The sequence below is a fragment of the Lysinibacillus zambalensis genome (assembly GCF_040183165.1).
GTDB lineage: Bacteria > Bacillota > Bacilli > Bacillales_A > Planococcaceae > Lysinibacillus > Lysinibacillus zambalensis.
The window spans coordinates 1-57,671 of record NZ_JBEGDG010000020.1 but is presented as its reverse complement, the minus strand read 5'-3'; the positions used below and the strand labels follow the sequence as shown (position 1 = coordinate 57,671).

60 protein-coding genes and 3 pseudogenes (1 of these 63 running past the window's edge) are annotated in these 57,671 nt (G+C 36.4%); 46 read left to right on the top strand and 17 right to left on the bottom strand.

Annotated elements, in window-relative coordinates; translation table 11 throughout:
- The 3 genes from ABNX05_RS20655 to ABNX05_RS20645 all read left to right on the top strand — a co-directional run.
- A protein-coding gene (locus tag ABNX05_RS20655; protein ID WP_349661426.1) for a MerR family transcriptional regulator crosses the window boundary here: on the top strand, positions 1-489 show its 3' portion. The gene continues 360 nt to the left of window position 1, outside the view; 489 of the gene's 849 nt are visible here — the last part of the coding sequence; the start codon falls outside the window, past its left edge; its stop codon occupies positions 487-489.
- 232 nt (positions 490-721) lie between these two features.
- The gene (locus tag ABNX05_RS20650; RefSeq protein WP_349661425.1) at positions 722-856 is read left to right on the top strand and encodes a hypothetical protein; all 135 of its coding nucleotides are present in this window, start codon (positions 722-724) and stop codon (positions 854-856) included.
- A gap of 9 nt (positions 857-865) precedes the next feature.
- Positions 866-1,684, top strand: coding sequence for a C45 family autoproteolytic acyltransferase/hydrolase (locus ABNX05_RS20645; protein WP_349661424.1), 819 nt, complete (start codon positions 866-868; stop codon positions 1,682-1,684).
- Positions 1,685-1,950: 266 nt separating this feature from the next.
- Here ABNX05_RS20645 and ABNX05_RS20640 read toward each other — a convergent pair whose 3' ends face one another.
- Positions 1,951-2,538: a hypothetical protein gene (locus ABNX05_RS20640; protein WP_349661423.1), complete on the bottom strand. Its 588-nt coding sequence runs from the start codon at positions 2,536-2,538 to the stop codon at positions 1,951-1,953.
- Positions 2,539-2,808: 270 nt separating this feature from the next.
- On the opposite strand from ABNX05_RS20640, the gene ABNX05_RS20635 reads away from it, so the two are divergent.
- From ABNX05_RS20635 to ABNX05_RS20585, 11 genes are all read left to right on the top strand, one after another.
- Positions 2,809-3,531: an ATP-binding cassette domain-containing protein gene (locus ABNX05_RS20635; RefSeq protein WP_349661422.1), complete on the top strand. Its 723-nt coding sequence runs from the start codon at positions 2,809-2,811 to the stop codon at positions 3,529-3,531.
- On the top strand, positions 3,528-4,277 hold the full coding sequence (locus ABNX05_RS20630) for an ABC transporter permease (RefSeq protein ID WP_349661421.1): 750 nt from the start codon (positions 3,528-3,530) through the stop codon (positions 4,275-4,277). Before ABNX05_RS20635 ends, ABNX05_RS20630 begins: the two co-directional genes overlap by 4 nt.
- A gap of 8 nt (positions 4,278-4,285) precedes the next feature.
- Positions 4,286-4,663, top strand: coding sequence for a group-specific protein (locus ABNX05_RS20625; protein WP_349661420.1), 378 nt, complete (start codon positions 4,286-4,288; stop codon positions 4,661-4,663).
- Between the two features lie 10 nt (positions 4,664-4,673).
- Positions 4,674-5,177, top strand: a complete 504-nt coding sequence (locus tag ABNX05_RS20620; protein WP_432760162.1) for an RNA polymerase sigma factor — start codon at positions 4,674-4,676, stop codon at positions 5,175-5,177.
- Positions 5,170-5,418 (top strand): hypothetical protein, encoded by a 249-nt coding sequence (locus tag ABNX05_RS20615; protein ID WP_349661418.1) that lies wholly within the window; start codon positions 5,170-5,172, stop codon positions 5,416-5,418. Before ABNX05_RS20620 ends, ABNX05_RS20615 begins: the two co-directional genes overlap by 8 nt.
- 121 nt (positions 5,419-5,539) lie before the next feature.
- Positions 5,540-7,195 (top strand): sensor domain-containing diguanylate cyclase, encoded by a 1,656-nt coding sequence (locus tag ABNX05_RS20610; RefSeq protein WP_349661417.1) that lies wholly within the window; start codon positions 5,540-5,542, stop codon positions 7,193-7,195.
- A gap of 28 nt (positions 7,196-7,223) precedes the next feature.
- A complete protein-coding gene (locus ABNX05_RS20605) occupies positions 7,224-8,021 on the top strand; it encodes a nucleotidyltransferase domain-containing protein (protein WP_349661416.1) in 798 nt (265 codons plus the stop codon).
- A 71-nt stretch (positions 8,022-8,092) separates the two neighbouring features.
- Complete coding sequence (locus tag ABNX05_RS20600; RefSeq protein WP_068984661.1) at positions 8,093-8,245, top strand: YpzG family protein; 153 nt, start codon at positions 8,093-8,095, stop codon at positions 8,243-8,245.
- A gap of 133 nt (positions 8,246-8,378) precedes the next feature.
- Complete coding sequence (locus ABNX05_RS20595) at positions 8,379-9,257, top strand: YwqG family protein (protein WP_349661415.1); 879 nt, start codon at positions 8,379-8,381, stop codon at positions 9,255-9,257.
- A gap of 14 nt (positions 9,258-9,271) precedes the next feature.
- A complete protein-coding gene (locus tag ABNX05_RS20590; RefSeq protein ID WP_349661414.1) occupies positions 9,272-9,745 on the top strand; it encodes a hypothetical protein in 474 nt (157 codons plus the stop codon).
- Between the two features lie 131 nt (positions 9,746-9,876).
- A complete protein-coding gene (locus tag ABNX05_RS20585) occupies positions 9,877-10,215 on the top strand; it encodes a cupin domain-containing protein (protein WP_349661413.1) in 339 nt (112 codons plus the stop codon).
- A gap of 45 nt (positions 10,216-10,260) precedes the next feature.
- Here ABNX05_RS20585 and ABNX05_RS20580 read toward each other — a convergent pair whose 3' ends face one another.
- Positions 10,261-10,728, bottom strand: coding sequence for a GNAT family N-acetyltransferase (locus ABNX05_RS20580; RefSeq protein ID WP_432760161.1), 468 nt, complete (start codon positions 10,726-10,728; stop codon positions 10,261-10,263).
- A gap of 89 nt (positions 10,729-10,817) precedes the next feature.
- Between ABNX05_RS20580 and ABNX05_RS20575 the strand changes: the two genes are divergently transcribed.
- The gene (locus ABNX05_RS20575; RefSeq protein WP_349661411.1) at positions 10,818-11,246 is read left to right on the top strand and encodes an NUDIX hydrolase; all 429 of its coding nucleotides are present in this window, start codon (positions 10,818-10,820) and stop codon (positions 11,244-11,246) included.
- A gap of 59 nt (positions 11,247-11,305) precedes the next feature.
- Here the strand turns inward: ABNX05_RS20575 and ABNX05_RS20570 are convergent, their stop codons facing one another.
- Complete coding sequence (locus ABNX05_RS20570; RefSeq protein ID WP_349661462.1) at positions 11,306-12,466, bottom strand: aminotransferase class I/II-fold pyridoxal phosphate-dependent enzyme; 1,161 nt, start codon at positions 12,464-12,466, stop codon at positions 11,306-11,308.
- A gap of 2 nt (positions 12,467-12,468) precedes the next feature.
- Positions 12,469-13,584, bottom strand: a complete 1,116-nt coding sequence (locus ABNX05_RS20565) for a methionine biosynthesis PLP-dependent protein (protein ID WP_349661410.1) — start codon at positions 13,582-13,584, stop codon at positions 12,469-12,471.
- Positions 13,585-13,784: 200 nt separating this feature from the next.
- Between ABNX05_RS20565 and ABNX05_RS20560 the strand changes: the two genes are divergently transcribed.
- A complete protein-coding gene (locus ABNX05_RS20560; RefSeq protein WP_349661409.1) occupies positions 13,785-14,333 on the top strand; it encodes a Rossmann-fold NAD(P)-binding domain-containing protein in 549 nt (182 codons plus the stop codon).
- A gap of 79 nt (positions 14,334-14,412) precedes the next feature.
- On the opposite strand, the gene mscL is transcribed toward ABNX05_RS20560, so the two are convergent.
- A complete protein-coding gene (gene mscL / locus ABNX05_RS20555; RefSeq protein ID WP_349661408.1) occupies positions 14,413-14,802 on the bottom strand; it encodes a large conductance mechanosensitive channel protein MscL in 390 nt (129 codons plus the stop codon).
- Between the two features lie 171 nt (positions 14,803-14,973).
- Between mscL and ABNX05_RS20550 the strand changes: the two genes are divergently transcribed.
- Positions 14,974-15,672, top strand: a complete 699-nt coding sequence (locus ABNX05_RS20550) for a lytic transglycosylase domain-containing protein (RefSeq protein ID WP_349661407.1) — start codon at positions 14,974-14,976, stop codon at positions 15,670-15,672.
- Between the two features lie 17 nt (positions 15,673-15,689).
- On the top strand, positions 15,690-15,965 hold the full coding sequence (locus ABNX05_RS20545) for a hypothetical protein (RefSeq protein WP_349661406.1): 276 nt from the start codon (positions 15,690-15,692) through the stop codon (positions 15,963-15,965).
- Between the two features lie 35 nt (positions 15,966-16,000).
- Here the strand turns inward: ABNX05_RS20545 and ABNX05_RS20540 are convergent, their stop codons facing one another.
- Together ABNX05_RS20540 and ABNX05_RS20535 are read right to left on the bottom strand one after the other, a co-directional pair.
- Entirely contained in the window at positions 16,001-16,258 is a 258-nt protein-coding gene (locus ABNX05_RS20540; RefSeq protein WP_079562065.1) for a GlsB/YeaQ/YmgE family stress response membrane protein, read from the bottom strand.
- A 217-nt stretch (positions 16,259-16,475) separates the two neighbouring features.
- Complete coding sequence (locus ABNX05_RS20535; RefSeq protein ID WP_349661405.1) at positions 16,476-17,021, bottom strand: cysteine hydrolase family protein; 546 nt, start codon at positions 17,019-17,021, stop codon at positions 16,476-16,478.
- Positions 17,022-17,456: 435 nt separating this feature from the next.
- Between ABNX05_RS20535 and ABNX05_RS20530 the strand changes: the two genes are divergently transcribed.
- The 18 genes from ABNX05_RS20530 (at position 17,457) to ABNX05_RS20440 (ending at position 40,642) form a co-directional block, all read left to right on the top strand.
- Positions 17,457-18,632 carry an amino acid deaminase/aldolase gene (locus ABNX05_RS20530; RefSeq protein ID WP_349661404.1) on the top strand — a complete coding sequence of 392 codons (1,176 nt, stop codon included), beginning with the start codon at positions 17,457-17,459 and terminating at the stop codon, positions 18,630-18,632.
- On the top strand, positions 18,620-19,942 hold the full coding sequence (locus ABNX05_RS20525) for a D-arabinono-1,4-lactone oxidase (protein ID WP_349661403.1): 1,323 nt from the start codon (positions 18,620-18,622) through the stop codon (positions 19,940-19,942). The genes ABNX05_RS20530 and ABNX05_RS20525 overlap by 13 nt, the downstream gene beginning before the upstream one ends.
- Before the next feature lie 352 nt (positions 19,943-20,294).
- A complete protein-coding gene (gene ilvD / locus ABNX05_RS20520) occupies positions 20,295-21,965 on the top strand; it encodes a dihydroxy-acid dehydratase (protein ID WP_349661402.1) in 1,671 nt (556 codons plus the stop codon).
- 467 nt (positions 21,966-22,432) lie between these two features.
- Positions 22,433-24,199, top strand: coding sequence for a biosynthetic-type acetolactate synthase large subunit (gene ilvB, locus ABNX05_RS20515; protein ID WP_349661401.1), 1,767 nt, complete (start codon positions 22,433-22,435; stop codon positions 24,197-24,199).
- Positions 24,196-24,711, top strand: a complete 516-nt coding sequence (gene ilvN / locus ABNX05_RS20510) for an acetolactate synthase small subunit (protein WP_349661400.1) — start codon at positions 24,196-24,198, stop codon at positions 24,709-24,711. The genes ilvB and ilvN overlap by 4 nt, the downstream gene beginning before the upstream one ends.
- Before the next feature lie 98 nt (positions 24,712-24,809).
- Complete coding sequence (gene ilvC / locus ABNX05_RS20505) at positions 24,810-25,844, top strand: ketol-acid reductoisomerase (protein ID WP_197144330.1); 1,035 nt, start codon at positions 24,810-24,812, stop codon at positions 25,842-25,844.
- Positions 25,845-26,299: 455 nt separating this feature from the next.
- The gene (gene leuB / locus ABNX05_RS20495) at positions 26,300-27,400 is read left to right on the top strand and encodes a 3-isopropylmalate dehydrogenase (RefSeq protein ID WP_349661399.1); all 1,101 of its coding nucleotides are present in this window, start codon (positions 26,300-26,302) and stop codon (positions 27,398-27,400) included.
- Positions 27,401-27,416: 16 nt separating this feature from the next.
- Positions 27,417-28,826 carry a 3-isopropylmalate dehydratase large subunit gene (gene leuC, locus ABNX05_RS20490; protein ID WP_349661398.1) on the top strand — a complete coding sequence of 470 codons (1,410 nt, stop codon included), beginning with the start codon at positions 27,417-27,419 and terminating at the stop codon, positions 28,824-28,826.
- Between the two features lie 30 nt (positions 28,827-28,856).
- Positions 28,857-29,447 carry a 3-isopropylmalate dehydratase small subunit gene (gene leuD, locus ABNX05_RS20485; RefSeq protein WP_349661397.1) on the top strand — a complete coding sequence of 197 codons (591 nt, stop codon included), beginning with the start codon at positions 28,857-28,859 and terminating at the stop codon, positions 29,445-29,447.
- A 380-nt stretch (positions 29,448-29,827) separates the two neighbouring features.
- Positions 29,828-31,039, top strand: coding sequence for an MFS transporter (locus ABNX05_RS20480; protein ID WP_349661396.1), 1,212 nt, complete (start codon positions 29,828-29,830; stop codon positions 31,037-31,039).
- Positions 31,036-31,206, top strand: coding sequence for a hypothetical protein (locus ABNX05_RS20475; protein WP_197144535.1), 171 nt, complete (start codon positions 31,036-31,038; stop codon positions 31,204-31,206). Before ABNX05_RS20480 ends, ABNX05_RS20475 begins: the two co-directional genes overlap by 4 nt.
- A gap of 132 nt (positions 31,207-31,338) precedes the next feature.
- Positions 31,339-32,220 carry a ribokinase gene (gene rbsK / locus ABNX05_RS20470; RefSeq protein WP_349661395.1) on the top strand — a complete coding sequence of 294 codons (882 nt, stop codon included), beginning with the start codon at positions 31,339-31,341 and terminating at the stop codon, positions 32,218-32,220.
- A 231-nt stretch (positions 32,221-32,451) separates the two neighbouring features.
- Positions 32,452-34,302: a dynamin family protein gene (locus ABNX05_RS20465; protein ID WP_349661394.1), complete on the top strand. Its 1,851-nt coding sequence runs from the start codon at positions 32,452-32,454 to the stop codon at positions 34,300-34,302.
- Positions 34,303-34,540: 238 nt separating this feature from the next.
- The gene (locus ABNX05_RS20460; RefSeq protein WP_349661393.1) at positions 34,541-35,767 is read left to right on the top strand and encodes an RtcB family protein; all 1,227 of its coding nucleotides are present in this window, start codon (positions 34,541-34,543) and stop codon (positions 35,765-35,767) included.
- A 96-nt stretch (positions 35,768-35,863) separates the two neighbouring features.
- The gene (locus tag ABNX05_RS20455; RefSeq protein WP_349661392.1) at positions 35,864-36,853 is read left to right on the top strand and encodes a LacI family DNA-binding transcriptional regulator; all 990 of its coding nucleotides are present in this window, start codon (positions 35,864-35,866) and stop codon (positions 36,851-36,853) included.
- A gap of 105 nt (positions 36,854-36,958) precedes the next feature.
- Positions 36,959-38,380, top strand: a complete 1,422-nt coding sequence (locus ABNX05_RS20450) for an aldehyde dehydrogenase family protein (RefSeq protein WP_349661391.1) — start codon at positions 36,959-36,961, stop codon at positions 38,378-38,380.
- A gap of 217 nt (positions 38,381-38,597) precedes the next feature.
- A complete protein-coding gene (ahlS, locus tag ABNX05_RS20445) occupies positions 38,598-39,443 on the top strand; it encodes an AhlS family quorum-quenching N-acyl homoserine lactonase (RefSeq protein ID WP_349661390.1) in 846 nt (281 codons plus the stop codon).
- Between the two features lie 17 nt (positions 39,444-39,460).
- On the top strand, positions 39,461-40,642 hold the full coding sequence (locus ABNX05_RS20440; protein ID WP_349661389.1) for an iron-containing alcohol dehydrogenase: 1,182 nt from the start codon (positions 39,461-39,463) through the stop codon (positions 40,640-40,642).
- Between the two features lie 201 nt (positions 40,643-40,843).
- On the opposite strand, the gene ABNX05_RS20435 is transcribed toward ABNX05_RS20440, so the two are convergent.
- The 6 genes from ABNX05_RS20435 to ABNX05_RS20410 form a co-directional block, all read right to left on the bottom strand.
- Positions 40,844-41,353, bottom strand: a complete 510-nt coding sequence (locus ABNX05_RS20435; RefSeq protein ID WP_349661388.1) for a ferritin — start codon at positions 41,351-41,353, stop codon at positions 40,844-40,846.
- 108 nt (positions 41,354-41,461) lie between these two features.
- On the bottom strand, positions 41,462-42,094 hold the full coding sequence (locus tag ABNX05_RS20430; RefSeq protein WP_349661387.1) for a Bax inhibitor-1/YccA family protein: 633 nt from the start codon (positions 42,092-42,094) through the stop codon (positions 41,462-41,464).
- A gap of 194 nt (positions 42,095-42,288) precedes the next feature.
- A complete protein-coding gene (locus ABNX05_RS20425; RefSeq protein WP_349661386.1) occupies positions 42,289-43,050 on the bottom strand; it encodes a TerC family protein in 762 nt (253 codons plus the stop codon).
- A 760-nt stretch (positions 43,051-43,810) separates the two neighbouring features.
- The gene (locus ABNX05_RS20420) at positions 43,811-44,962 is read right to left on the bottom strand and encodes a Ger(x)C family spore germination protein (protein ID WP_349661385.1); all 1,152 of its coding nucleotides are present in this window, start codon (positions 44,960-44,962) and stop codon (positions 43,811-43,813) included.
- Positions 44,959-46,422, bottom strand: coding sequence for a spore germination protein (locus ABNX05_RS20415; RefSeq protein ID WP_349661384.1), 1,464 nt, complete (start codon positions 46,420-46,422; stop codon positions 44,959-44,961). The genes ABNX05_RS20420 and ABNX05_RS20415 overlap by 4 nt, the downstream gene beginning before the upstream one ends.
- A complete protein-coding gene (locus ABNX05_RS20410) occupies positions 46,422-47,546 on the bottom strand; it encodes an endospore germination permease (protein WP_349661383.1) in 1,125 nt (374 codons plus the stop codon). Before ABNX05_RS20410 ends, ABNX05_RS20415 begins: the two co-directional genes overlap by 1 nt.
- Before the next feature lie 311 nt (positions 47,547-47,857).
- On the opposite strand from ABNX05_RS20410, the gene ABNX05_RS20405 reads away from it, so the two are divergent.
- The 4 genes and pseudogenes from ABNX05_RS20405 to ABNX05_RS20390 all read left to right on the top strand — a co-directional run.
- Positions 47,858-48,052: a hypothetical protein gene (locus tag ABNX05_RS20405; RefSeq protein WP_349661382.1), complete on the top strand. Its 195-nt coding sequence runs from the start codon at positions 47,858-47,860 to the stop codon at positions 48,050-48,052.
- Positions 48,049-48,300, top strand: coding sequence for an IS66 family insertion sequence element accessory protein TnpB (gene tnpB / locus ABNX05_RS20400; protein WP_349661381.1), 252 nt, complete (start codon positions 48,049-48,051; stop codon positions 48,298-48,300). The genes ABNX05_RS20405 and tnpB overlap by 4 nt, the downstream gene beginning before the upstream one ends.
- Positions 48,234-48,648, top strand: a pseudogene (locus tag ABNX05_RS20395) (IS66 family transposase); the annotation flags it as partial. The gene tnpB and the pseudogene ABNX05_RS20395, both read left to right, overlap by 67 nt.
- Positions 48,649-48,730: 82 nt before the next feature.
- A pseudogene (locus ABNX05_RS20390) lies at positions 48,731-49,011 on the top strand (IS3 family transposase); the annotation flags it as partial.
- A 206-nt stretch (positions 49,012-49,217) separates the two neighbouring features.
- Here ABNX05_RS20390 and ABNX05_RS20385 read toward each other — a convergent pair.
- On the bottom strand, positions 49,218-50,114 hold the full coding sequence (locus ABNX05_RS20385; protein WP_349661380.1) for a DegV family protein: 897 nt from the start codon (positions 50,112-50,114) through the stop codon (positions 49,218-49,220).
- Positions 50,115-50,280: 166 nt separating this feature from the next.
- Between ABNX05_RS20385 and ABNX05_RS26425 the strand changes: the two are divergent.
- Positions 50,281-50,866 (top strand): annotated as a pseudogene (locus ABNX05_RS26425) (IS66 family transposase); the annotation flags it as partial.
- A 158-nt stretch (positions 50,867-51,024) separates the two neighbouring features.
- Here ABNX05_RS26425 and rsiV read toward each other — a convergent pair.
- Both rsiV and sigV read right to left on the bottom strand, forming a co-directional pair.
- A complete protein-coding gene (gene rsiV / locus ABNX05_RS20375; protein WP_349661379.1) occupies positions 51,025-51,915 on the bottom strand; it encodes an anti-sigma-V factor RsiV in 891 nt (296 codons plus the stop codon).
- Positions 51,908-52,426, bottom strand: a complete 519-nt coding sequence (gene sigV, locus ABNX05_RS20370) for an RNA polymerase sigma factor SigV (RefSeq protein ID WP_349661378.1) — start codon at positions 52,424-52,426, stop codon at positions 51,908-51,910. The genes rsiV and sigV overlap by 8 nt, the downstream gene beginning before the upstream one ends.
- A gap of 612 nt (positions 52,427-53,038) precedes the next feature.
- On the opposite strand from sigV, the gene ABNX05_RS20365 reads away from it, so the two are divergent.
- Together ABNX05_RS20365 and ABNX05_RS20360 are read left to right on the top strand one after the other, a co-directional pair.
- Entirely contained in the window at positions 53,039-53,233 is a 195-nt protein-coding gene (locus tag ABNX05_RS20365; protein ID WP_349661377.1) for a hypothetical protein, read from the top strand.
- Between the two features lie 174 nt (positions 53,234-53,407).
- On the top strand, positions 53,408-53,554 hold the full coding sequence (locus ABNX05_RS20360; RefSeq protein WP_349661376.1) for a hypothetical protein: 147 nt from the start codon (positions 53,408-53,410) through the stop codon (positions 53,552-53,554).
- A 25-nt stretch (positions 53,555-53,579) separates the two neighbouring features.
- Here the strand turns inward: ABNX05_RS20360 and ABNX05_RS20355 are convergent, their stop codons facing one another.
- Positions 53,580-54,347: a TSUP family transporter gene (locus ABNX05_RS20355; RefSeq protein ID WP_349661375.1), complete on the bottom strand. Its 768-nt coding sequence runs from the start codon at positions 54,345-54,347 to the stop codon at positions 53,580-53,582.
- Between the two features lie 216 nt (positions 54,348-54,563).
- Here ABNX05_RS20355 and ABNX05_RS20350 point away from each other — a divergent pair, with 216 nt between their 5' ends.
- The 3 genes from ABNX05_RS20350 (at position 54,564) to yfkAB (ending at position 57,589) form a co-directional block, all read left to right on the top strand.
- Positions 54,564-54,989 (top strand): hypothetical protein, encoded by a 426-nt coding sequence (locus ABNX05_RS20350; protein ID WP_349661374.1) that lies wholly within the window; start codon positions 54,564-54,566, stop codon positions 54,987-54,989.
- 73 nt (positions 54,990-55,062) lie between these two features.
- Positions 55,063-56,070: an LLM class flavin-dependent oxidoreductase gene (locus tag ABNX05_RS20345; protein WP_349661373.1), complete on the top strand. Its 1,008-nt coding sequence runs from the start codon at positions 55,063-55,065 to the stop codon at positions 56,068-56,070.
- Positions 56,071-56,485: 415 nt separating this feature from the next.
- On the top strand, positions 56,486-57,589 hold the full coding sequence (gene yfkAB / locus ABNX05_RS20340; RefSeq protein ID WP_349661372.1) for a radical SAM/CxCxxxxC motif protein YfkAB: 1,104 nt from the start codon (positions 56,486-56,488) through the stop codon (positions 57,587-57,589).
- Positions 57,590-57,671 lie beyond the last annotated feature (82 nt).

The window sequence follows — 57,671 nt, the reverse complement described above, 5'->3', positions numbered from 1 at the left end:
ACATTATCAAGTTGTTACATAGAAGAACGACCAGAAGTACAGGTGCTTTTCATTCGGGAAAAAATTAATATTATAGAAATAGATAGGCTAGTACAAAAATTATTTGAACGAATTTATGCATATCAATTAGAGGTAGTTGGGGAGCTTACTGCAATTTTTCATCAACATGATAAGAAGCAAAATGTAGCAGATGTTGAACTACTGTTGCCAGTAAAAGCAACTCAACCGGCAAATTATATTAAACTAATCCAAGAAGGCAGATATGCTTGTATAAATGTAAAGGGACCGTATTCAGAGTTGAATTTTGGCTATAGTCGCTTGCAAGAATGGTTGACGGAGCAATCCCTTGAGACAGAAGGGATGTTTATGGAGCAATACATAAAGGGGCTAATCCCATCCGAAGTAGTAAACCCAATTAATATCAAACCAAATATTGAGATCCATCCAAACGATTTTTTGACAACAGTGTTTGTGAAAATAAGAAACTAGCTAAAGTCTCCAGTAAATGGAGACTTTATTCTGTAATTAGCAAGGTAACAACGTCTTGCTAGTAACATACAGAATGGAGTACATCAATGACAACAAATATAGGACAGTTTGCATATCTTAAAGGTAGTTCGTATGAGATTGGACAACATCAAGCACGAGAATTTCAAAAAAAACTTTTGCGAAATCGCTATTCTTTACGGAAAAATTAACTTCGGACAAAGCTTATTTTCAAATGAAAGCACAAATAGAGCAGTATTGCCCAAGTTTAAATGAAGAATTAGAAGGCTTCGCGGAAGGCTTTGGATATAAGCCCGAACAACTACATTTCTATCAAAATGCGTGGTTAATTCCTGGAGGATGTAGTTGAGGGGCTATTTTGCCTGGAAAAATGGCGGATGGTAAAACATATGTTATAAGAAATTATGATTTATCGCCCGCTATTTCAGATATGCGTTTATGTACAACGGTCGTCGAAGGAAAATATATTCATACAGGATTTTCTGTTTCTACATTCGGTCGGAGCGAAGGTTTAAATGAGAAGGGGCTATGTGTTGCGTATGCATCGTGTGGCATGCCCATTGGCAAATATCCTGGTATGAGACCACCAGTAGTACCTGGTTTACAGTTTATGGTTATTGTCAGAGCTCTATTAGAAAATTGTGAAAATGTAGAAGAAGCTATTAATATGGTAAATAATATGCCAGTAGGAACGAATATGAATTTACTGATAGCGGATGCAAATGGCGCCGCAGCCTTGATTGGAACATATGACGGAATAAAAGAAGTGAAACGTGCAGAACTAGATTATCTTATTGCCACTAACCATGGGCTATTTTCTTCAATACAAAAAATGGAGCCAGGCAAACTTGAGCATTCTCAATTAAGATATGATATTTTAGAGGGGAAATTTTCGGAAAGTGGTAAAAGATCTGTTGAAGAAATCCAAGAACTTCTATTAAAGGAGTTTCCTAAAGGACTATCTGTTCATAATTACAACGAAAGCTTTGGAACCGTCCATTCAATTTTGTTTAACCTTACTGACTTACAACTAGAATTTTCATTTGGCTCACCAATACAAAATCAGGTAAACAAGATAGACGTTGGCGAGAATTTTGTGAAAACATCAACATCAACACCTATTGAATTTAATAATAAAAGCTATGGAACACAATTTTGGAAAATAATAAAATCTTAAACAACAAAAAGACCTATCCTTGGTGAGAGGTCTTTTTGTATGTACAAACGATCATACCGCGTCCGATAGTGAGAAGAGAAAGAAATACACATTAACGCTTGTTTTTGACATTTATACTAAAGCGCAAAATCTCGATTATCTTTACTTATTATAAACTAGAAAAATTACTATTCATTGAAGTTATTTTTTATGGGTCGAGTATTTTTGAGGGCTGAACGTGCTATTTAGTGGCTATCATTCCTAGTCAATTCTCTTTATCTTGTTTATTAACTCAATTCGTTCGTTACAACTTGGATAAAATCATCTCTATATTGTGAATCAAAAAAAGTAACCCCTTTCTCTTTGGAAAGTTGTTGTAACTTTTGAATCTTTGCTTCATCTTGCTCCATAAAGGCTTTTTCTACATAATGTAAATCTTGCAAGATATGATATATAAAAGTATCACCTTCTCTTTTGATATCTATAGCAATAAAATCAAAAGATAAAAATGTTTTAGTAGGGTTGATAATTTTATCAAACAGATAGTTTAAAGCTTTAAAAGGGACATAAGGGATACCTTTCTTATACTCATATTTTTCAATAATAGGTAAAACCTCATCAATAAATCTTTGTATTTTTTCTATTTCGTAAAGCTTTGTATTCTCGAAATCATGCATCTCGATAATCTGCTGTATTTTTTCATATTGATTTTGTTCTAACAGTTGCTTTATATAAAGGAGCTCTTCTTTGAATTTGGATCGGACTTTTTTACTTAATTGCCGATGATCAATAACAGCGTATTCGATTAGCTCCCAGTCTATCTCTGGACCAAAATGTGGTCCTAAAAAATACTTAAGTTCTTCAAAATCGCGCACTTAGGTAACTCCTTTTACGTTAGTATTATTAATCTTGAAGGAAAACAAGATAAAAATTTCTTGCCCTAACCGCTCATCAAACATCTTTCGTCAGAGCCATATTAAGATGATATTCCTTTATCTTTACTTAATTCCCAACAATTATGTATTTTACATAAAAAATCATTTTATAGAAATATATAATTTTATTTCATTTTTTTAAAAATAAAATGAACCTTTTCTATTTGCCGTTTGTATAGTCAGTGAACATAGTAATAAGGAGGGATTATTTTGGAGCTTATTGTGAAGGATATTGTGAAAAAATATAATGGTGTGAACGTTTTGGATGGTGTGTCGGCCACATTTAAAATGGGGTATTGTTATTTATTATTAGGTCAAAATGGAGCGGGTAAATCTACATTATCAAAATGTATAGCTGGAGATGTAAAACCTGATGCAGGTACTATTGTATTCAATGAAGCGTCTCAACATGTACAAGAACAAGTTGCGCTTCAATACCAATTTTTTTCGAGTTATCAGCATCTTAAAATTCGTGAAGTAATGGCTCTTTTTACTACATTGACGAACAATAAGGCTGATTTGGGAGAACTATATGAAATATTAGGATTACCGACTTATGACCACCTATTGTTGAAAAATGCGTCAGGCGGTCAGCGAAAAGCAGTATCGATCTTCCTTTCTTTTTTATTAAATAAACCAATTATCATTTTAGATGAGCCGTTTGCTGATTTAGATTTAACAAAGAAGAAGCAATTGATGTTTTACTTACAGCATGAAATTCGCCAACGTAACAAAATGATCATCATTATTAGTCATGAGGTGGCAGGGTTAGAACCGTTATTTGATTATGTCGTGATTTTAAAAGACGGGAAGCTCATTGAAAATAGCACACAGGATGAACTCTATAGAAAATACGCAGAGGCTAAATTGCCGGGAATCGAAGGTCTTTACTATGAAGTGACAGGTCAAATTTTAGGAGGAAAAGCAGGATGATTAAACAAATTGCACGCATGTATATGATAGAAAGTATCCGTAATCCAGGAATGGCTATTGGAAATTTGTTGCCAGCCTTTATATTTATGATTACTTCAGTAATTTGTAAAAATATAGTGACTGGAGATGCGATAGATTTTATGATTAAAGGTCAGTTTTTACCAATTTCAATATTAATGTTAATTTTCTCATTTGCATTTTCTAGCGCTACTATATATTTGGCAGATATGAAGGCCCATAAAACGTTCCAATGGGTACAGCGAACAGGCGTTAAGCCACACACTTACTATATTGGGATGGGAATCGGTGTTTTTACATTATTAAATATATTTTTAGTGTTACTACTCATTGGCTATTCCTTCATCATTGATATTTCACTTTCATCTTTTTTTATGATTATTTTGATTAGTAATTTTGTTTTACTGGCATTATATCCATTGAGCTTTATATTGGCAGGTCTATTTAAAAATGAGAAATTAGCTCAAAGCATGTTAACACCAATTATGATTTTATTCATGTTTTCAGTAACGATGACAACGATGTTTTTAACGCTTGCAGAGAAAAACCCGCAGGATTATTTTATTTTCTTAATCTGGAATCCAATGCTTTATTTAAATGATAGCTTGCAAATGTATTTGAATTTAATTAACGAAACATGGCTTCCGCAATATCAATATTGTATAATTTTAGCAGTTATTAGTTTGGTGCTCGCAGCCATCGCTAAAAAAGTATATACAAGTAAGTAGGTGATTTTATGGGAATTGGATTTATTGTATCTTTAATTGCCGTTGGCGTTTGGACTATTATTATTTTGGGAATTACAATCCCAATGAATAAAAAATATGTTGTTCGCGAAAATGGAAAAATTAATTATAAAAAAACAACCATTTATTTACGTTGGAATGTCTTTGATACGTTAACGCTCGTTATAGCCATATATACAATACTTTGTGTGCAGGCATTAAACATGCTTTTGTCATTCTCTCAAACGATCGAAAATCCATACGTGCAATTTTTTACAAATCAATCGCAAGCATGGGTCATTGTAATAGTGGCATACTTAGTTTCACGTGTGTCCATGACATTGAAGTCCATTAAGGCTCATTGGGGGGATGAGCTAGATGATGAGTAATGAAGAGTGGATGGAGGCCTATAAAAACGGCGAAGTCGAGGGCTTTGAACAGCTCTATAGTCGTTTGTATGAGCCATTGTACTGCTTTTTATTTCGCTATACTCGGGAAGATCAGCTAAGCATTGATATTGTGCAAGATACCTTTGAGCGTTTACAATATATAAAAGAAGATTTTGATGAGCAAAAGGGTACGGTCAAAGCTTTTTTATTTCAAATTGCTTATCGCCTAATGATAAATAAATTGAATCGGCGCAAAAAATGGCGTACGCTCTTCCCGTTTTTAGTACCGACGTCCAGTCATCGAATGTCTGCTGACGAGAAATTAACGATACAAGAGGCGATACTTCAATTACCCGAAAAGCAACGAGCGGTTATTTTGCTCGTTTACTATCATGATTTGCCACAAGAGGAAATTGCACAAATTTTGTCCATTCCACTTGGCACAGTTAAATCAAGGCTACATAATGCGATAAGGACTTTAAAGGAAAAGCTAAAGGAGGATTTCGATGCTTAAGGATGAATTTCAAAAGGAACAATGGTTAAAAGACAGCTTAGATCAAGATAAAGTGGAGATTCCTAAGCAGCTAATGACATACAAGAAAAGTCGCTGGCAACGTTTTCTTCAATATTTAGCTTCACCAACGAAGGATCCGTTAGAGCCAATATGTACATCTTCAGTTGGTTATACCTCTTTGAAAATAGTACCCATTGCTGCGGCTGTATTTATAACAATTTTCCAAATTTTATTGCAATAATTTTTATCAACTATTAAATTTCTCACTGCCACAATCATTCGGTTGTGGTATTTTTAATGAATAAAATACTATTTATTGCCCATTTTTAGGAAATATTTAGATTAATTTGGAGGTTAGTGCTTTGAGGGTTTTGAAAAAATTTCCACGACCATACACGATAAAAGGTCAGCTTCATCGAGCGCTTTTATGGATTACTTTTATTATTGGTCTATGTATTTTTATTCCAACGCTTTACATTGAATATCGGCAAACTATACAGCATCAGAATGAAGAGATGACGCATTATTTGGATGCTCAAACATATTTTTTTGAAAGCTGGTTATCAGAACGATCCAGTGATATACATACAATAGCTAATTTAGATTTTGTAAAAAATTATAATTATGAAAAATCGCAAGCTTTTTTTCTAGATTTTAAAGAAAAAACCGATTTTACCGACTTAATATTCGTTAATAAAGAAGGCATCGTACAATTTGATACCGTTACTGAATATAGTACATCTGGTGTTGGTGTTGGAATGGATGTAAAGAATCGTAAGTATTTTCAGGTTGCTAAAAAGACGAAACAACCATATATAACAGATATTTTAATTAGTAAAGTTACGAAGAAGCCTATTCTTGCATTTGCTTCACCTATTTTAAATGCACAACAACAATTCAATGGTGTAGTTTTTGGTGCAGTAAATTTAGACACAATCGATCAACTACTACATGAATCAAGAGTTGGCTTTTTAGGAAAAGCTTATATTATAGATCAGAATGGTACTATGCTCACAGATTTTAATAGTAAACAGCAACGGACTTCTAGCAATTATTTAGTGGATGAGCATATCCTAAACGCAGCTGAAAAAAATACAATAAGTGACCTAGAGCTTTATAAAGATGCGAATAATATGCGAGTACTTGCAAAAAGTAAGCCTATAAATGAAGGAAAATGGTTTATCATATCAGAAATAGGTCTGTTTGAGGCGTATCAACCATTCATCATTAGAATTTTATTGATAACATTTTGTTTAGTCGTAGGTTCGTTTTTTACGATTAAAATGATGTTACATCTTTCTAAAAAAATTGAAGAACCAATCCAACAGCTTCTTACAGGCGTTAGAAAAGTAGAACAAGGATTTTATGATTATCAAATAGATGAACAACAGTTGGCACCTTATGCACATGAATTTCAGGAGCTTTGTTCGTCCTTCAACGAAATGAGTGCTAAGGTGAAAACGGATACAATCTTACTAAAAAAATTATCAGTTACTTGTCAGTTGACGAAGCTGTATAATCGCCGTTATTTGATTGAACATGGAGAGCTTGTTTTTCAGAAATGTTTAGAGGAACAAAATCATTGTTCATGTATAGCGATTGATATTGATTTTTTCAAAAAGGTCAATGATACATATGGGCATTTAATCGGTGATGAAGTCCTAAAACACGTCGCAAATATCATTACAAATTCTGTGCGAAAAATCGACATTATTACAAGATATGGGGGAGAGGAGTTTGTCATTTTATCTCCAAATACTACGTTAGAGAGCGCAGTAAAGATAGCGGAAAGAGTTCGAAAGCATGTTGAACATCATCCTTATTATGCGGATGATGTTGAGATCAATGTGACAGTGAGTATTGGCATCGCAGGGTATGGTCATTCTAAAAACATTTCAACATTTTATGAGTTACTTGACAAGGCGGATCAAGCACTTTATATTGCAAAAGAAAGCGGTCGAAACCAACTGAGAGTATGTGATCATACAGGTAAAGTTGATACAAATCAGATACTTTAGAAGACTAAATTTGGGAAGTGGTATTTACATGAAGGAAATTATACTAAGTAAATTAAAAGAAATTGAAAAAGAGTATCAAGTGAAAATTTTATATGCAGTAGAATCAGGTAGTCGTGCTTGGGGATTTCCTTCCAAGGATAGTGATTATGATGTTCGTTTTATATATATTCATCAACCTCAGTGGTATCTTTCAATTGACCCTCAAGGTATTGGTGCTAAAAGGGATGTTATAGAAGTACCGATTAATGATTTGTTGGATATTAGTGGATGGGAAATAACAAAGGCATTAAGACTATTTCGCAAAAGTAATCCACCGCTATTAGAATGGTTACGAAGCAATATAGTGTATGACCAACAATATTCATTTATTGACAATGTACTATTACTGGAAAGTGAAGTATTTTATCCAAATGCAAGTTTATATCACTATTTAAACATGGCTAAAAACAATTATCGAGAGTATTTACAGGGATCAGAAGTAAAAATAAAAAAATATTTCTATGTCCTCAGACCAGTTTTAGCATGTAAATGGATAGAGAAAAACAATACGGTTCCACCAATTGATTTTCAGGAATTGTTAAATGCAATTATCTCTGAAGGTCCTTTAAAAACCGAAATTGAGCAACTTTTGCAGAGGAAAATGGCTGGTGACGAACTAAATATGGAGCCGCGTATTGAAAGTATTAATGAGTATTTAGATAAAGAAATAGAGCATATTGAGGCATACTGTAAAAATCTCCACGTTAAAGTCGATGATCCTACACAAAAATTAGATGCGTTATTTAGAAGTACATTGCAAGAAGTATGGGGATCGAAAACTGAATAATTTTAAATCGCAAGGTCATACTAAAAAAGGTTTCACTTATGAAATCTATATTGATGAGGAGGATGGCGCGAATGAGTAGGTTCGAACATTTAGACCCAAAATCTCAAAAAATCCACCGCAACTGGTCAAGGATTAAGCATTCAAAATCTCAAGTAAATGGTGAAACGGAGATTACTCTCCATAACCGTATTTTGAGAAGTGAAGCAAAAGCCCGACAGTTTTAATCATGCTAGAAAAGTAAGTGTCATCAAGCCCAGAACATATTCTGGGTTTTTTTGTTGTTTACGGGGCTTTTCATTCTTGTTCTGATAAAATGAATATATGAAAAATAAAGACAATTTTAGGAGGCGAAAGTAAATGAGCAGCGTAGAAAAAATAAAGAAGGGATTAAAGGAATTCGGCTTAGAGCATAGAACGGAGGAATTATTACCTCTCGCAAAAGAATCCATTCGAATGATGGTAAATCAAATACCTGAAGAAAAAATACAGATTGGCGGCTCAAAAGTTGGTGGCTGTCCGGATGTACCATCTGATTTCTCATGGCCACATACAAACGACAATAGACCGTTGTATTTTCTTTGCCAACTAAATCTAGCAGAAATCAAGGCTTATGATACAAACAGCTTATTACCTGTGGATGGTGTGCTTTCCTTTTTCTATGATGCTGTCGAGCAGCCTTGGGGATACGACCCGAAAGATCATGATGGCTTTAAAGTTTTCTATTTCTCTCAAGATACTAGTAGCCTGAATAGAATGGAAATTCCCGTATCATTACTCGAGCATGGTAACATCGACAGTGCGACGCTACAATTTAAGAATGAATTGACACTTCCATCTTGGGAATCGCCATACTCGATGTATTTAGAAGAGATATTAAGTGAAGAAGAAGCTGATAGCTACAGAGATTTTGAATACGAGTGGATGGAGGAAGATAATTTGTCTATGGCTACTCATCGCATAGACGGTTATCCAGATGCGATTCAAGGTGATATGTATTTAGAATGTCAACTGGTGACAAATGGTTTATATTGTGGAGACTCAACAGGATATGACGATCCTTTGCGAAAGGAATTAGAGGCAGGCGCAACTGATTGGCGATTATTACTCCAATTTGATACAGAGGATGATTTAGGGCTTATGTGGGGCGATAGTGGCAGATTGTACTACTGGATACGTGAGGAAGATTGTAAAAATAAACAATTTGATAAAGCGTGGGTAGTATTACAGTGTTTTTAAAGGAGGGTAATGGAATGCGAGATATTACATTTATTCAAAACTATTTAACGAATCCTGATGATGAAAAATTAGCGGAACACGTTTTTTGGATTGACTGGTGTGAAGACAATGCTGATATTGTCCAATATAGCGAGAAACTATTAAACACAGGGAAGTTAACGTATGAGCATGTTGTAAACGATGAGAGAGGTGTTGATTTATATATTATCTATGATGATAAAAAATCTCTTGTGGTGATGGGGGCGGATGATAGCTGTGATCCAACTATCATTGCCTTAAACGAGATTTTACAGCCTGATTATGAAATACGCATGTGGATGGAATCAATAGGCTCAGATACATTAGGCTTTGTTTTCCTAACACCTGATGAATGGTTAAACCTTGAACAGCAATTCGGATTAGAAAAAGTAAAAGAGTATTTTATGAGTATTACTGCTGAAACAAAAATATTCCGACTTACCTATGAAGATGTCGAGCAGCTATTGTAACATCATTAAAATAAGGTTGGAAAAAAAGCTTTGAAAATAAGCTACATGATAATAGACATTGTTTTAATGTATAAAATGGTTTGCAAATAATAATTTTGGCTTTTAATAAGAGAAAGGAGCATGCAAATTACATGGAAAAATATAATTTCACACAAGAATTGGCCAAACAAATCAATAATTATCAATCGATAGATGCTTTTTATACGAAAATCATGAAGACTGTGGAGCCTGCTAATATGGGCTTCATTTATATAGAACCTGGTGGTGTTGTTGGGATGCATGAGGCGCCTGTACCACAGTTGTTTATTGTCATTCAAGGAGAAGGATGGGTTTGTGGTGAGGATCAAGAGAAAGTAATTTTAAAGACTGGAGAAGGTGTTCTTTGGCAAACAGGAGAGGCCCATGAATCTGGGAGTCATTCAGGCTTAACAGCACTTGTTATCCAATCTGAGCAAATCCATCTTGCATAGTTTACATATAAAATGTGTAACGGAGTAAGTTTTAACTCCGTTACACTAAGCAGTTAGTGATAAGCTAAGTTTAACTGTCTTCAATAAGTGGCCATCAAATAACTCGTCAAATTCTTCTGTTTTTTTAAAGCCCTTTGCCTCGTAAAAGTTCATACCAATCGTATTTTCCTTTTCTACACAAACTAAAAGTGACGTTAAATTTGGAAGCATTTTGATCCCTTCATCTAATAGAGCCGTACCAATTCCTTTGCCCTGAGTTTCAGGAAGTAAATATATCGAGAAAAGCTCTGCCTCTCCATTTACAACATTTGAAAAATTGGCAAAACCTACAATCGTTTCTCCAATTATAGCAACTAAAAATAAACTTTTTTCCAAACGATCTTGCAATCGGTCTCTACTATAAGCGGCTTGTAAAAAACGATTTTGAACCTCATGAGGGATAATTCCTTCATATGTTTGGTGCCAACTCTTTTTGGCAATTTCTTGCACAGAAATGATGTCATTCTTTTGCATATGTCGTATAATTGAACTCAATACTTTTCACCTGCAATTCCAATTTTTCTATTTATTGTAACATAAATCATGAGAAGGGGGATGACTTCATGCAAGTTGTTGAAAAAGCATTTGGCTATATTACGAGAGAGCATGAGGGTCAGTTACAAGTGCTAGTATTTGAGCAAAATACAGAAGGAGCAGGGATTCAAATTCCGAAAGGCACGGTAGAGGAAGAGGAAACACCGCTAGAAGCAGTAACTCGGGAAATGTTTGAGGAGACGGGGTTAGACTATTTAGTAGTGAAGGGGTTAATTGCCCAAGATTATTTTAATCATCATTCAGGGGTATTACAAAAGCGTTATTTTTATCATTTAACGGCAAATGAAAAACGAGATTCGTGGAAGCATTGTCCGACAGGTGTAAACGAGGCAGACTTAGAATTTTCATTTTACTGGATATCAGATGAACAAGAAGTAACGCTAGCGAAGGGACATGGAGATTATTTATATCGAGTACTAGCTCGTGTGAACAATTGAATCATCTAGAAGGTCATAAATAAAACGCGTTTCCAAATTTGGGAAACGCGTTTGTTTTATTATTTCTTTGCGGCAACCTCTAATGCTTGAGCGAAATCCGCGATCAGATCGTCAACATGCTCAAGCCCTACTGAGAAACGTAATAAACCATCAGTAATACCACGTTTTGCACGTTCCTCAGGCTCCATTGCTGCATGACTCATTTTAGCAGGGTAGGATAAAATCGATTCTACGCCACCTAGAGAGACGGCGAACACCGGAATTTTCATCGCTTCTACAAGTGCTTTTGCAGCTTCATAGTTTGGGAGGCGGAAGGATAATACTGCACCTGTACTAGTTGACTGATTTTGATGAATCTCATAACCAGGATGTGATGCAAGCCCAGGGTAGTATACTTGCTCGACAAGAGCATTTGTGTCTAAAAACTCCGCAATCTTTTGTGCCGATTGAGTAGATCGACTAAAACGCACATCTGTTGTTTTCATGTTTTGCAATAAAGTAAAGCAGTCCTGTACACCTAATATATTGCCGAATGAATTTTGGATAAAGTAAAGGTCCTGACCAATCTTTTCATCAGCAGTGACTGTTAATCCTGCAATAATATCGGAATGCCCAGATAAAAACTTTGTAGCACTATGAATAACAACATCGACACCTAGCTCTAGTGGGCGTTGGTGTAAAGGTGTCATAAAAGTATTATCTAAAAACGTAAAGCAATTATGCTGCTTGGCAAGTGCTACTACTCCACGGATATCTGTGATGCCAAGTGTTGGATTCGACGGTGTTTCCATATAGAGAAGCTTTGTAGCTGGTGTAATGGCAGCTTCTACCGCCGCTAAATCTGTGAAATCGACGAAAGTATGTGAAATACCGAAGCGTGGTAAGACTTTTGAGACGAAGCGGTAAGTTCCTCCATAAACATCCTCTGTAATAACTATATGATCACCCTGAGATAATAGCATTAATGCTGCAGATACTGCGGCAATTCCAGAAGAATATGCATGGGCTCTGACCCCACCTTCAAGCTCTGCTACTGCTTTTTCTAATGCATCCCGCGTAGGGTTGCCAGAACGTGCATAATCATATTCGCCGAATTCATCGATACGCTCCTGATGGAAAGTAGATGATAAATACATAGGCACATTGACTGCACCTTTTTTATTTTCATAGCCGTCACGAACACCTGCGTGAATTAAACTTGTTTCAATATGCTGCTTCATCATTAAGCCTCTTTTCTAAGGGTATCGAATACTTGTTTTAAATCCGCAATTAAATCTTCAGCTTCTTCAACGCCAATAGAGAAGCGAAGTAATCGGTCGCAAACTCCACGTTCAATACGTTCTTCATAAGGCATATCCGCATGTGTTTGAGTAGCAGGATATGTAATAAAGCTTTCAACACCACCAAGACTTTCAGCGAATGTAATTAACTTCAAGTTTCGAAGGAATGGGTCAATCCACTCGGCTTTTTTCAAGCGGAATGAAAGCATACCACCTTTTCCTGTGTAGAGCACGTCTGTTACAAGCTCTTCTTCCTCTAAATAGGCAGCAATTGCTTTTGCGTTTGCATCGTGCTGCTTTAATCGAAGATGCAATGTTTTTAATCCACGAATAAGTAACCAGGAATCCATCGGACCTAATACCATACCGCTACCATTGTGAATAAAGCCAATGCGTTCTGCTAATTCAGCACCCTTAGCGACGACTAAACCAGCTAACACATCATTATGACCGCCAATATATTTAGTTGCTGAATGAATGACAATGTCTGCACCTAATTCGATTGGACGTTGGAAATAAGGTGTATAGAACGTGTTATCGACAATTAACCATGCCCCATGCTTGTGAGCTAATTCCGCATATAATTTCAAATCAAATTCCTGCATAAGCGGATTTGTCGGCGTTTCAATGAATAGGGCACGCGTATTGTCGGTGATTAATGCTTCTACCTGCTCAACCGATTCGAATTTTGAGTAGACAGGCTTAATATTATATGTTTCTTCAAAGAAATTAAAAAGTCGATATGTACCACCATATAAATCATCAGGCACCACTAATTCATCACCAGGCTTAAACAATGATAAAACTAATTGAATCGCCGCCATACCAGAGCTACAGGCAAAGCCCATATCTCCGCCCTCTAAATCCGCAATTCCGGCTTCTAATAGTGCACGAGTTGGATTTTTTGTTCGTGTGTAATCAAAACCAGTGGATTCACCGATACCTGTATGTTTGTAAGCTGTCGATAAATGGATTGGTGGGTTAACAGCACCTGTTAAAGGATCACTTAAATTGCCAAGTTGTACAAGTTTTGTTTCAATACTTCTGCTGTTTGTCATGTCGTCACTCTTTTCTTCATCATAATAATGGGGAGTCAAAATATCTAAAAGATTAGAACTTCTTGTCCCAATATTCTCAATAATAGTTACCAATTTAACATGTATACTAAAGAAGAACAAGATAATTTCAGAAAATTAGAGAGATTATTTAAATTTAATCATCTAGGAATAGTAGGAGATAAGTGAGGGAGGAAAATAAAATGAAAAATTGGTTAGTGATAGGTGGGACAGGAATGCTAAAGGATGTTTCTTTATGGCTTATACAGCAAGGTAATTATGTAACCGTTATCGGTAGACAACAAAAGAAAATGCAAAATTTGATAGATGAAGTTAAAAATGATTCGAAATTATCACCTATATTAGTTGATTATACGAATTACAATCACTTTAAATTGGCATTAACAGAGTCTCAGCAAAAAAATAGAACATTTGATTATATTATTGCTTGGGTTCATGGTTCTGATAAAAGAGTTTGGGAGTCACTGTTAGAAGCGATTCCTACTACAAAAAATATAATTTTATACCATATAAAAGGAAGTAGCTCTTTCATAAAAAATGACGGTATCAAAAGTTATTTACTTCCTAATATAGTTTATCGAGAAGTGCAACTTGGATTTGTCATAGAAAAGAACAACTCTTCAAGATGGCTAACAAATAGTGAAATTGCACAAGGAATTATTGATGCAATAAAACAAGAAATACCGGAAAAACATGTGGGAGTATTTGAACCATGGAATTTGCGTCCATAAATAAATCTCTTCAATAAAAAAGAATCTGCCCATTACCTCGGCTTATCCGTGGTAATGGGCAGATTTTTTTGAATATGGTTTAAGCTTGTTCTTTTTTTAATAAATCTCGAATTTCTTTTAGAAGCTCTTCTTTAGAATCTAATTCTGGTGCTGGTTCTTCCACAACAGCCTCTTCTTTTTTACGAGATAGTTTGGTCATAATTCGTAATGCCATGAAAATTGCAAAGGCGATAATTAAAAAGTCAAGAATCGACTGTAAAAATACGCCTAACTGAATTTGCGCATCACCTGAACCATACTTAAAGCTTTTTGTTAAATCAATACCACCAGTTAAGATACCGACTAATGGCATAATGATATTTTCAACTAAGGAGGTAACAATTTTACCGAAAGCACCACCGATTACTACTGCCACTGCTAGATCGACAATATTGCCTTTCATAGCAAACTCTTTAAAGTCTTTCCACAAAACAAATTCCTCCCTGTAATTATCCATAAAATTAATCGAATTATATTTTACTATATTTTTCCCTATCTTTTCAACTACTAAAATAGTGGTAATTATATTCAGAAAAATCTACTACAAATAACGGTAATTTTGGTAAAATAGAAATAGTATTAGAGAGATTAGGTGTGACATATGGCGAATAAAAAGAAGAAAAACCAACCGAAGCTATCGCCTTCCGTTCAATTAGGCATGATAGCTTTACTAATACCAATTGCGATAACTGTTTGTGTTTTCGCCTTTTTTGCATGGAAGGAGCTACAAACATTAACTATATTTGAAAAATTAGCAAAGCAAAAAGAACTAGAAGAAATTCAACAAAATTTCGATATGAACATTCCTGAGCAATATATTCCCATCTATGTAGCAGCGGAAGAGAAATACGGTGTGCCTTGGACGTTGCTTGCCGCCCATCATCGAGTTGAAACACGATTTTCCTCAATGAGTTCGCTCGTTTCACCAGCTGGGGCAGAAGGACATTTACAATTTATGCCTTGTACATTTGTCGGATGGAAACATTCATCCTGCTCGGGGTTAGGAAAAGGGGATATATCGAAGACTGAATTAATGAATCCAGAAATCATTCAAAAATATGGTGGATACGGAGTAGATGCAAATGGAGATGGAATAGCAGATCCTTATGATATTGAGGACGCTATATTTAGTGCCGCGAATTATTTATCGAAAAATGGTGCAGTAGATGGTCATATTCGGCAGGCGGTCTATACATACAATCACAGTGATGAATATGTTAATAAGGTGTTACATTATTTTAATTTATATAATGATTATCATGATGAGCTAAAAGAAGTAGTCCTATATAAAGAAAAGTAAACTACTTTATGGGTGCAATGACAGAAGATACATCTTTGTTGATCTTCGTTATGGCTTGGCCCCAAGCGACTTATCAGATGCCACCGGGAAGCTTTGCTCTGCGCGAAAGTGAAGCGACAGCAACAAATGTTTTAACTGTGCGAAAGCGAAGCGACAGCAACAAATGTTTTAACTGTGCGAAAGCGAAGCGACAGCAACAACTAAGCGCACAGCCGGAGCGGAAATCAATCTTCCGTTTTGCCGAAGAGCCATTTAATTTTTATGTATGGACACAATTTTTTTACAACAAGTAAAGAGCCATCAAAAATGATGGCTCTTTATTACATATTTAGGTTGCTTTACGCATACCTTTTAAAATAAGGCTTACGATAAAGATCAGCACGACAGCACCAATCAATGCTGGGAATACGTAAAAATTACTAACTCGCCAACCCCAGTTGCCAAGAACCATACTACCGATCCACGAACCGACAACCCCAGCAACAATATTTCCAATAATGCCGCCAGGTACATCTTTACCTAAAATTACGCCAGCTAACCAACCTAATACTCCGCCGATGATTAAATACCAAATGAAGCTAATCATTTTTTTCATCTCCTTAAACTAAGATATAATGGCGATTGCTTAGTTATGCCCTGAATGGAGTATATTAAACGCGCCTCGCTTCTTTAGTAATTATTACAAATTCACAAAAAGGTTTTATTAATATTTAGCTTATGCTGATACCTCACTTTTGTGAAAGAAACATCTGTAAGTGTTTTTTCTATAGCGAAGAAACTACATTACGTCAACGCGAAATGGATTACTTAATAACAGTTGCACCTAATGTGTGCTCAAAATGACGCAATGCCCATTCATGACCTGCAGCATCAAAACTTGCAACACCATCTGCATAAATGATCGTTGATATGCCCAAATTATAAGCATCAACCGCAGTGTGTAAAATACAAATATCAGTACAAACACCAACTAAATGAATTTCTTTAATCCCTCGCTCATTCAATAAAATCGATAAATTAGTTCCTGCAAATGCGCTATAACGCGTTTTATCGAGCCACATCACTTTATCTTTGTGAAGGTTATACAGTTCCCCAACTTGCCCGAATAAATGGCGTCCTTTAGTGTCGCGAATATTATGAGGAGGAAAGAGTTTGGTTTCAGGGTGGAATGGGTCATCTTCCTCATGTAAATCATTTGCAAAAACAACAAATTCTTTTTCAGCAATAAATTGGTGAATTAAAGAAGAAATTTTTTGATCTAGTGCTTGACCGGGCTCTCCACATGTTAGTTTTCCATCAGAAGCGACAAAATCATACGTATAATCAATTACTAATAAAGCCTTTTTCAACCTTTTCACACTCCTTATAGGTATAATTTCACTTATTATCATGCCATATTTGGGTCTGTTTGTCAGAAAAATGAATAAAATTTAATGTTAAGAATAGTTTGAAAATTGATTTTTCTGAGCGTATAATGTGAAAAAAGGAGAGTGGTCTATATGAATATGACAGCTATGAAACGTTTAAATCGCCAAGGATTTCTTATTGCAGGCTTGCATCTGCTAGTTTTATTAAATTTAGCAGCGGATTTTATATTCTCCTCGTAATCTCTTAAAAAATAGAAAGGTGAGTTAAATGCTTGTCCATTATTAAAACAACCGTGAAGGCATATTTTATTACATGTCCACGGTTGTTTTTTATTTGTCCTCATAGAATTTGCATAGAATTAAAAGGAATTTCTACGGTAAATGTCAAAGACAAAATACAAACAAAGGAGGGGTAGGATGACCACTAGATTTGATCGAGCGTTCCATGAACTAGAGCGTCCTTTTGCTTGGGTGGACTTTGATGCACTGGATCACAATATAGCGACTGTATATGACTTCTGTGGGCAGAAAAATATACGTGTTGCTACGAAATCGATTCGTTCTGTCGAGATATTACGCTATATACAAAATAATCTCCCCAATGTGAAGGGATTTATGACGTTTACTGCGGCAGAAACAATATTTTTACTTCAACAGCATTTTGATGATTTATTGCTAGGATATCCGGTGATGGAAGAGGCTGCTGTACGTCAGTTATTGCACTTCGTAAAGGCAGAAAAAACTGTCACATTTATGGTCGATAGGTTAGAACATGTTCGATTTTTGGCAGAACTAGGGCGAGAGCTAGGCGTTCGTGTGCGAGTATGTATTGATATTAATGTATCCACGGATTTTAAGATGCTTTATTTTGGTACAAAACGCTCTTCGCTTCATTCACTTGAGTCACTAACACCATTCCTCGAATATATTAAAAATCAGGCTTTTATTGAGGTAGTTGGAGCGATGGGTTACGAGGCCCAAATTGCAGGAGTTGGTAATCGTCCAGCTAATGCTGTGAAAGGAAAATTGATTGAAGTTATGCAATTGCAAGCTAAAAAGCAAGTTACTCAGTTTCGTAGATTAGCCATTGCGCATATAAAAGCATATTTTCCAAGTTTGCACTTTGTAAATGGTGGTGGTTCGGGAAGTATGGCATACACAGCACAACAAAAGGAGGTAACAGAAATTACGGTTGGCTCTGCATTTTATGCACCTGCCTTATTCGACCAATTTACGCATCTACAGCTGGAAAAGGCAGCTGGATTTGCTTTAAGTGTCACAAGAAAGCCGGAAAAAAATATTGTTGTTTGTCACGGCGGAGGCTATACGGCGTCAGGAGCAATTAGTGCTGATCGCTTACCGGTATTCTATGACCCAACCTTTTTTTCATATCTTAACCTAGAAGGCGCAGGAGAAGTTCAGACACCCGTTAAGGTAAAACAGAAAAATGTTCATGTTGGGGACACGCTTTATTTCCGACATGCGAAGGCTGGAGAACTTTGCGAAAGATTTCAAGAACTACATGGAGTTAGAGGGGACAAGTATGTAGGAGCTTATACAACCTATAGGGGGGATGGACAATGTTTTCTATAGATAAATGGAAAAATGGTGAGGAGTGGACAAACTGGGCAGGTAATGTAATCTCTTATCCATCTGAGATGTACTTACCTCGTTCTATTGAAGAGGTTACAAATATTGTGGGGCATGCACGTGAATTTGGAAAAACGATTCGTGTCACAGGTGCAGCTCACTCCTTTAGCGCTGTTGCGATGCCTGAGCATATAGCATTGTCTTTACATAATATGCGTGGGCTTATAGCGGTGAATGAAGAGAAGCAAGAGGCGACACTTTGGGCAGGGACTTATTTATATGAAATAGGCCCATTGCTTGCGAAACATGGCTTTGCTCTAATAAATATGGGCGATATTCAAGAGCAAACGATTGCGGGTGCAGTGTCAACTGGTACCCATGGAACGGGCGTAACACTCGGGTCGTTATCCTCAGCTGTAACAAAATGGGGATTTGTAGATGGTACAGGTACTTATAGGGAGCATATGAGAGGAATGGATGATTTATCTGAAGCTTTACATGTTTCATTAGGTATGCTTGGTGTGCTTGTTAAAGTGACGATCAAAGTAATTCCTCTTTACAGTTTACATTATGTAAGCACAAGAGATACTTTAGCAAATGGGCTGGCGAAATTTGCTGAAGATATTCGACGGCATCGACATGTTGAGTGGTTTTATTTCCCTAGTAGCGAAACAATTCAAGTAAAGCGTATGAACGCTATAGCGCCTGTTTATCAGAGTGAATGGAGTAAAAGAATTGAAACATTGAAACTTCAAATAGTAGAGAACGGTGCTTTTTTTGCTATGTCCGAACTTTGTAAATGGAAGCCATCGTTTAGTGGTGCTATGAGTAAGTTAGCGGCAGCAAATGTTGTAGAAGGGGAGAAAATGGGGATAAGCTATGAAATTTATCCGTCTCCACGTAGCGTAAAGTTCCAAGAAAGTGAATATGCTATTCCATTAACGCAATTTGAGTCATGTATGGAGGAAATCCATGCAACTTTTAATAGTGGAATTTTTAATGTGCATTTTCCGTTAGAATGTCGGACGACAGCAGGTGAAGCAGGTTTTTTAAGTCCAACCCAAGGTCGAGAAACAGCGTTTATTGCCTTTCATATGTATAAAGGAATGCAGGAAGGTCCTTATTTTGAATGGGTCCATACGATGATGAAGAAATATAAGGGACGACCACATTGGGGCAAACTAAATCATTTAACTGCTAATTATGTATACGAGCTATACCCGGATGTTGAAAAATTTTTAGCCATTCGAAGTCAATGTGATCCTGATAATGTGTTTTTGACAGGGTACTTAAGAAAATTATTTACATTATAAGCGCTATTTCTTTAATTGCAGTTCATCTCTTTTGAAAGATTAAGCGAAAGTATTGAAAGATTATTGAAAAAATTAAAATTTGAACGAAATGTCAAAATATTCACAGAAGCGAGATAAAAACGACAATTAGTCAGCATGAAAACGATTTCAAATTTTGTAGATTTTTTAAATTGTTTAGACAATTCAAAAAATACTGTTGACGAGACCTTTTTTTCGTACTATGATAACAACAATTTAACAAGTTCGTTACAGCAGTTAGTTGTCTTAGGCGATTAACATATACGCAAAAATAAAATAGACAGAACATTTCGTATATAGCAACGAACATAGCAATAAATGAGGGGCGTTTAAAATGAGAAGTGACATGATTAAAGTAGGCGTAGATCGTGCGCCACATCGAAGTCTTTTATATGCAACAGGCAAAGTAAAAGCGAAAGATTTAGGCAAGCCATTTATCGGGGTTTGTAATTCTTATATCGACATTATACCAGGTCACGTTCATTTACGTACATTTGCTGATGTTGTCAAAGAGGCCATTATTGAAGCGGGTGGAATTCCATTCGAATTTAACACAATCGGTGTAGATGATGGTATTGCAATGGGGCACATTGGTATGCGTTACTCGTTACCAAGCCGTGAAATTATCGCAGACTCTGCTGAAACAGTTATTAATGCACACTGGTTTGATGGCGTATTTTATATTCCTAACTGTGACAAAATCACACCGGGGATGTTAATGGCAGCAGTTCGTACTAACGTACCATCAATTTTCGTATCTGGTGGTCCAATGGAGGCAGGTACTTCTGCTACTGGTAAGCAACTTTCATTAACTTCAGTTTTTGAAGGTGTAGGAGCTCTTAAATCAGGCAAAATGTCATCTGAAGAGCTGTTAGATATTGAAAACAATGCATGCCCAACATGTGGTTCATGTTCAGGAATGTTTACTGCAAACTCTATGAACTGCTTAATGGAAATGCTAGGAGTAGCTTTACCTGGTAATGGAACAATCGTAGCGACTTCTGATGAGCGCCATAAGCTTATTAAAGAAGCAGCTAAACAATTAGTCCGTATGGTTAAAGAGGACATTAAGCCTCGAGACATTATTACTAAAGAAGCAATTGATGATGCATTTGCACTTGATATGGCGATGGGTGGTTCGACAAATACAGTCCTTCATACATTAGCAATCGCCAATGAAGCTGAAATCGATTATAACATTGAAGATATTAATAAAGTAGCAGAGCGTGTACCGTATCTAGCGAAAATTATGCCTGCTTCAGATATTTCAATGGATGATATAAATAAAGCAGGTGGCGTTAGTGCCATTATTAATGAATTAGTATCTATTCCGGGTGCTATTCACCCAAATCGACAAACTGTTGCAGGAGTAACAATTGGCGAACTTGTAGAGGATTATCACATTACAAATGATGAAGTTATTCGTACGAAAGATAATCCTTATAGCCCAGTTGGTGGTTTATCAGTTTTATTTGGTAATATCGCGCCAGACGGTTCAGTTATTAAAGTAGGCGCTGTAGACCCTTCTATCAAAGTATTCAAAGGTGAAGCAATCGTCTTTGATTCACAAGATGCAGCACAGGAAAATATTGATAACGGAACGGTAAAAGAGGGTCATGTAGTCGTCATTCGCTATGAAGGACCAAAAGGTGGCCCTGGGATGCCTGAAATGCTAGCACCAACCTCTGCAATTCAAGGTCGCGGTCTTGGTACAAAGGTTGCGTTAATTACGGATGGACGTTTCTCCGGTGCATCTCGCGGTATTTCAATCGGACATATTTCACCAGAGGCAGCAGAAGGCGGTCCTATCGCTTTAGTAGAGAATGGCGATGTGATCACAATTGATCTACCAAATCGTACGATCAATTTAGAAGTTTCAGATGAAGTATTAGCGGAGCGCCGTGCAAAATTACCGGTATTTGAACCGAAAATTAAGCGTGGTTGGCTAGCAAGATATTCAAAATTAGTAACAAACGCCTCTACAGGTGGAGTAATGAAAATTTAAAAAGGTAAAACGTTGATGAGGTTAAAGGTTCTAGAGCCTTGTATCTACCAGAGAGCCGGTCGTGCTGGAAGCCGGCGATACAACTAGATCCGACATCCCCTCGGAGTGAGCTATTAAACGCGTGTACGCAATTAGATAGCTCCGGGCATAATCGAAAGTGCTCGTTATTAATGAATAAATGATTTATGACATCGTTTTGGATGCGAGTGATTTCGCATAGGTGCATAAATACTTACATTTATTCGCGAGGTAGCAATTATTTGCTATAAACAAGGGTGGTACCATGGAAAGTCTTTTTCATCCCTACGCAAGGTAGTTCTTTGCGTGTGGAGAAAAAGGCTTTTTATTTTTTTAACGACGTTTGAAAGAGTCTGTTACCTCTTTTCAATGGGAGAACCAGCTAGTAACACTTCAATGATGCGCATTACTGATATGTGAAATTGAATGATAAGAAGGAGGCATATTTGATGAGTACGAATGTTTCTATCAATGAAAAAGAAGAATTAGCAACATCAGCAAAAGCTGAACAAACCTATCAAGCGAAAGATGGTGCTGACGTATTAGTGCAGGCACTACATGAACAAGGTGTTGAAATTATTTTTGGTTACCCAGGTGGAGCGGTACTACCAATTTATGATGCCATTTATAAAAATCCGATTCGTCATATTTTAACTAGACATGAACAGGGTGCAATTCATGCAGCGGAAGGTTATGCACGTGTTTCCAATAAACCGGGTGTTGTTATTGCAACTAGTGGACCGGGGGCAACGAACTTAGTAACTGGTATTGCTGATGCAATGATTGATTCTATTCCATTAGTTGTTTTCACAGGTCAAGTTTCAACGGCTGTAATTGGTACAGATGCTTTCCAAGAAGCGGATATTATGGGGATTACGACACCAATTACGAAGCACAATTATCAGGTGCAGGATGTTAATGATATCCCGCGTATTGTTAAAGAGGCATTCCATATTGCGAGTACTGGTCGAAAGGGTCCTGTTGTAGTTGATTTTCCGAAAAATGTGTCTCAAATGCTATTTGATGTAGAGACCCCACCACAGGCCCCTGATGAAATATATTTACCAGGTTATCAACCAACGTACAAACCAAATTATTTACAAATTCAAAAGGCTATACAGGCGATTTCATTGGCCAAAAAACCAGTTATTTTAGCTGGTGCTGGTGTTCTCTTCGCAGATGCCAAAGAAGAGTTAACAGCATTCGCTGAAAAATACCAAATTCCGGTAGCAAACACTTTGCTAGGACTTGGTTCAATCCATGGAGAGCATGAATTATTCATCGGCATGGCAGGAATGCATGGAACCGTAACAGCCAATACAGCTATTACAAAGTCAGACTTATTGTTGAATATCGGAGCTCGCTTTGATGATCGTTTAACTGGTAATTTGGCGACATTTGCTCCAAATGCGACAATCGTACACATCGATATTGATCCAGCGGAAATTGGAAAAAACGTGCCAACAGACATCCCAATCGTTTCAGATGCTAAAGAAGCTTTAAAAGCATTATTGAAAAAAGACTTCGATGGTCCGGATACAGCAGAATGGCTAACATTCTTAAATAATCATACAAAGGAATATCCATTATGGTACAGCAAGGAGCCGGGGGACAAAGAAGTATTACCGCAGGAAGCATTAGAGCTTGTGCATAAAATTACTGAAGGTGATGCAATTGTCACGACAGATGTTGGGCAGCATCAAATGTGGGCTGCACAATATTATCGATTAAACAATGATCATGGATGGGTAACGTCTGGTGGACTTGGTACGATGGGCTTCGGCTTCCCAGCTGCAATTGGCGCCCAGTTTGCGAAGCCAGACAAAAAAGTTGTTTCCATTGTAGGTGATGCAGGATTCCAAATGACTGCGCAAGAGCTTTCTATCCTGCAAGAATTCAACTTACCGGTAAAAATCGTGATTTTAAATAACAGCTGTTTAGGAATGGTACGCCAATGGCAAGAAACATTTTATGAAGAGCGTTATTCATCCTCACTTATGCCGATTCAACCAGATTTTGTTAAATTAGCCGATGCATATAATTTGAAGGGCTATCGAATTAACACAATCGATGAAGCAGAGAGTATTTTCCGCGAGGCACTACTTTCTGATGAGCCAGCGTTAATTGATTGTCGTGTAAAACAACTTCAATGTGTTTACCCAATGGTAGCACCAGGCAAAGGCTTACATGAAATGATTGGGGTGAAAAAGAATTGAAACGAGTAATTACAGTAACAGTGATTAACCAAAGCGGTGTTTTAAACCGTGTAACAGGTTTACTTATGAAGCGCCAATTCAATATTGAATCAATCACAGTTGGTCATACTGAACAGCCAAACTTTTCGAAAATGACTTTTGTTGTAAACGTAGAGGATGAGCGTAAAATTGAACAGCTAGTGAAGCAATTATCAAAGCAAATTGATGTGTTAAAGGTCAATGACATAACAGATAAATCAATCGTGCTACGCGAGTTAGCGCTTGTAAAGGTAATTTCACCACCAAATTTACGTCTGGAAATGAATTCAATTGTTGAACCATTCCGTCCACAAATTATTGATACGGCGAAAAACGTTGTCACCTATCAAGTTGTAGGAGATCCAGATAAGATTGATGCCTTTATTGAACTTATTCGACCTTATGGTATTAAAGAATTAACGCGTACAGGGGCTACTGCATCTGTTCGTGAAACACAAAGAATCTCAAATTCGCAGCTCTCTATTTTAAAATAGTTTGCATATAAAATGGATAGCTTTGGATACATAGCCCTTAGTGGTTTACTGGCATCCGAAGTTTAAAAAAACAAACCAAAAATTAGGAGGAAACAACAATGGCTACTATGTATTATGATCAAAACATCAACGAGGAAGTATTAAAAGGGAAAAAAATCGCAATCATCGGTTATGGTTCACAAGGTCATGCACATGCCCTAAATCTTAAAGAATCAGGATTCGATGTAGTAGTAGGAGTTCGTCCAGGTGGATCTTTCGATGCAGCAAAAGCGGATGGAGTAGATGTAAAGACTGTTGCTGAAGCAGCGCAAGAAGCAGATGTTATCCAAATTTTACTTCCGGATGAGCGTCAAAAAGCTGTATATGAGGCTGAAATCGCTCCACATCTTGAAGCAGGTAAAGCACTTATGTTTGCACACGGCTTCAACATTCACTTCGGTCAAATTACACCACCAGCAGATGTGGACGTATTCTTAGTTGCACCGAAAGGTCCAGGACACTTAGTTCGTCGTCAGTTCCAAGAAGGTGCTGGTGTACCAGGCTTATTCGCAATCCATCAAGATGCAACTGGTCAAGCAAAAGATTTAGCTCTAGCTTACGGTAAAGGAATCGGCGCAGCTCGTGGTGGTTTACTTGAAACATCATTCAAAGAAGAAACTGAAACTGATTTATTCGGTGAGCAAGCAGTACTTTGCGGTGGCGCTACACAATTAGTAAGAGCAGGTTTTGAAACATTAGTAGAAGCAGGCTACCAACCAGAGTTAGCATACTTTGAAACTCTTCACGAACTAAAATTAATTGTTGACTTAATGTTTGAAGGTGGTATGGCAACAATGCGTTACTCAGTATCAGATACAGCTGAGTGGGGTGACTATGTTGCAGGACCACGTATTATCGACGACTCCGTAAAAGCTCGTATGAAAGATGTTTTAACAGATATCCAAGATGGCACATTCGCTCGTCGTTGGATTCAAGAAAACGAAAATGGTCGTCCAGATTATACAAAATTCAAAGAAGCTGGTGCAAATCACCAAATCGAAGAAGTTGGTGCTAAATTACGTGCTATGATGCCATTCATCAATGAAGGTAAAGAAAAAGTTGTGAGAGAAGTGGCTACAAGCGCGAAAAATTAATATTTTCGATACAACACAAATTGCCAAGTAACAGGAGCGCCTAGGAGTGACAATTAGTGAAGCAGGTTTTCCTGCTTCGTCACCCGGTGGTTTTGATGCGGTACATCGTATTGTAGGAACAGTAAAAAACTCTACTGTAACAGGATTAGACCGCTGTGTATAAAAGATATCGACACAACTTGGGAAGCGATCGGCAAAAGCTTATTTAAATGCCATTAACCGTCATTTGATACAAGCAAACCTTCGTGCACAGCCTGTAAGTTAATCGATTTTCAAGACTCTGTGTAAATGTCGCAAGTTTTGATGGTAGTGAATGGAATCAGCATAATGCGCATTCCAAACGCAATTATGCCAATAACGTGTAGTCGTAATATTGATGACCTCACCTATAAAAATTGGTGAGAGTATTACTAAAATAGCGTAGTCAACGCTATACAAAGAAAGGTGTTTTGACGATGGAGAAAAAAATTACAGTACTTCCTGGTGACGGAATTGGGCCAGAGGTTGTTGCTTCTGCTGTACGTGTATTACAGGTGATTGGTAAGCGATTCAACCATACATTCCATTTAGGTTATGCAACAATCGGAGGCGCTGCCATCGACCAACACAATAATCCACTACCAGATGAAACAATTGAGATGTGCGAAAACAGTGATGCAGTTTTACTTGGAGCGGTAGGTGGTCCGAAATGGGATAATAATCCTCCTGAATTACGTCCAGAAAAAGGATTACTACGTATTCGCAAACATTTTGACTTATTCGCAAATCTTCGTCCAGTAAAGGCGTTCCCGAGTTTACTAGATGCTTCCCCATTAAAGCGTGAAGTAGCTGAAAATGTCGATTTAATAATTGTACGTGAATTAACAGGCGGCGTATACTTCGGGGAACCACGTATGCGTACTGAAAATGGCGCGATTGATACAACGGTTTACTCAACTGCAGAAGTTGAGCGTATCGTTGAAAATGCCTTTGAATTAGCACGTTTACGTGGAGGCAAATTATGCTCTGTTGATAAAGCAAATGTACTTGAAACAAGTCGTTTATGGCGCGAAGTAGTAGAAGCGAAGAAAAAGGATTATCCAGATGTGCATGTAGAGCATAATTTAGTTGACTCAGTTGCTATGAAATTAATTACAAATCCTAGTCAATATGATGTGGTAGTTACTGAAAATATGTTTGGAGATATTTTAAGTGATGAAGCATCTGTTATTACAGGCTCTTTAGGCGTACTACCTTCAGCGTCCATTCGCGGAGATAATTTTGGTCTATATGAACCAGTACATGGCTCAGCACCAGAAATTGCAGGTCAAGGTGTAGCTAATCCAGCAGCAACAATTCTTTCGGTGGCTATGATGCTACAATATTCATTTGGCTTAAAAGAAGAAGCAGCAGAAATTGAACGTGCTGTGAGTGCAGTATTTGATGATGGTTATTTCACTGCAGATCTTGCAAGTGACGGCGCTCGTATAATGTCGACAAATGAATGGACAGATAAAGTAATTAACGAAATAGATACAAGCTTTGTTTCAGAAAGCATTATGACAACATACATTTAAGAAATGAGTGAAGATAATGGGAAAAAATATAATTGAAAAGATTTGGGATAAACATGTCGTTTATCAGGAAGAGGGCAAACCGGACCTGTTATATATTGATCTCCATTTAATTCATGAAGTCACTTCTCCGCAAGCTTTTGAAGGTCTACGTTTGAACGGACGTCAAGTGCGTCGTCCAGATTTAAGCTTTGCGACAATGGATCATAACGTGCCTACAAAAAATCTACCGACGATTCATGATCCAATTGCACGTAACCAAATTGAAACGTTAGCTAAAAATGCTGAAGAATTTGGCGTCGAGCTTGCAGGAATGGGGCACCCTGACCAAGGTATTGTTCACGTAATTGGACCTGAGCTAGGTTTAACTCAGCCTGGTAAAACGATTGTTTGTGGGGACTCTCATACGTCTACACATGGTGCGTTCGGAGCGATTGCCTTCGGTATTGGTACATCTGAGGTAGAGCATGTATTGTCAACACAAACCCTATGGCAAAACAAGCCAAAAACAATGGAAATTCGTGTGGAAGGTGAACTTCCTGTAGGTGTAGCTGCAAAAGATATTATTCTAGCGATTATTTCTAAGTTCGGGATTGGAGTAGGTACAGGACATATTGTAGAATTCACTGGAGAGGCTATCCACAAACTTTCTATGGAAGAACGGATGACAATTTGTAACATGTCGATTGAGGCGGGCGCAAAGGCAGGGTTAATTTCTCCTGACGAAACGACTGTTGATTATATCCGTGGACGTAAACATGCACCTCAAGGAGAAAAGTTTAAGGAAGCTGCAAATTATTGGTTAAGCTTAGCATCAGATGAAGATGCAACATATGATACAGTTCGAATCATTCAAGCACAAGACATAGAGCCAATCATCACTTGGGGAACGAATCCGTCAATGGGTTCAGGTGTGTCAAGCCATGTTCCAACACAAGCAGATTATGAGGATGAGTCAGATAGAGCGGCTCTTCGAAAAGCGCTTTCTTATATGGGCTTAGAGGAAGGTCAACCGTTAACTTCAATCGATATTCAACACGTATTTATCGGTTCCTGCACAAATTCACGCATAAGTGATTTACGTGCAGCAGCAGATGTCATCAAAGGGCGTAAGGTGCATGAAAATGTAACAGCGATTGTTGTACCTGGCTCCTATTCGACGAAACAACAAGCAGAAGCAGAAGGATTAGATAAAGTCTTTACAGATGCTGGCTTTGAATGGCGTGAGACAGGTTGCTCAATGTGTCTGGCGATGAATGATGATGTAGTACCAGCTGGTGAACGATGTGCATCAACATCAAACCGCAATTTTGAAGGACGCCAGGGAGCCGGTTCTCGTACACACTTAGTTTCACCGCCAATGGCAGCAGCGGCAGCAATTGCTGGTCATTTTGTGGATGTTCGTGAATTCGTAAAGGAAACTGTGTAAATTCCATTTACACGGAAAGGATGATTGCAAATGGAACCAATTAATATCGTAAAAAGTGTGATAACACCACTTGATCGTAAAAATGTCGATACAGACCAAATTATTTCGAAAGAGTTTTTAAAGCGTATTGAGCGTACAGGGTTTGGGCAGTATTTATTTTACCATTGGCGCTTCGAAGCAGATGGTAATGAAATAAAAGACTTTGTGTTAAACAAACCTGAATTCAAAAACTCTAAGATTTTAGTAGCACAAGATAACTTCGGCTGTGGTTCTTCTCGTGAACATGCACCGTGGGCAATATTAGATTACGGCTTCAATGTAGTGATTGCACCATCATTCGCAGATATTTTCCATAATAACTGCTTCAAAAATGGGATATTACCAATCAAACTGGCTGAAGCAGAGTGTGATGAAATTTTAGCAAAAGGCTTAGAAAAAACGTACACGATGGAAGTCAATTTGGAGGCACAAACAGTAACGGGTGAAGATGATGTAGTTTATAAATTTAACATCGACCCTTACTATAAAGAAACATTGCTGAATGGTTTGGATGAAATTGCTCTTACCTTTAAATACGAAGAACAAATCGCTGCTTATGAAGCAAATCGTATTGCATTTTAATAGCTGAAGGGATTTCCTTATGACTGAAGACAGACTTGTTGTCTTCAGTTTTTTTATTGCTTAATTTAGGAATTGTTCGGGTAGGAGTGGTAATGAAAAAAAGCTCTTTGACCGGTAAATGTCTAGACCTAATCACTTTCCATAATAAAAATACGTTATTTTAATTCGTCATTTATTTGTAAAAAATGTATAACGAATTGAAGCAATATTTTGATAATATATAAATAGGGTTATGGTAAATAAATGGAATGCTATCCGGTTTATTGATTCATCACTAAAGCGCGCAGTCCAAAACAGAGACAACTACATGTTTTAGTAATGAGCTAGTTTATATAAATGTTTACAGAAAAAACTCAAGTGAAAAATAAAGGGGGAGCAACATGAAAATCCTTCGAAAATACAGCTTGTTAATTGGGAGCTTAGGTTTTTCTAAATTAGGGGACTGGATTTATCTTGTAGCGCTCAATTTATTTGTATGGCATTTAACACAATCGCCTGCAGCGATGGCTGGAATCTTTATTGTCGGACCAGTTGCAAGAGTTTTAACAAGTTTGGTAGCTGGCTCTTTCATTGACCGTATGAATAAACGCAAGTTGATGATTACAACGGATATGATCAGAGGCTTGATCGTTTTTTGTATGCCGTTTATGGAATCTATTTGGCTCATCTATACGCTGTTATTTATAGTGAATATAGCAAGTAGCTTCTTTGGACCTAGTAGTACATATTATATTACGAAGTTTGTTCCTTCAGAAGATAGACAACGTTTTAACGCAATACTTGGCACGTTCAATTCAGGCTCGTTTTTAATAGGTCCAGCACTAGCAGGACTCCTCATCATTCTTTTTAATACGACAGTGACAATTTGGTTCAATAGCTTTACATTTTTTGTTTGTGCTTTGATTATTTCCTTTTTACCAGATGTAGATGATATGAAGGAAACTTCACGGCAACGTATTACGTGGCAACTATTAAAAAGTGACTATCAAGCTGTACTAGCTTTCATTCGCCAAAATGTATTTTTTATAACGATTTATTTCCTCTTTCAAAGTGCATTAATGATTGCATTTGCGCTTGATTCTCAAGAAGCCACTTTTATCAAGCATGATTTAGCTTTATCTGATAGTTTATATGGTGCCTTTGTGAGTAGTGCAGGAGCAGGAGCAATTTTCGGTGGGATAGTTGCCGCAAGCTTCGCCCAAAAATGGTCCACTCGATCATATATAGCTTTTGGTTTGTTTCTGACAATGCTGTTTTACACTGCCTTTTATGCCTCGACATCAAGTATTTTGGCATTTGTAAGTTTAGTTTTTCTAGGATTTTTTATGGCATTTAGTAATTCTGGTTATGAAACATTTTATCAGCAAAATGTACCGCCTGAAATAATGGGTAGATTCGGTAGTTTTGCGAATATATTTCAAAATATTTTGCAAATATCCTTAACCTTACTATTAGGACTATTTGCAGAATTATTTACACTTCAAATGACTGCAATTATTTTCGGTATTATTAGTATTTTATTTTCGATTTCATTATATTTTGTTCTATATTCTAAAAAAAACTATATCAGCTTAAAGGAGGAAATATTATGATTAGCTATTCGCTTCGTTGTATTTTTTGTAAGAAAACATTTGAGGTTGTAGAAGGATCAAAAAAATATAGATTGTATAAACAAAATATGGAAGGAAAATTTTCTTGTGAAGATTGTGATAGAAAAATTGAATTGGAGTCAAGGAAAGGTTTATTGGGAAAACTTTAAATTGAAGCTTGTGCTGAATTGGTGAACATCAATAAGAAGATTAGTACTCCACAATTTTCTAATGGTATGCCCTGTCTTTCTACGGATTTCTCAGTTAAAATGAAAAAATAAGATGGAAGGCAGGGTATAAAGATGATTACAGTTATCGGTAGCATAAATATGGATTTAGTTGTACAAATGGGGAATTTTCCAAAGCAGGGAGAAACGATCCTCGGTAAAGATTTTCAAACGATTCCAGGGGGAAAAGGGGCTAATCAGGCAATAGCTACGGCACGTCTTGGAAGTGAAGTCACAATGATCGGCTGTGTGGGCTCCGATAGTTTTGGTGAAACATTACGCACTGTTTTACAACAAGAGCATATTCAAACTGAAGCTATTACAAGTGTATCGGCACCTACTGGGATTGCAAATATTTTACTCTATAATAATGATAACCGTATCATTGTAGTACCTGGTGCTAATTATGAATTAAAGCCTACACAAATAGAGGCAGCGAAAGAAATCATACAAAAAAGTCAAATGGTCATTATGCAGCTAGAAATCCCAATGGAAACGACTGCGTATGCAATAAAACTTTGTAAAGAAGCAAATGTACCTGTTTTATTAAACCCAGCACCAGCGGCAAATTTTGATGTGCAATGGATGGAGGATATTACCTATATCACACCGAATGAAACGGAGTGTGCTGAAATTTTTGGAGATAATATAGAGCAGGTTTTAGAAAAATATCCTAATAAATTGATAATGACGCTAGGTAGTGATGGCGCACGCTATTATGATGGTGAATACCCTATTCATGTTCCGGGTTATATGACGAGAGCGGTAGATACAACAGGAGCAGGTGATACGTTTAACGGTGCACTCGCTTATGCTTTAGTTGAAGGGCAATCTTTAGATCAGGCAGTGTATTTTGCAAATATTGCTGCTTCGTTATCAGTGGAGAAATTCGGTGCACAAGGTGGTATGCCAACACTTGGAGCAGTTTATGCACGTATGGCTGGAGTTGAAGAATAAAGAGAAGATCAACTCAATACAAATATTTACTAATAATTATTATTTCTTTTAGTCTGAATGAGGAATAATATCTGCGATAGATGGTTTTGTAGAATAAGATTTTTTACCTATTTGTGACGGCGGTATTTAAGTATATTGTCCTTTTTTATCGTTAATTCTTAGTACTATGTATTAATAAAGGAATCTTTTCATTTATAATAACTTTAGATACATAGAAAAGAGGTATTGAGGATGACAGATATTGATAATGTGCCGATCGAATATACAGCCTCAGCGAATAATATTTTGCCACAGCTTGTGGATCATTTGCGCCAATTACATGGCATTATTGTACAAAATACATATGTAAAAGATACAGCTAAACACTTAAATCGTATCATTCAAGATGCTGACAACGAAACAATGATTCTTATTGTTGGGAAAGAGCGTGTCGGAAAAACAACATTGGTAAATGGATTACTAGGACGTCAAGTTTTGCCTGTTAGTGAGCAGCATCCAACTGGGGTAAATACATTTTTGCGATACGGTGAACATGAAGAAATAAAGGCGTATTTTTTAGATGGTGTCGTAGCTGTATTCGATATGAGCAAGCTAGAATTATTGACGACTGGCGATACTTTCGCCTCTCAAATACTACGAGAACATTTAGATTATCTAGAAGTATATTTAAAAAATGATTTATTAAAATCTGTGACAATTATTGATTCTGTTTCATTGGAAGCTGGGGGAGGAGAAATGGCCTACTTCCCAGAAGCATTGATGAACCGTGTGGACGAGATCTTTTGGGTAGTACGTTCAGGTTCGATGGCTATTTATCCAGAAATATTATTAATGGAAACGTTAAAAAACAAAGGTGTTGAGCCGCTTTGTGTCATCAATGCCATCGATTCAAATGAAAATACGAAGGCGTTTATTGAAGCTGAGAGAGAACGATTTGGTCATTTAATAAGTGATTTTGTTGCGATCTCTGCAAGAGAAGCAATTGAAGCTAAACAGATTAAAAGTGATGAGCTTTGGAAAAAAAGTGAGTACGAGCAATTAATTTCAGAAATTCATCGAGTTGCAGAAAATAGTGATAAGAAAACGTATGGCATTTTAATTCGCTTCTTGCAATGGCTTGAACGTTTCCGCTTCGAATTAACTGTTATTCCACAAAGAGACCCATTCCAATCTGCTGTTAAGAACATTGAAAAGTATACAGGTGATACACAATACGAATTTTCGCGCTATCAACGTGACTTAGCGATTGTGACCGAATATGAGCAAGAATACGAACAGGTTGCCAATGTATTTAAAAATGTTCAAACATTATACCAACTTTTACAAATCATTTCACAAACTGATTATTTGCAGGATGAAATTGTAGAAAGCTTTACAGAAAAGGCTGTATCTTATCAACAAGTGTTACGAGAATATCGAAATATGCATAGTGAGTATTTACGTGAATACGATCGATTGGACGCACAGCATAAAAAAATTCACGGAAAAGGTCTTATGAAGGCTATCTTTGGTCAGCATACACAAAATGGATTTTTCAAGGAACGTGTTAACAAGTTAAATGGGCAGCAATTGGTTTGTATTGCCCAATATGAAAAAGTACAAGAAGCGGAGGAATTAATTCTTCATTCCATCCATTCCATACAAAGTTATCTTATGGAGTTAACGAAAATACGTTTAGCACGTATTGAGGAAAAAGTACTAGAGCTAAATCAACAACGTTCAAAAGAAAAGTCCCAATTACAATTATACGCAAATAAATTGAATGAATTTTCTTGTTTGATGGAGGCGCAGGGCTATATTAAAGACAATATTCAACCGTTTTTAATGGACGAACAAATGCCGCTTAAAGCAAAGGATATTGAAATGCTAAAAGAAGCGGTTAACAGTATTATGAGCATTGATCTGTCGAATAATGGCCTACTTGCACGTAGTCAGATGAACAATAAAATGGAGAATACTGCAATTCCTTTCGATGTTCAGCAGAAATATCCATTTCATCCGTTAGCTTTAGCAGAAGTAGATGTAAAATCAAACGATATACCAGAAATTCCGAAAAAGTTAGATATTCAGTATGAAGATTAAACAATAAAGGAAATGTTCTAAAAGTAATTTAAACTTTTAGAGCATTTTTTTTAGTATTTCGTTTTTTTTTGCTCATCACCCAAAGTTGTGGATGACATTTAGAGGACGTCCCCAGGAAAGCGTCCAGTCGAACAGAAATCAACAACAAGTAATGTTGATGCCCCTTGATTATTAAAAATTGGGATTATATTGAAACAAAATGAATTGTTTTTTCGTATAAATAGAAGGAGGGGTTAAAATGATACGAATTAACGGACGTTTTACGGAAGCAAAAATTTATTCAAATACAGCATTACAATCAGCAATCGATCAAATTAAAGAATTGGCAAATCAGGCTTTTATGGAAGGAACAAAAGTACGGATTATGCCAGATTATCACGCAGGTAAGGGCTGTGTTATTGGCACAACGATTCAGCTTCAAAATCGTGTAGTGCCTAACCTTGTGGGCATTGATGTTGGTTGCGGGGTATTTGTAGCTGAGTTAAATGAAGCGGATATAGATTTTTCTAAACTCGATGCTACAATTCGAGCATATATACCAAGCGGAAAGGATATCCATCAGGAAGTATCTCCTGAACGCTATTTTGCTGAATTCGAGGGGAGACAGTTTGTAGCAAGTGGTTTAAAGGATGACTATACAAATTTATCGCTTGGTACACTTGGGGGAGGAAACCATTTTATAGAGCTTGCTAAAGATGAAGCAGGTACACATTACTTACTTATCCATACTGGCTCGCGTTACGTCGGAGCTAAGGTAGCAAATTGGCATCAAAAAAGGGCTTTTGAAACATTGCAACGGGAAGATTTAAAAGTGAAAATAGCCGAACTGAAAGATCAGGGGCGTGAAAAAGAAATTCAAGCGATGATTAAAGCTCATAAAGAACAAAATCCGATTGTACCGAAAGATTTAGCTTATTTAGAGGGCGAATATTTCCATGATTATATTCACGATATGAAAATCGCTCAGCAATATGCTCGGATGAATCGCTGGACAATTGCCGAAACAATTGCCAAGCAAATGAACTGGCATTTTAGCGAAACATTTGATACGATCCATAACTATATTGATACGGAAACAATGACGTTAAGAAAAGGCGCCGTTCGAGCAAATAAAGGGGAGAAGCTCGTTATTCCTATGAATATGCGAGATGGTTCACTCATTTGTATGGGGAAAGGGAATGCAGATTGGAATTACTCTGCACCACATGGGGCAGGTCGTATGTATTCTCGACGTGCTGCAAAAAAAGCACTAAATATGGAAGTTTTTAAAGAAACGATGCAAGGTATTTGGACAACATCCGTAAACGAAGAAACATTGGATGAAGCCCCAATGGCATATAAACCGATGTCAGAAATTACATCTGTTCTAGAGGAAACTGCGGAAATATTAAAAGTGATCACACCCGTTTATAATTACAAAGCTAGTGAAGCAGCTAAGCCATATGAGCGGAAAAATAATCCCTAATAATAGAAATTAGTGATACTTGTACTTTCCCTTATCTATTAACATTATATCTGTAATAGTATAAAATAGGCTTACAAAGATGAAATGGGTGGTTTTTTGGTATCTTCAAAAGATGTGGCAAAGTATGCGGGTGTCTCTCAAACAACAGTTTCAAGAGTGTTAAATACTCCTGAACTCGTAAAGCCGAAAACTATTGAAAAAGTGATGAAGGCGATTGAAGAATTAAACTATATTCCAAATGATATTGCAAGGTCACTTGTACAGAAAAAAACAGGCATTATTACATTGATTTCGGGGCCATTACATAATCCTTTTTTTGTCGATACAACAACTGCAATCGTTAATTATGTTAATGCTCGAGGCTATAAAGTAAATGTTTATTTTGGTACGGAAGATAATTTAGATTCTATTTATAATGCTGTTTTGGAAACGAAGGCTGATGCGATTATTTTATCGTCTATGTTATATGAAGATGACTTATTTTTTAAGCTTGAAAAATTAGGTATCCCATTTATTATGTATAATCGCAAGCATCAGGAAAATAGGCATTTTGTAGAAATTGATAATGTAAAAGCTGGTTATATAGCGACGAATCATATTTTATCTTTAGGTCATCAAGATATATGCTGGATTGGTGGTCCACATGAAATAAGTACTTTTTATGGAAGGTACAAAGGCTTTAAAAATGCATTAAAGGACAGTGGTATAGATGCGAAAACAGTGCCGGCGTTTTTAACAAATACTAACAAAAATGATATTAAACGAGCATTTGAAGAAATACTTGAACTTCCTAAAAAACCTACAGCTATTTGTGCTGCAACAGACGCAATTGCCATTGAAATATTAAGTCTTTGTTTAGAACGGGGCTTTCAAGTTCCTAAAGATTTTAATGTTATTGGGATTGATAATGTGGAGCTTAGTAAACACCATTCGATTGCTTTAACAACAGTAGGCTTAGAATCCGAGAAAAGCCTCGGATTTATTGCTATTGAAAAATTATTTGAGGTAATGGAGAAAAAAAGCACTTGCATCCAACAAACAGAATCTGTTAAACTTTTCCCAAGAAATACTACGAGTAAGAAATGAACTGATGAACATCAGTTTGTTTTTCACTCAAAAATGGTTACGTATTCATTTTTTTGTTACCTAAAATGAATACGTAACCATTTGGAGAGAGGAGTGAGTGAGGTCTTGAAAAAGGGCTTATTTATTAATGGACAATGGCAAATGACAGAAGAGTATATGGAGGTTCAAGCCCCCTACTCAAAAGAGGTTGTAGCACAATTTGCGATGGCAACTGAAGATGATGTACAGCATGCAATTGAAAGTGCTCATGCAGCAGAATCCGAAATGGCAGCATTAACAGCATTTCAAAGAGCAGAGATTTTAGAACAGCTATCTGTTCTATTTATTGAAAATCGAGATGAGGCAGCTAGCATTATTTCGCTAGAATCAGCAAAGCCGTTAAAGTATGCCTATGCTGAAATTGATCGAACGATTGAAACTTACAAATTTGCAGCAGAAGAAGCGAAGCGACTATCTGGTGAAATGATTCCGATGGATGCATCTAAAAGCGGAGAGGGTAGATTTGGTTATACAATTCGTGAACCATTGGGCGTTATTGCGGCCATTACACCTTTTAATTTTCCGCAAAATTTAGTAGCCCATAAAGTTGGACCGGCATTAGCAGCTGGTAACACAATTGTGTTGAAACCTGCAACACAAACAGCTCTATCTGCTCATTTTCTAGCAAACCTATTGGCACAAACAAATCTACCAAAAGGTGCATTTAACTTAGTAACTGGGCAAGGCAAACTAATAGGGGATGCATTTTTAGCACATCCAAAAGTAAAAATGATTACATTTACCGGGAGCCCAGCTGTAGGTATTTCCCTTCGCAATCGCGCTGGATTAAAGAAAGTAACATTAGAACTAGGTTCGAATGCGGGTGTTATTGTGGATGAAGGCGTTCAACTCGATCAAATAATGGACCGAATTGTTATGGGTGCTTTTTCAAATCAAGGTCAAGTTTGCATCTCGCTACAGCGTATATATGTAAAAGAAAATATAATGAATGAATTTTTAGAGCAGCTAAAAGCAAAAGTAGAGCGCTTAACAATAGGGGACCCACTTGATGCAACAACAGATTTAGCGATGATGATTTCAGAAACTGAGCAGCAGCGTGCTATCACATGGATCGAAGAGGCGGTAGCAGAAGGTGCGCAGGTACTGACAGGTGGTCGTATTGAAAACAATATTTTACTTCCAACAGTGTTATTGAATGTATCTTCTACTAGTCGTGTATCTTGTGAGGAAATATTTGCGCCTGTAGTTATTGTCAATACTGTTTCATCAGTAGAAGAAGCCATTGACGCTGTTAATGACTCAAATTATGGCTTACAAGCAGGGATATTTACACCTTCCATTGAGACGGCCTTTAAAGCTTCAAAAAAATTACAAGTCGGGGGTGTCATTATAAATGACGTTCCGACATATCGTGTAGATCAAATGCCATATGGTGGCGTTAAAGAAAGCGGAACCGGTCGTGAAGGAATCAAATATGCAGTTGAGGAAATGACAGAAATGAAGCTTGTGATTTGGAATAATAATTAATTTCTATCGGCGGATGTTTCGATACCCGCTGATATAGAGGAACTCAGTCTAAGAACGCCACGTCCTGTGGCTGCGACTGAGTGACCAACATCTTGTTGTTGACGCTACGTTAGCACTGCGCTTTCGCACAGAAAACATTTGTTGGCCCGAAGCCTCCGGCGGATTCCTGACGTAATTATGGCGAGGCATAATTAATCACGAATGGAGATGGTTGTAAATGAATACTATCAAACAACACCCGAAATTGTATGTTATGGACAATGGAACAATGCGAATGGATAAAAACTTTATGATTGCCATGCATAGTCCTGCAACTATTGATTATCCAAACAAGCCAAATGAATTTGTAGAGTTTCCAGTTTATACAGTATTAATTGATCATCCAGAAGGAAAATTATTATTTGATACAGCATGTAACCCAAATTCAATGGGATCTGAAGGGCGCTGGGGTGAATTTACTCAGAAAGCATTCCCAATTAATATGCCAGAGGAATGCTATTTACATCATCGATTAGAAGAGTTAAATGTGCGTCCAGAAGATATTAAATATGTTGTAGCTTCACATCTACATTTAGATCATGCAGGCTGTTTAGAGCTTTTTACGAATGCAACAATTATTGTACAGGAAGATGAATTCAATGGAGCTTTACAAACATACGCAAGAAATGTAAAAGAAGGTGCCTATATTTGGGGTGACATTGATATGTGGATAAAAAACAATTTACAATGGCGATTAATTAAGCGTGGTGAGGATAATGTGAAACTTGCAGAAGGAATCCAAGTTTTGAATTTTGGAAGTGGTCATGCTTGGGGAATGCTAGGTTTGCATATTAATATGCCAGAAACCGGGAGGATTATTTTAGCTTCGGATGCCATTTACACTGCCGAAAGCTTTGGTCCACCTATCAAGCCGCCTGGTATACTATATGATTCTGTTGGCTATAATTCTACAGTGGACCGAATTAGAAGATTAGCAAATGAAACAAATTCGCAAGTGTGGTTTGGCCATGATCCAGTCCAATTTAAGTCATTTAGAAAATCGACAGAAGGCTATTATGAATAGATAGGAGTAGAACAATTATGCATAAATTAACCTTTACTCCTGCGAGTTATACAGGCTGGGGTTGCTTGAATCAGCTACTACCGGAAGTAGAAAAATTGAAAGCAAATAATATTTTAATAATCACAGATCCATTTTTAAAAAAGTTAGGTTTAACAGATCATCTTGAAAAGCCTTTACTTGAAAATGGCTACTCTACAACTATTTATACCGATATTGCCCCTGAGCCACCGCTCGCAATTGGTGAAAAACTAGTTGAGTTTACAAGAAAGCATCATTTTGATTTAGTAATTGGTTTAGGAGGAGGAAGTGCATTAGACTTAGCGAAACTTGCCGCGGTTTTAGCAACGCATGATGGGAAAGTGGCAGATTACTTAAATTTAACGGGAACAAAATCTCTTGAAAATAAAGGATTACCTAAAATTTTAATTCCAACTACATCTGGAACAGGCTCAGAAGTGACAAATATTTCAGTACTGTCACTTGAAACGACGAAGGATGTTGTGACACATGATTACTTATTAGCAGATGTCGCTATTGTAGATCCTGCGTTAACAATTTCTTTACCACCAAAAGTGACTGCTGCTACAGGTGTAGATGCTTTAACACATGCAATTGAGGCCTATGTTTCCGTAAATGCAAACGAAGTAACTGATGCACTTGCACTACAAGCTATAAAATTAATTAGTGGCTCTATCCGAACTGCTGTGCATGACGGTCAAAATAAGCAGGCACGCTCGGATATGAGTTATGGCAGTTATTTGGCAGGCTTAGCCTTTTTCAATGCTGGTGTTGCAGGAGTACATGCTTTAGCTTATCCACTTGGTGGCCAATTCCATATTGCCCATGGAGATTCCAACGCAGTGCTATTACCATATGTCATGGGCTATATTCGTCAAAGTTGCGAAAAACGAATGAAAGATATTTTAGATGCAATGGGTATTTCATCTGGGTATTTATCGCAAGAAGATGCTTCCTATAAATGTGTAGATGCATTGAAGCAACTTGTGCAGGATGTTAATATTCCGTCAACATTACAAGGATTTAATATACCAGAAATAGCACTGGAACAACTAGCGGATGATGCGACAAAGCAAACAAGAATTCTAGCACGTAGTCCGATGCCACTTAAGCGAGAAGACATCTATACTATTTATCGTGCTGCATTTGATGGAGAGGTTCGAGAACCTCAGCCATTTTAAAAGAAAAGAGAAACGTTGAATGCCGACGTTTCTCTTTTTTCCTACATGTTTTATGGAGCGAAAGTAAATCGGTACAAGAAGCAGCTTATCGAAGCCTAAAATCATGGAAACTTATAGATGGAACTCAAAAAATTGTTTTTCCACTGAAATAAACAAAAAAGAATCTGCTCATACAGATTCTTTTTTGTTTAAAATTATATTTTATGCTTCAGCATCAGGTGAAAATGAACGTGTAGCTAATTCTGCGTCAAGCATAAAGATTGCGTTGGAGTCATTTTCAATGCGTTCGATTTTACGAATTAACGTGTCAAACGTTGATTCTTCCTCTACTTGCTCGTCAATGAACCATTTTAAGAAAGCCATAGTCGCGTGCTCGCGTTCATCTAAAGCGATATCCGATAAATGATAAATACGGCGCGTTACTTCTTTCTCGTGTGAAAGGCCAGTTTTGAAGGCATGTAAAATAGACTCAAAATGATTATCTGGACTATCAAAACCATGGATTGTTGCACGATAACCCATATCACTTAGGAAATTATAAAATTTCATCGCATGGAAGCGTTCTTCTTCAGCCTGTACTAAAAAGAAATTGGCAAAGCCATCGTAATCTTGATCTGTGCAATATGCCGCCATCGCCATATAAGCATGCGCAGAGTAAAATTCAAAATTCATTTGTTCGTTTAGTGCTGTGTGTAGTTTTTCAGATAACATAAATATTTTCCTCCCTTTACAGTAAATATTTACTGCTTCTCCTATAGTATACAGCGAAGAATGGTAGTATGGCAAAGTTTAATTGATTTTTATTCTCAATTAGGGGAATTAATCAAATTCGTTCTTTAAACGCCAAATTACTTCTAAAAGATTGACAAATAAATTAATGAAATCTAAGTATAAATTTAAAGCCATACCAACGACTTCAGCATCTGAAACGTGATTATGTCGGATTTTGTTAAAGTCATAGACCGTATAGAGACTAAAAAGTAGTACAGTAATGCCCGCAATAATCAATGCGACCAAGTTGCTAACAGGGAAAAACATAAAGACTAATGAAAATACAATAACGACAATTAGGACAGTGAATAAATAGCTTCCCCAATTGGAAATGTCTTTATTCATCATCATACCAATCAGTGCTAGCACAATGAAAATAGCTACGGTCGCTACGAATACAAGTAAAACAAGCTGTTCCCCTAGTTCCGCAATGTAAAATTGTGTTGTCCAAAATAGTGTAATTCCCATTAAAAAGGGGATTGTATACATAATGGAATTAGCAAGCTTCACACTTCGCACAAAGCAAACAATGATAAGAAGTACAAGAGTAATAATAGATAGCGGCATGACAACCGCTGGAGGTAATAATGTTGCTATGTACATTCCGACAACTGTCAATAACCACATAAAAGCAAAGTGTTTTAAAATTTTGTTTAAGTTTTGATTTTTAGCATACGTCATATAGAATAATCCTTTCTTTTTTAAAATAACTTTTATATAGTAACATACGTGTCGATTTATAAAAAGATTCAATTACAAAAAAATTTGTATTTTTAACATAATGTGGGTTCAAATGTTGACCAAGTGCAAAATATCTTCCGTTTGGTAATACAAAAAACCTGGTCTACGTGAGGACCAGGTAATATTTTTACAGATTATTTTACATTTTTTCTTTGATTTTTCACACCAACTAAATAACCACCAAGGGCAATTCCAATTAAGACAATCCAGAAAATGGCCTTCCATATCGTTGAATGTGGGAATTCATGTGGAATTATACCTAGTTTTTCGTGTGCTAATGTCAAAACAGCCAGCTTTACACCAACCCAGCCAACGATTAAGAATGCAGCAGTTTCTAGTGATGGGAATTTATCGAGAACTTTCACGAACCAACGAGCTGCAAAACGCATCATAATAACACCGATTAGACCTCCTAGGAACATCACTGAGAATTGACCTGCGTTAATGCCGCCAACATCAAAATTTCCGATATGAGGTAGTGTCACTGCAATGGCAACAGCTGCTAAAATTGAATCTACCGCAAAGGCAATATCGGCTAATTCTACTTTTATGACTGTCATCCAGAAGCCAGATTGCTTTTTAGACTCATGAATTTCTTCAGGATTTTGCGCGGCTTTCCGTGAATCATAAATATGCTTACCAGACATGATTAATAAGTATGCAGCACCAATTGCTTGAATTTGCCAAAAATTAACGAGCGTAGTAATAAGAAATAATGCAGCAAATCGGAAAACAAATGCTCCTACCAAACCATATAATAGTGCTTTTTGCTGTTGTGCCTTTGGTAAATGTTTAACCATAACGGCCATTACAACTGCATTATCAGCAGCTAATAAACCTTCTAAAACAATTAATACGACGAGTACCCATGCGTATTCGAGTAAGATTGCCTCCAAATTTATTTCCTCCTTTTTACTTAGAACAGAAATGAACATACTGCTTTTAACGTAGTCTTTGCTATTTTAGGCAAAATAAAAAGACCTCTGCCTAAAAAATAGGCAAAGGTCTTGCTAAGCGATCACTGTTATACAGAAAATATCTTGTTCGCCAAGATATGCCTTCACACCCGATGGTTAATAACCATGTAATGACGAATGTGAAATCAGATGCTCGTTCACATCTGCTAGCTACTCCCCTTTGACATAATTGTCAAAAGCTATTCAATTCTTTATACATGGATTATAGCATGGTGATCGCCAATTGCAAATAAAAATGTGAAGTTATGTTAAAAAAATTTGGTGATTGTTTTCATGAAAAGGCAATTTAAGCAATTATACAAATAATTTTTTGTTAAAAAATTAAGCAGGATATTTCAAATGTTATAAAAATAAAAGTCGTATTAAGTTGGTTGGGCTTGAGAATAGGCAACTCCTTAGGGGATACTACAAAGAAGTGAGTAGAGGAACGAAGACGCTGGGACATAAATATGTTTTTACGGCAAAATTAAAAAATTCTACATCAGAAAAGCGCGAGAAATCAATGTTACCAAAATTGATTTCTCACGCTTTTTAAGGTTTTGACCAGTTATGTCCCAGCCTCTTAATGTTGAGTCGATAAATTGAAAGACGAAAAGAATAAATTCCTAATCCAGATTTAGTCAATAAATAAAAATATCCTCTCAAATAGGTAAGTCGCCTTTGAGGGGATATTTTTAGATTATTCATTAATTGTTCGTGTAAATGTTTTACGACCGGATTTTAATTGGTTAATGTTTATTTCTAATTTACTAATAGAAGTAGATGTTAATGGGATTTTCCCATCCTTCTCAAGTTTTTTCCATACTTTCACATTTTTTCGATATAAATGTTCAGAGAGGCGATAAATATCAATATCTTTCGCTAATGCTTCTTTATATGTTGTTCTAATTTCTTTTTTCACTTCTTTTATTAATTTTTTTCTTATTTCTTCTTCTGAAACATTAGTTTTGAGACCGTTTATCCTTGCGTTTAAATATATTTCAACATCAAATGTTACTTGATCATTTTTAACAATCGGTTTGATATCGACCTTGACTTTTTCCAATGTTGTCGTTAAATAATTATTTTCATTTAACTTAAAGGTTGTTTCACCTCTTTGCGTTCTATCATGCATCCATTGCGTTCCTCTTGCAGCATCATTCTTAATAAAGCCTTTAAATCCATCTTTGGAAAGTACGCCAATCCCTATAAAGGCAGTTTCCTGTTCTTGACGATCTTCAGTGCCCCAGTCTTTGTTAATGGTTACATAAGGTATGCCAATTTCGTAATTCGGTTCATTTAAGCCAATAACTAGATTTCGGAAATTAACGGGTTCGACGAATGTTTCTTTATCTTCTGTATTTAAAGGATTACTAAGCTTTGACGTAGTAAGCGGCTTATTCAAAATTGGCGTTACTAGAAGAATGTCTTTAATAGGGTCTTGTGTACAATAGGCCCATATTTGATACCTTGTTTCCCTATATCTCAATACAGTGTCTATAATGGAGACAGTATTTTTATCTTTCATTACTTCTTCAGAGAAAATAATGTAAGTCATATGCCCCCAAAACACTTTTTGGTCGATGGATCGATATAATTTAAAAAGTGCTTCTTCCAGCGTCCTGCCTTTAGATTGTCCAACCTCAGCTGGTGCCGCTTGAGGAGTATAATTTTCGGATTTTACAACATCGGAGAAGCTAATTAATTGCAAGTAGATTTCATACTGACCATCTTTATAATCGATACCGAGTCCATCAACATAATACATTTTTTGAGGTTCGGTAACATCCCAACAGCCTGAAAGAAGTAGTGAAGTAGCTAAGCTTGATAGTAAAATAATTTTTTTCTTCATTGCTGCTTCTTCTTTCTCATAGAGGTACGAGTGCTATCTTGGGGTGCAAGTGCTTTATTACGTTCAGTGTAGCCTTTTGGTGATAAGCGGAATATCGATTTTTTAATAGTCATCCAATTTAAATCTGTTGCAAGATTCATGTAAGAGTACCCATAGATCCGAATATTACACAAGTAAAGAAGTGTAAAGTAAAGTGATACAAAAAATCCAAATAAACCAAAAAAAGCACTGGCAATAATGAATGTAATACGCAATAAACTGATGGTTGTGACAAGTGATTGGTTCACAAGAGTGAATGATGCAATTGTAGAAATCGCAATAACTACAATCATTTCTGGGCTTGTTACACCTGCGCGAATGGCCGCATCACCAATAATTAGACCGCCAACAACGCTTATCGTTCCACCAATAACAGAAGGCAGACGTAACCCAGCTTCTCGAAACAATTCAAACATGAGTAGCATTATTAGCATCTCCAGAGAGGAGGGGAGAGGTAAACCTGTTTTTGCTTGGACAACTGTTGCTAAAAGTTGGAATGGTAGCTGATTCTGGTGATAGGTCGTCAGTGAGAGCCAAAATGCAGGTAATAGCAACCCAATTAAAATGCCAAGAATCCTCAAAAGTCGTTCTATAGAACTGAAAATGATAGGGTACTCATTATCTTCAGCGGATTTTAATAATAAAAATAAATTGACCGGTGTGATCATAGCATAAGCTACACCGTCGACGAACATGAGAAAACGTCCTCTAATTAGCGCTTGAATAGCATAATCGGGTCGTCCGGTGTAATCGAATTTTGGGAAGAGCTTAGAGTTTTTATTAATTCTCTCCATTAAAACATCCCCGCTAAAGACAATATCTGTGTCTACTGCAGCAAGCTGTTTTTTTATTCCGTGTAAAATATCCATATCGACAATATCGTCAAAATAAAGAATAGCCACGCTTGTCTTTGAACGTGATCCTAACTCCACTTTCTCAACGCAAAATGAATTTGTAGGTAAACGTTTTCGCAATAGTGCAATGTTGACGCGGATGTCTTCAATAAAGTTATCTCTTGGACCCTTAACGAGAACTTCCATCCTAGTTTCTTCAGGATTTCGATTAGGCTTTTTAGCAATACAACTAGCATACAAAAGATCTTCCTCTTCAAAATAAAGCAGTAGAAAACCAGTATATACAAAGTTCATGGCTTGTTCTTTATCATTAACTTTTTCAAGCGTCGGAACATGAAGTTGATTTGTAATATTTTCTTCTAACGATGTATCAGCTAAATTGTCATAAAGATATTGAACACGCCGAACAATTACTTCATTGAGCATTTGCTGGTCTACCATCGCATCACAGGTAATGAATTGAACCTTTTTTTGATTAAATACATATTCCTGAAATTGGATATCTGCTGATTTTTGAAATAGTTGTTTTAAGGTGTTTAGGTCTATCGCCTTCTCCTGCTGAGGCATTATGATTCACCACTTTCCATTTCTTGTTTTTCAGGTTGCCCCTTTTTAGAAGACTTACCTGAAAAGAAAGCTACTAGTAAGAAGAAAATTGACAAAAGAAAAAAGAAAACAAAAGTAACTGTTAATATATAGTTCCCTTTCACCTTCAAAAATATGTTTTCATTTAAAATAATTAGCGGCAGACATAAAAGAAAGAAGGGTGGAGCTATCATTCTCCATATTTGCTTTGGATCACCAGTCATCTTAAACAAATCTGCTATAACATATAAGAGGAAGCTAACTCGTATAAATGTTCCAGTTAGCCATTGGTAAATTGAGAAAAAGTCAAGATGCTCAATATAGCGACCAATTGATACTAAGCCCCATTCCTCGTAGGCAGGATATCTTTGCTTTGCAGCCTCGGTTGGACCAAATTCTGCAATTGCGCCCATGAGTGGTCCTAAAGTAAGCCCCATCAAAATGAAAAGCATGATGCCAAAATGATACCAACGAATGCGGTCTTTAAATTGGTGCTGTAAAAATAAAAGTATTAATAATTCAATAAATCCTGATGCAGGATAAATCATTCCTTTTATAACAGGTTGGAAACCATGCTCAAGAAAAGGGCGTAGTAGTTCGTATTCTTTTACCTGTATATTTGTAAACGCTACAAAAAAGCCAAAGACTACTACACCGAATAATACAAAGACATTTAAAATAACAATGGTTTGTAAACTTGTTGTAACGAGAAAAATACAAAGAATTGTATAAATGAGTAATAATATAGTGACTGGTGTTTGAGGTAAAAATGTTGTGTTTACCCATTGCAATGTTTCAACCATTGTAAAGGCAGCAAGAATGAATAAAAAAATAGCTATAATATATATGACAATTGTAGAGCCAGTTTTTCCAATTTTCCCATCTAACCAGTCTCGAATAGGTTCCTGATTTGTCTTTTTTTGAATATAAACTAAAAAAAATAGCCAGAAGAATATAATAACTGCAGATATTATGACAGATATCCAACCATCTCTCCCAACAACATCTAGTAGCGGGGGAATAATGGTCACGTGATTTTTTAAGCCAATAACAGTCATAGATAAGAAGATAACATGTAAAATACTAATTGATCCTACACCTTTCATATGAAAACCCTCTAACGTTAATTGATACACTTTAGCTTAGACAAAAAGTGAGAGGATTATAAGCATGACCAACTACTTGTAAAAGAAGAATTTAAATCTGTATTTCATCACATTCATGAAAAGTTTATCACCGAAAAAAACGAGTTATTTGACGAATGAAATGTCAAATAACTCGTTTTTGAGAAATGTTTTTATTCTCGCACCATAATGGAGTGCGTAAAAGTCCAATTAAGCCCGTAATCAAATAACGCATATAAATAACCAGACATCTCCGGTACGATAAATGTATCAATTAGAGGAGGTGCTTCTTTATGTCAACTACCAAACTAACAATTGTCCCTGTGACACTAGATCCTATCACTGACAACTCTTCATCAACAACTTCACCACAAAATTCTCCTGAGCCGAACTGCATCATTAAAACAACTAGTGCTGAAATTTCCTTCTTTAATGGCGTAGATGAGCGCATCATCCAAACGATCCTGAAGGAGTTGTATAATCAATGAAGCAAGATTTTACGAGCGTGCAGAACATCTACATTATTTGCGGTAAGACCGATATGCGTAAAGGTATTGACGGTCTCGCAGCACTCATTCAGGATTCTTTTAAACTTGATCCATATAGTGATTCCATCTTCTTATTTTCTGGAACGAGTAAAGACCGTTATAAATGTTTGTATTTTGATGGAAATTCAAGCATCTTTCACCAGAAAAACGCCGAAGATCACGGCAAAAACATTCAAAGCCGATTGTAGAGAAATTCTTAAAATGGGTGGATGAATCACCTTTCTTCGGAAAAAATGCCTTAGCCAAAGTTGCGGAATACACATTAAATCGTACATGGAATAATCCAGCTGAAAATGCGATTCGTCCAAATGTGATTGGTCGTAAGAACTGGCTTTTCTCAGTTATTGAAGCAGGCGTTAAAGCGAATGCCATCTGTTTAAGTTTGGCTGAAACGGCAAAAGCAAACGGCATCGATTTCTATCAATACCTAGTGACATTAATGACAGAATTGCCAAATTTACCGATTCACCAGCAGCCAGAGATTTTAAATAATTACATGCCTTGGTCGAAAAATCCAAGCCACATGTACAAACTAGCCATCTATCCGAAAAAAATTAGGATAGATGGCCATTCGTCGTGTGTACCGAAAAGGTGCGCTTTTTTTATATTTTGGGCTTACTCTATATCGGAGAAATTGTAGCGCAAACAATTGATTCTACACAAGATACGTCATTCGTTTTGGATACTTTATATCAATTCTACCGCAAGGCTGCATCTTGCATAGCGATCAAGGTTCTGTGTAAACATCATATGCGTATCAAAATTCAGTCAAAGAAAAAGGAATTACCCTAAGCATGTCCCGCAAAGGCACGCCCACTGATAATTCCCCAATTGAAACGTTCTATCTCGACGGAATCTACCGCACGACAAATGCGCATATGATTCAAATCGTCGAAGACTAAATTACCTATAATAACAATATCCGTATCCAAACAAAATTTAACAGCCAGTCCCCTATACCTGAATGAAAACACAGCTATCATTCAAAAAATAACGTTACATCTGCCAGTTTACTTAAGCTAAAATGCTCTCTGACTGTAATATAGTTGGTTTATAGGAATTTCGCAACTTCATGTACCTACAATAATTTAGATTACAATTATGTTTATATAGTAACTAATTCAGCTTTCTTTTTCTTAAGTGGTGCAAGCTCTGGTAGACGTACCCAACTTAAACCAAGCGTTCCTTCACCTGCATGAACCGCTACACAAGCACTTAGTGGTAATACGGAGAAGTTTATGAGCGGATATTCGTTCTCTAAAGCTTTTTTCCAAGCGGTTGCGCCTTCTTCATCATTACAGTGAATAATTGCAACTTCAGGGATAATACTTTTTTCTAGATCTGTATTTAAAACATTTTGTATATATGTTTTAGCTCTAGTCGTAGCGCGTACTTTTTCTTTCATAACGGGCTTCCCATCTTCAAATGATATGACAACTTTAATATTCAACAAGTTACTTAAAAATGCTTGAGTCCCTGAAACTCGACCACTTTTATGTAATTGTGATAAGTTAGCCGGAATAAATGAAAGCTCACTGTTATCTGCCATCTCATTGATTCTTTCAACAATATAGCCAGGTTCAAAACCTTCACGCTCTAACTGCTGACCGAGTTTAATCATTTTCATCATCGGAAATGACCCGATTTTTGAATCCACTGGATATACTTCAAATTCAGCTTGACCAGCTGCTGTGAAAGTGCTTTGATAAGTGCCCGAAAGATGTTGAGAGGTATGAATTGCAATTGCACATGTATACCCTTGTTCTTTTAATGATTTATATAAGTCTACAACTTCACCAATAGCAGGTTGTGATGTCTTTGGATTTTTTTTAGCATTTCGTAGCTTTTCGTAAAACTGATCATGTGTCATATCAACAGTTTCGCGTAAAGCCCCTTCTTCGAATACTATATTAAGTGGTAATACGTGAATTTGATTGTCCTGTATGAACTTTTCATCTAACAATGCTGCTGTATCTGTAACCCATGCAATTTTCTTTCCCATTTAAAAGTAATCCCCTTCATCTATCGTAGAATATTATTCATTTTCCCTTATGCAACTATACACAGATAAGATCATCATGAGTAGTGATATTTATAATACTGTATTTATTTTTTACAATCTTCGACATTATTTCGACAATAATTGCGATGAAAATAGCATTTTATAAGCATACGGTAAGCTATCTAATATTTCATTCGCTAATTGTTGGGCGCATATACGACGTTATTGGCTGAAAGCCGAAAAATGGGAAAATCGGCTTGGATTACTGTGATCAACTGTATCGCTTAAATAACGGCAATATAAGCATCTCTCACCAGGAAAGCGTCGTAAAGCACAGCAAAAGCAATCAAAACCGATTGTCGAAAAGTTTCAGGTATGGGTAGATAAATTGCCATTCTTCGGAAAAAACATCTTGGATAAAGTTTCTAAAAACACATTAAATCGTGTACATGGGATAAAAGTTTCTCTGTTCGATGGTCGGATTGGAATTGATAATAATCCAGCAGAAAATCCGATTCGTCCTAATGTGATTGGCCGAAAGAACTGGCGTTTTTCTGTGAGTGAAGCTGGTGCTAAAGCGAATGTACTGTTTGAGTCTGGCTGAAACAGCAAAAGCGAATGGTATCGATTTCTATCAATATTTAGTTAAAATAAGGATGGAGCTGCCGAATTTACCGATCCATCAGCAACCCAAAATTTTAAATAAATACATGCCTTGTTCGAAAAATATCCAAGCCACATGTGCAAAATAGCCATCTATTCGAAAAAAATTTCAGATAGATGGACATTCGTAGTGCGTTCCGGAAAGGTGCGCATATTTTTTATATTTCGGGCTTACAGCCCAATTGGGTGGAGACGAATAATCCGTGAGGGAAAAAGAAAATCCCCCACGGATTATAGGTTTACATTATTAATGAATATAATTTGAGCTTACAAGATGATTTTTTAAGATATCTGTTGGGATTTCAAATTCCACAACACCCATATAGCCAGGAGCAACTTCGTATTTATCAAAGGAGATAACAAGCTTACCTTCATCGGAAATATAGAATTGTTGATCAGCTTTAACAGCTGTAAATTCATCTAAAACTTCTTCATCAGGAAGACCTGCTCCTTTTAACCAGTACACCTTTTCTTGGTTAGATGTAGCAGCTTGTTCGCGCATTTGTTCCTTAATGTTTTCACTGATCGTGTTAATATAACTATCGTCTTTAAATAGCATTGGCAGTGTAATTAAAATTTCATTTTCTTTATCAATTGTATCGTAGTGCATCGTTGTAGAAGATGATGCAACTGTATTGACAGTGTAACGACCAATCGACAAGATTTGGTCATTATCTGTTTTTACGTCGAAGCCGCTATCTACGCCTAAATGGCCGCCACCGTTAGCCTTTAAATCACCGACTTCGGCAACAAAGTCATTATAAAGAGCTTTACCTTCTGAACGATATTTTTCATTTAAAGCATTTGCAAGGTCTTTATTTTCTAGGTTTTCGATAGAAGGTACTTTAATGTCTGCATCATATGTCTCTTCTTTTACTTCATATTCAGTCCAAGTTAAGACTTTTACGACACTACCAACAACAGGAATATCTGAAAGTGTTCGTGCCATTGCAGGACTGACATTTAATCCAGCTGTAAAAAGCATTGCAGCTGCGGCAGATCCTAGAAACCATTGTGGTGCTCGTTTTTTTCTTTTCTTTTTACCTTGTTTTAGTGCGTTTTCAACCACAAAATCAAGCTCCTTTGGAATAGATACCTCATTATATTGTTTTTCTAATTCTTTTAATTTTTCATCCATGTGCTGTTTCTCCCTTCACATCTTCCAACTGTATTTTCAATAGTTTTAACGCTTTATAAAGACGTGATTTAGCAGTACTCAGCTTAATGTTAAGGATATTTGCAACATCAGCGAGTTTTAAATCTTCAAAATAATGTAAAATAACAACCTCACGATACATTACGGGTAAGTCATCTAACGCATGCTCTAAATCAACGTTTTCGTAGATATCCTCTTGTGCAGGTGTTAAAAATTGCAATGTATCATCGTCTGTCACTTGTAAGCGTTTATGCTTACGTAAAAAATCTATAGATGTACGTACGACGATTTTATAAAACCAGCTTTTCATATATTCGACATTTTCTAATCGATCGAGAGAAAGCATTGCTTTTTGAATACTGTCTTGTACAACATCAAGTGCGTCCTGTTCATTTTTCGTATAGCTATACGCGAGCAAATAAAAACGCTCTTTCTGTTCACGAATTAACTGGACAAACACCTCTTCATGTTGAAATGCATTTCTTGTTTTCATGTCCAAAGAAGCTCCTTTTTAACATTTTCAAATTGTATACAACTAATAGACGTATGAAAGGGGAAAAAAAGTTGATAGCATAAAAAAACTTATCTTTTTCTGTTAATTTCAAAGATAAGTCATTGATACCAGTAATTTATCCCGTAATAAATTCTGTGATAATCATCAGTGGGGATGAAGAAATCCGCCACTTGTTAAGTTGCGCTTTTCTGTACATTTTATTGTGAAGAAAAATCATAGCAAATTATAAACCTTTTACAATTGCTTAGAAAGGGGAAAAGGTAAATTGGTCACAATTACAAATAAAATTGCCCGGGGAGGATCTAAATAACTGGCATTGCAATCGAAGAAAATGTCCTAAAATAGTATCGAACTGAGAAAGTGTCAACGGTCCTTTTTCTACATGAACCATCTCATACATATAGTAGATTGAAAATAAAAGCAAGTAAGCTATACTTCTTATAATCAGATTTGAAGTAGAAGAATGCTTATTGTAAAAGGAAGTGTAAAACACAATTAAATGGCGCCGTTCTTTGATTTAGGGCAGCACCATCTTGGCTCTGGAATAGATATTTTTTTTCACAATTATAAAAACAGAAAGGAGCATTAGGTATGAAAAAGTCAAGCGACACTAAAGATTTAATAGATAGTTTAATTCCATTGGGAATGATTTTTGGAAGTGCTCTCGGTGTGGTTTTTGGCATGTTTTTCAAACCAAACTTTCTAGTATTTACAATTGCTTTAGGGGCTGGAATAGGCTATTTATTTGGAGTTATTGCTTACGGAATTTTTAGGAAGCAAGAATAATTATAGACGGAGAATTTTGGATAATAAAATTATTATAGAAGCATGCTGTATTTTTAGCATGCTTCTATTTAGTCGATATATTGATAAGTACGAATACAAAATATCTTTAATGAAGATTGCCATAGTTGAGTGGAACTCATTCTAAGAACAACAATGTCCTGTGATAATGACTGAGTGACCAACATCATGCTGCTGTCGCTTCGCTTTCGCGCAAAACACATCATGCCGCTGTCGCTTCGCTTTCGCGCAAAACACATCATGCCGCTGTCGCTTCACTTTCGCGCAAAACACATCGTGCTGGGCATAATGGATCTGCATTAAAAAATTGGTAGCTATAAAGAATCAATCATGAAAAATAGTCATATGTATTTTTCAAAAGTAATAAAATTGTCACAACGATAAATAAATTACGTACATACCCGCTGCCACGTTTAATGGCAAACTTAGAACCAACAATTGCTCCAGCAATTTGTGCAAGTCCCATAGGTAAACCATAGGCATAATTTATTTGCCCTAAGTATATAAACATAAGAAGGGCTGCGATATTACTTCCGAAATTTAAAAATTTAGCATTACCTGCCGATTTTAAAAAGTCGAAGCCAACTATTAAAAAGGCAAACAATAGAAATGAGCCTGTCCCCGGACCTAAAAAGCCATCATAGAAGCCGATTAATGTAATAATCGCCACAAAAAATGCGTAACGCTTAGGTGTCAATCTTTTATAGGTAGAAATGCTACCCCAGTCTTTCTTGAAAATAGTATAAATAGCCACAGCTGCTAGCATGACAAGCATAAGTGGTTTTAGAACACTAGGATCCATAAGATCGACAATCCATGCACCGATCATGGAGCCTATAAAAACAAAAGGGAATAGTTTGTAAACGGCTTTAATATCCAATTTACCAGAGCGATAAAATGTTATGGTGCTCGTTAATGACCCCATAGTGCCTGCTAGCTTGTTCGTAGCTACGGCTGCAGATGGTGGAAGACCAACAAACATAAGAGCTGGTAAAGAAATAAGCCCGCCGCCTCCTACAACAGAATCGATAAATGCGGCTAGAAAGCCAAAAAGAATAAGGATGAGTAAAATGTTTACATCTAAATCAAAAGGCACAGCAGTTCATCTCTTTTCTATAATAATAATCTGATAGTAGCGAAATGAAAAGTAACTGTAAATAGCTTCAATAATTTTTTTCTGTTAATTTCGAGGATTCGATCTCTTTTGATATTTATAAATTCTATAAAAAGCTAATATATTCTACTTTATGTATTTATTTTAATGTATTATGTAGTTGATAGTGTTTTTTGCGTAAAGGGGACGTGATGACATTTGAGTTTGGGAAATCATGTAAGAGTATTTGTTTGTGTTGTATGTATGGGGCTACTTGTCGGATGTGTGTATAATGCCAAAAAAGATATAACTGATAATGAGTTTATCGATACTGTAAAAGAAGGGTATTTGGGAGGTTTTTCAGATGTATCTGTTCGTAATGCATTTAATTACGCATTTTTTGAACCATATTGGCGCTATTACCAGGCAAAAACTGGCGAGCATGTTGTCGAATTATCAGGTGATATTACATTTGAAAATGAAAAAGGACATGCCATTTTACAGTTCGTAGTGGATGAACAAACAAATAAATTTTCTATTTATGCAATGAAATTTAATGATGTTGTATTGAGTCCCGAACAAAAACGGTTCCTTATTGGCATGGTTTATGACACATGGCATGCAAAGCGGCTTGCCTATGAGTAAGGTCTTTTACTTTGTATAAAGAGCTTACTATATTACAGTAGAGAGGAGTGCTTAGACAGAGAGGGTGTTTTCAATGAGATTAAGTATATTAGATCAAATGCCTATACCAAAAGATCATACTGCTGAGGAGGCCTTTCAGCGTACAGAACAAATAGCGCTTTTAGGTGAAGAGCTTGGCTATCATCGAATGTGGTTAGCAGAGCACCATAATAGCCATTCACTGGCAAGTTCAGCTCCAGAGGTTACAGCTGCTTTCCTGGCGGCGAAAACAAAACGTCTTCGTATTGGTACTGGAGGCGTAATGATGATGCATTATTCTCCATATAAGCTGGCAGAGGTCTTTAAAACATTAAGTGGCTTAGCACCGAATCGTATTGATTTTGGCGTCGGCAGAGCCCCTGGTGGTGACCATGCCTCTATTTATGCACTGGCAGAGGGACGAAGACAACGATTTACAGAGCAATACGATAGGCTCGAGATCATTTTAAAACTGATGAATAATCAAAAAACAGGGGAAGATGTCTATGATCAAGTAATTGCGGCACCAGTGAATATCCAATTACCTGAAGCTTGGTTACTTGGATCAAGTGGTCAAAGCGCTATGCAGGCAGGTCGATTTGGTGTAGGTTATTCATATGCACAATTTTTCACTGGCAATATGTCAAAGGATATATTTGATACGTATAGAGATTACTTTATACCTTCTTATTATATGGAGAAGCCGCAAATTATCGTTACTTATGCTGCGACGGTTGCAGATACGTTAGAGGAAGCGGAATATTTGGCGAAACCGATTGATATTACACGTCTTCATCTCATGAAGGGGCAAATTATTCAAGCGATGTCACCCGAAGAAGCAAAGGATTATCCACTTACGGAGTTGGATAAAATGACAATCGCCAATAATCGAAAAGCCAATCTGGTCGGAACACCGAAGGAAGTAGCGAAATTTTTAGTAGCAGAGCAAGAGCAATATGGGTTTGACGAAGTGATGCTAAACTGCAATCAATACGCACTAGAAAGTCGCTTGAATACTTTCAAGTTAATGGCAAAAGAATTAATAAGAACCACACAGGATTAGTGGCGGGAGTACTTATGTAAAACCTATTAATCAGCAAGGGTAGCTTCGAATTTGCTAGTGAAAGAACCTATAAATCATGAAGAAGAGAGTACAGTAAATAATCAATTCACCATGTATATTGGTAAAAAGAAGTAATAGCAAAAAATGTTTTGAGTGTTTAAAAGAGGTTTAGTAGTTCGCCCGTGCTATAAAGAAAGTAATAAGTAAGAGGTGACACCTGGAAAAGCTGAGGCCAAAGATAAGATTACTTGTAAATATGAAGGTCAAATGGTAAGAAGAAAAAACATAAGATGTGCTTACTACAAATGTAAAAAAAGGAATCGGATTTTAGGGAAAAAGAAGATAATATAGACTAGCACTTTAAAATCTCCTTTATCTATGAGAAAATCATAGGATAGAAAGGGAGATTTTTTTTATGATAACACTAGAGAAACCATATGATGAATGGGAAAGCTATCATGATATTGATAAGCATGGAAAACTAACTTTATCAAATATTGAATTTACAACAACTAATCTTTGTAATATGCGTTGCGCTCATTGTGCAGTAGGTTATACATTGCAAACAAAAGAAGATGAAGCTATTCCTACATCAGAGTTGATAAAACATTTAGATACTGTAGAAACACTTAGAGTAATGAGTTTTACAGGTGGGGAACCTTTATTAACAAAACGTGGAATAAGAAACAATTTACTTCCACTTCTTAAATATGCAAAAAGTAGAGGAATTAAAACTCAAATAAATTCTAATTTAACATTGCCAATGGAGCATTATGAAATGGTTGCACCATACTTAGATGTTATGCACATTTCACATAATTGGTGTAATGAAAAAGAATTTGTTGAAACAGGTTTCGCAATAATGGAAAGAAAACCAACAGTTCAACAAAGAGCAGAACTATATAGAAATATTTTTGATAACGCTAGAGAACTTTCAAAGAGCGGTATGTTTGTATCCGCAGAAACAATGTTAAATCGCAACACAGTACCTTACATTGAAAAAATTCATAATGAAGTGGCTAATGAAATGCTGTGTAAGCGTCATGAAATTCACCCTATGTATTCTAGTGATTTTGCAAGTAATTTAGAAACAATAAGCCTTGATGAATATAGAGAAGTAGTGAACAATATACTTGATTTTAGAAATGAGAATATTTGGGTACTATTCGGAACATTACCATTCTATGCTTGTAGTTCTGATCAACGTGATCTAGCTTTGTTAGAAAAAATTAATAAAACACCAAATATCACAGTAAGAAATGATGTAGATGGTCGCTCTCGAATGAACTTGAATATATTCACAGGTGATATATCAGTATCAGATTTCTCCGATGATGGCTCTGCATTAGGTAATATCAAAACAGAATCATTGGAGAATATTTATAGTAGATGGTTAGATACAAATATTTCTAATAGTATTAATTGTCATTGTCCTGCTGTAAAATGTTTAGGTTCTAATATAATTGTGAAAAATATGTATTATCCTGATAGTGTTTTTAAAAGTGGCTCTGTCAGATAAACAAAAAAAACATACTAACATTAGTAGTACAAACCAAGGCCATGGTTTGTGCTACTATTTTTTTATAGTAGAAGTGAAGAAA

Bases quoted from the DNA above. Each gene is read 5' to 3' on its own strand.
- ABNX05_RS20525 (WP_349661403.1), top strand. From the start codon at position 18,620: ATGTTTTCTATAGATAAATGGAAAAATGGTGAGGAGTGGACAAACTGG.
- ABNX05_RS20625 (WP_349661420.1), top strand. From the start codon at position 4,286: ATGGGAATTGGATTTATTGTATCTTTAATTGCCGTTGGCGTTTGGACT.
- ABNX05_RS20595 (WP_349661415.1), top strand. From the start codon at position 8,379: ATGAGCAGCGTAGAAAAAATAAAGAAGGGATTAAAGGAATTCGGCTTA.
- ABNX05_RS20345 (WP_349661373.1), top strand. From the start codon at position 55,063: ATGAGATTAAGTATATTAGATCAAATGCCTATACCAAAAGATCATACT.
- ABNX05_RS20420 (WP_349661385.1), bottom strand. From the start codon at position 44,962: ATGAAGAAAAAAATTATTTTACTATCAAGCTTAGCTACTTCACTACTT.
- ABNX05_RS20550 (WP_349661407.1), top strand. From the start codon at position 14,974: ATGGCGAATAAAAAGAAGAAAAACCAACCGAAGCTATCGCCTTCCGTT.
- ABNX05_RS20365 (WP_349661377.1), top strand. From the start codon at position 53,039: ATGAAAAAGTCAAGCGACACTAAAGATTTAATAGATAGTTTAATTCCA.
- rsiV (WP_349661379.1), bottom strand. From the start codon at position 51,915: ATGGATGAAAAATTAAAAGAATTAGAAAAACAATATAATGAGGTATCT.
- tnpB (WP_349661381.1), top strand. From the start codon at position 48,049: ATGAAGCAAGATTTTACGAGCGTGCAGAACATCTACATTATTTGCGGT.
- ABNX05_RS20620 (WP_432760162.1), top strand. From the start codon at position 4,674: ATGGAGGCCTATAAAAACGGCGAAGTCGAGGGCTTTGAACAGCTCTAT.
- ABNX05_RS20630 (WP_349661421.1), top strand. From the start codon at position 3,528: ATGATTAAACAAATTGCACGCATGTATATGATAGAAAGTATCCGTAAT.
- ABNX05_RS20465 (WP_349661394.1), top strand. From the start codon at position 32,452: ATGACAGATATTGATAATGTGCCGATCGAATATACAGCCTCAGCGAAT.
- ilvC (WP_197144330.1), top strand. From the start codon at position 24,810: ATGGCTACTATGTATTATGATCAAAACATCAACGAGGAAGTATTAAAA.
- ilvD (WP_349661402.1), top strand. From the start codon at position 20,295: ATGAGAAGTGACATGATTAAAGTAGGCGTAGATCGTGCGCCACATCGA.
- ABNX05_RS20590 (WP_349661414.1), top strand. From the start codon at position 9,272: ATGCGAGATATTACATTTATTCAAAACTATTTAACGAATCCTGATGAT.
- leuC (WP_349661398.1), top strand. From the start codon at position 27,417: ATGGGAAAAAATATAATTGAAAAGATTTGGGATAAACATGTCGTTTAT.
- ABNX05_RS20570 (WP_349661462.1), bottom strand. From the start codon at position 12,466: ATGAAGCAGCATATTGAAACAAGTTTAATTCACGCAGGTGTTCGTGAC.
- ABNX05_RS20405 (WP_349661382.1), top strand. From the start codon at position 47,858: ATGTCAACTACCAAACTAACAATTGTCCCTGTGACACTAGATCCTATC.
- ilvB (WP_349661401.1), top strand. From the start codon at position 22,433: ATGAGTACGAATGTTTCTATCAATGAAAAAGAAGAATTAGCAACATCA.
- ABNX05_RS20415 (WP_349661384.1), bottom strand. From the start codon at position 46,422: ATGCCTCAGCAGGAGAAGGCGATAGACCTAAACACCTTAAAACAACTA.
- ABNX05_RS20560 (WP_349661409.1), top strand. From the start codon at position 13,785: ATGAAAAATTGGTTAGTGATAGGTGGGACAGGAATGCTAAAGGATGTT.
- ABNX05_RS20530 (WP_349661404.1), top strand. From the start codon at position 17,457: ATGACCACTAGATTTGATCGAGCGTTCCATGAACTAGAGCGTCCTTTT.
- leuB (WP_349661399.1), top strand. From the start codon at position 26,300: ATGGAGAAAAAAATTACAGTACTTCCTGGTGACGGAATTGGGCCAGAG.
- ABNX05_RS20605 (WP_349661416.1), top strand. From the start codon at position 7,224: ATGAAGGAAATTATACTAAGTAAATTAAAAGAAATTGAAAAAGAGTAT.
- ABNX05_RS20385 (WP_349661380.1), bottom strand. From the start codon at position 50,114: ATGGGAAAGAAAATTGCATGGGTTACAGATACAGCAGCATTGTTAGAT.
- ABNX05_RS20435 (WP_349661388.1), bottom strand. From the start codon at position 41,353: ATGTTATCTGAAAAACTACACACAGCACTAAACGAACAAATGAATTTT.
- ABNX05_RS20615 (WP_349661418.1), top strand. From the start codon at position 5,170: ATGCTTAAGGATGAATTTCAAAAGGAACAATGGTTAAAAGACAGCTTA.
- sigV (WP_349661378.1), bottom strand. From the start codon at position 52,426: ATGAAAACAAGAAATGCATTTCAACATGAAGAGGTGTTTGTCCAGTTA.
- ABNX05_RS20440 (WP_349661389.1), top strand. From the start codon at position 39,461: ATGCATAAATTAACCTTTACTCCTGCGAGTTATACAGGCTGGGGTTGC.
- ABNX05_RS20600 (WP_068984661.1), top strand. From the start codon at position 8,093: ATGAGTAGGTTCGAACATTTAGACCCAAAATCTCAAAAAATCCACCGC.
- ABNX05_RS20410 (WP_349661383.1), bottom strand. From the start codon at position 47,546: ATGAAAGGTGTAGGATCAATTAGTATTTTACATGTTATCTTCTTATCT.
- rbsK (WP_349661395.1), top strand. From the start codon at position 31,339: ATGATTACAGTTATCGGTAGCATAAATATGGATTTAGTTGTACAAATG.
- ABNX05_RS20565 (WP_349661410.1), bottom strand. From the start codon at position 13,584: ATGACAAACAGCAGAAGTATTGAAACAAAACTTGTACAACTTGGCAAT.
- ABNX05_RS20575 (WP_349661411.1), top strand. From the start codon at position 10,818: ATGCAAGTTGTTGAAAAAGCATTTGGCTATATTACGAGAGAGCATGAG.
- ABNX05_RS20480 (WP_349661396.1), top strand. From the start codon at position 29,828: ATGAAAATCCTTCGAAAATACAGCTTGTTAATTGGGAGCTTAGGTTTT.
- ABNX05_RS20475 (WP_197144535.1), top strand. From the start codon at position 31,036: ATGATTAGCTATTCGCTTCGTTGTATTTTTTGTAAGAAAACATTTGAG.
- ABNX05_RS20580 (WP_432760161.1), bottom strand. From the start codon at position 10,728: ATGCAAAAGAATGACATCATTTCTGTGCAAGAAATTGCCAAAAAGAGT.
- ABNX05_RS20430 (WP_349661387.1), bottom strand. From the start codon at position 42,094: ATGACGTATGCTAAAAATCAAAACTTAAACAAAATTTTAAAACACTTT.
- ABNX05_RS20650 (WP_349661425.1), top strand. From the start codon at position 722: ATGAAAGCACAAATAGAGCAGTATTGCCCAAGTTTAAATGAAGAATTA.
- ABNX05_RS20545 (WP_349661406.1), top strand. From the start codon at position 15,690: ATGACAGAAGATACATCTTTGTTGATCTTCGTTATGGCTTGGCCCCAA.
- ahlS (WP_349661390.1), top strand. From the start codon at position 38,598: ATGAATACTATCAAACAACACCCGAAATTGTATGTTATGGACAATGGA.
- yfkAB (WP_349661372.1), top strand. From the start codon at position 56,486: ATGATAACACTAGAGAAACCATATGATGAATGGGAAAGCTATCATGAT.
- leuD (WP_349661397.1), top strand. From the start codon at position 28,857: ATGGAACCAATTAATATCGTAAAAAGTGTGATAACACCACTTGATCGT.
- ABNX05_RS20585 (WP_349661413.1), top strand. From the start codon at position 9,877: ATGGAAAAATATAATTTCACACAAGAATTGGCCAAACAAATCAATAAT.
- ABNX05_RS20540 (WP_079562065.1), bottom strand. From the start codon at position 16,258: ATGATTAGCTTCATTTGGTATTTAATCATCGGCGGAGTATTAGGTTGG.
- ABNX05_RS20460 (WP_349661393.1), top strand. From the start codon at position 34,541: ATGATACGAATTAACGGACGTTTTACGGAAGCAAAAATTTATTCAAAT.